Source organism: Cytobacillus massiliigabonensis (assembly GCF_900199725.1).
In the GTDB taxonomy this organism is placed as follows: Bacteria; Bacillota; Bacilli; order Bacillales; family Cytobacillaceae; genus Cytobacillus; species Cytobacillus massiliigabonensis.
In genome coordinates this window covers 1,195,377-1,253,047 of record NZ_LT904904.1, presented here as the reverse complement: position 1 = coordinate 1,253,047, position 57,671 = coordinate 1,195,377, and the positions used below count along the sequence as shown (strand labels likewise).

Below are 57,671 nucleotides of genomic sequence, written 5' to 3'. Positions count from 1 at the left end.
GATAATCCGGAAAGTTCAATGGATTCTCTGAGATCATACCAGCATTCAATTCTTCAAAACTATTTTCATCAAGGAAGCTCACTAAACGCTCTTTTGAGTTCATTGAATGATGGTATTGGCAATGAAAACATACCTTCAAATTTTTTACAAGTTCTTTTGTATACATGATTTTCTTACAATTAGGACATTTTGTCATAATTCCTTCAGGAACATCCTGCTTTGCCATTTCTGAAGGGATTGTGGCATATTTTTTCTTTTTGGATTTTGTAAAAACTTTTAGCAAAGTGAAACCTCCCTGTAACGTTCGTTCATATTTTAAAGTGGTCAGACCACCTTTATAAAAAATAATACCCCTGAAAATACATCGTTAAAATCAAGAGTGGCTCGTCTATCCTATTCAATATAAAATAAAACAGTTACAAAATGTGCAAAAAATTGTCGTTAAATCTTCGACAATTTTCTTAATGTTTTATATGCGTTCCTAACCATAGATTCTTTCCTAGTTATCAGCATGTCGGCTAATTGCACATAATCCTCTTTTGAAGGAACAATTTGATCCAGATGCAAGGAATTATAATAATCTTTTAAAATAATCCACATTCTAAGGAATAAATGATTTTCTGTTAATCGAACGACCTTTAAAAAGAATTCATCATCGGAGTATTCAGCTGTCTCAGCCCAGCTTTTAAATTCCTGCAGCTGCTCGTCAGATGACTTATGAAGATTCAGCCATAAGCAGTCTAACTCAATTAAATATTTTGTTTCAATAATATCTCTTTTTGCATTCTCATCCTGAAGGATGAATGTGCTTAATAACTGAACGAGCTGATGTCCGCCATAATCACGGATATAGGTTCCTTCCCCTCTTCTCGTCTCAATGAGACCTAGAAGTTCAAGTGCCCTAAGTGCTTCACGAACGGATGAGCGCCCAACATTTAGGCGCTCAGACAGTTCACGTTCAGAAGGTAATTTATCACCAGGCTTTAAGTTCTTTCTTTCGATCATGAGCCTAAGCTCATTTACAATTTCCACATAAATCTTTGTGTCTTTTCGAGACTGACTCACGTTAATGGATCACTCACTTTTCCCAATAACAGATAGTTTTCTTGTTTTTTCTTTAATTTCATCTGGATCCACTTTAATACGTGCAACACCTGTTTCCATAGCTGCTTTTGCTACTGCAGCTGCAACTTCGGGCGCCACTCTTGGGTCAAATGGGGCAGGAATAACATAGTCAGCATGTAATTCCTCATCCTTTACTAAGCTTGCAATTGCCTCAACAGCAGCAATTTTCATTTTTTCATTAATATGTGTCGCTCTAACATCTAAAGCACCGCGGAAAATTCCTGGGAATGCAAGAACATTATTCACTTGGTTAGGAAAATCTGATCTTCCCGTTCCGATAACAGCCGCTCCAGCAGATTTTGCTTCTTCTGGCATGATTTCAGGTGTAGGATTCGCCATTGCAAAAATAATCGGGTCCTGATTCATTGTCTGAACCATTTCTGCAGTTAATGAGCCAGCAGCTGAAACACCGATAAATACATCTGCACCTTTTATGACATCAGCAAGACTTCCTTTAGCATTCTCTCGATTGGTGTATTTGGCTACTTCATTTTTTATATCATTCATTCCTTCAGAGCGTCCTTCGTAAATAGCCCCTTTTCGATCACACATAATGATATCGCGAACTCCATATGTGTAGAGAAGCTTAATAATTGCAATTCCTGCCGCCCCTGCACCATTAGCTACTACGCGAATTTCGTTCATTTTCTTCCCGACTATCTTTAAAGCATTTACTAGACCAGCAACAGTTACAATCGCAGTTCCATGCTGATCATCGTGGAAAACTGGAATATTCGCCTCTTTCTTTAGTCGTTCTTCAATTTCAAAACATCTTGGAGCGGCAATATCTTCAAGATTAACTCCTCCAAAGGTTGGTTCCAGCAATTTAACCGTTTCAACAATTTTATCAACATCTGTTGTATTCAAGCAGATTGGAAATGCATCAACACCCGCAAAGCTTTTAAAAAGAACAGCCTTTCCTTCCATTACTGGAAGGGCTGCTTCAGGGCCAATGTTACCTAGACCAAGAACCGCCGTACCATCTGAGACGACAGCAACCATATTCCCCTTCATTGTATATTCATATACCGTTTCCGGCTTATCATAGATCTCTTTACACGGCTCGGCAACACCTGGGGAATAGGCTAAGCTTAAATCTGCGGCATTTTTCACTTCTACTTTAGACTTGGATTCTAATTTTCCTTTGTTCATTCTATGCATATGAAGTGCTTCTTCACGTAAAGTCATCTAAATTTCACTCCTTATATTAAAATCGGAAGCGCCTTGACCAGCCCCGACAAGCACAAGACGAGACTCTCGGAAAGGTGTCCTTTACCTTTTACGGGAGTCTTGGCTAGTGACCTCGAGGGGCTAGGCGCTGCAGCTGGATATCTATTAACTGCATGGATATAGGCACTGAACTGTAAAATTCAACTTTATCTTTTTCTTTCCATTCTGTCTCTGCCCTGCTATATCTCATTTCTTCCACAGTGGTCAGACCAGTCGTTTCTTAACAAATATACCACAAATGTTGATGTTGTAAAGTACTAGCGTTTCAGGATTACATTATTTTCACCTAGCATTTCCTTCAGCTTTTCAATAAAATTTGCAGAAGGATTTACCAGATCCTCTTCACCTAATCGAAGGCTTTTATTTGAGCTTTCATAAAATATGACAACTTGATTTTTTCCTTCATTCTGTCTGAATAAACTTTTTAATCCATAAAGTAACTCTGCATTTTCATGTTCCTTTGTTATTTTCAAATATAAAGTCGGTGCTTTATTTTCTTCCTTTTCGATTGCCTTATTAACATCATCCATCATTTGAATGATAAATTGGCGTTTTCCATCTCTCGTTTCTACCTTTCCTTCAATAAAAAGAATATTTCCCTGTTTTATAAAATTGGAGAAGCGATTGAATACATCTGGAAATACAACTGCCTCCATCTCATCCGTTTGATCACTAATTGATAGAAATGCCATCGGTACTCCTTTTTTCGTACGGATCTTCTTTACTTCCGTTAGATAAACAACTGATCTGCCTCTTCTAATAGATGGATTCAATTCAAACAGGGGGACAGCGCCTAAAAAGGGCAGTTTCTCCGTATATACGGAGACAGGATGATCGGATAGAAAGAATCCTAGAACCTCTTTTTCGTAAGAAAGTTTTTCCTTTGCTGGAATCGGGTCAACCTTTGTATATTTTGGCTTTGGAAAAAAATCAGCTTCAGACAGAAAGTCAAAATGCTCATCATCTGTTTTCATTAATTGAGCATGATCGATAGCCGCATCAATCGTGGCAAGCAATACTGCACGGTCTTCTCCAAATTCATCAAAGCTTCCTGAATGAATTAGCGCCTCAATAATATTTCGGTTAGCTGCTTTGGATGACACACGAATGCAAAAATCAAAAAGATCTTGAAATCTTTTATTTTTTCTGGCTTGAAAAATCTCCTTCAATACCGCTGCTCCAATCCCTTTAATCGCAGCCAAACTATATCTAATGGCTTCCTTTTCTACTAAAAATGAATAGCCGCTGCTGTTAACAGAAGGAGACAAAATCTTAAGATTTAATTGATTCAGTTCTCTAATATATTGAGAGACTTTTCCCTCATTTCCAATAGCTGATGTTAGAAGAGCAGCCATAAAATAGAGCGGATAGTGTGCTTTTAAGTAGGCTAGCTGATAGGAAATTAAACTATATGCAACAGCGTGGCTCCGGTTGAAGCCATAGTTTGCAAACCGGACAATTAAATCATATATTTCATTCGCTGTTTTCTCGCTATATCCCTTTTCTAAAGCACCGCCAACGAAATGTCCCCGTTCCCGATCAAGCACTTCCTTTTGTTTCTTACTTACTGCACGCCGCAGCAAATCAGCTTCCCCAAGTGAAAACCCTGCCATTTTAGCAGCTATTTGCATAATTTGCTCCTGATAGACTATGACACCATACGTATTTTCAAGAATTGGAATAAGATCTGGATGAGGATATTCAACTTTTTTATTCCCATGCTTTCTATCAATAAAAAGAGGGATATTTTCCATTGGTCCTGGCCGGTATAACGCATTAACTGCTACGATATCCTCAAAACTGTTCGGACGAAGTTTTTTTAGCACTTTCCTCATCCCGTCTGACTCCAACTGAAAAATACCAGTTGTTTCCGCACGGCTTAATAAATCATAGGTAGCCTTATCATTGAGCGGAATAGAATCCATTTCGAGCTTCTTGCCTGTCTTTTTTTGAATAGATATTAAAATATTTTCAATTAAAGTTAAATTACGCAGCCCCAGAAAATCCATTTTTAATAAGCCTACATCTTCAAGATGTTCCATCGAATATTGTGTCAAATATACATTTTCATGTCCGCCTTGTATTGGAATCATACTGACTAGTGGTTTTTCACTTATGACAACGCCAGCAGCATGTGTGGAAGTATGTCGTGGCAACCCTTCAAGCTTAAGTGCTGTTTCGAACAGCCTTCGATTTAGGCTTGATTCTTCGATAAACATTCGTAATGAGTTCGACTCTTTAAAAGCAGCTTTTAAAGTAATACCAGTCTTTGAGGGGATTCTTTTTGATAGACTATCAAGTTCCTTTGGATTTAACCCGAAAGCTCTGCCGACATCGCGCAATGCTGCTTTCGCTGCCAGTGTTCCAAAAGTAATGATTTGTGCGACATGAAGCTCTCCATATTTCTCGGAAACATACTTAATAACTTCATCTCTGCGATGATCAGGAAAATCAATATCGATATCAGGCATTGAGATTCGTTCAGGATTGAGGAATCTTTCGAATAAAAGCTGATATTCTATTGGATCTACGTCTGTTATATGCAGAACGAACGCAACCATCGAACCAGCTGCAGAGCCACGACCAGGCCCTGTTAATATACCGTTCTCCTTAGAAAACTTCATAAAGTCCCATACAATTAAAAAGTAGTCACTAAACTTCATTTTTTTTATGATTTGCAGCTCGTATTTTAACCGGTCAAAATGCTTTTCTGTTGCATGACGGTATCTTTTCCTAAACCCTTCCCAGCACACCTCTTCCAGAAGCTGATCTGCCGTTTGGTCTTTATCCACCGGATATTTTGGCAGATTTTGCTGATGAAGCTCCAGCATGACATTACATTGCTCGGCAATTTTGATTGTATTTTCCAGTGCAACTGGATACTCCGTAAACAATTCAGCCATTTCTTGAGCATTTTTCAAATAGTATTCGTCACTCTTTAACCTTTCCCAATCATCATCCTGTAGCTTCACACCCTTTTTGATTGCTAATAAGCATTCCTGTGCAAAGGCGTCTTCTTTGGATAAATAGTAAACCTGATTAGAAGCGGCCAGCTGTATGTTCATTTCATTAGCAATTGCGACAACATCCGCAACAATATTCTGCTCCGCATCTATAAAATGATTTTGCAGCGAAAGATAAAATTGATTCATATCAAAAATTTGAATATACTTTGCCGCTGCTTCTTTTGCCTTTTCATATTCATTTTTTGCTAAATAGTGTTCAATTTCCCCTTCCATTCCTGGACTGATAGCTATTAAACCAGCAGAATATGCTTTTAGCCATTTCATCGGAATGCCTTCAGGAGATTTTGTTTGCACAACACTTGTTATTTTTAATAGATTTTGAAATCCATCTTGATTTTTTGCTAAGAGAACAATCGGAAATGACATTTCTGTAGATTGCTCACTAATCACATCAACCGTCAATCCCAAAATTGGTTTGATCGATTGCTTTAAACATTCTTTATAAAAAGCAACGGTCCCGTACATTACGTTTCGATCAGTTAACGCGAGTGAGCCAAACCCTTTCCGTTTTGCATCCGCTACCAGCTGCTCAACCGTTGCTGTACTTGTCAGCAAGCTATATGCACTGTATACATGAAGGTGAATAAATGACACATCTCTCACACCCTTATTTCTTCTACTTTTTCTATTATAAGACTCATCCACAAAAAAAGAAAATACGTTCTCTTTTTTATAGTAAATAAAAAGAGTAAAACAAATAAACATAATTTTTGCAGTTTGTCCATATGATGAAGTAATCGTTTATCTTAGCACCGAATAAATCTCCAGTAAGGAAGGATGTTATGAAGATCCAGCCTTTTTTTGCGACATTATTTGATAGTTATTTCATTGCACTTGGTGTGCTAATCGGGGGCTCCATTATTGGCAGCCTTTCCGCCTTTCTTACAGGGAAGCCTCCTTTAACAGAAGCCTATCGAATTTCTAATATTATTAGAATATGGGCAATTATCGCTGCGATTGGAGGAACTTTTGATACCGTATATAGTTTTGAGAAAGGGCTGCTACAAGGAGGAACAAAAGATATTTTCAAACAATTCCTCCTCATTCTATCAGCTATGGGCGGGGCTCAAACAGGGGCACTGCTTATTAATTGGCTGACACAGGAGCATATTTCATGAGAATTCCGCCGCATTATCGACAGCCTGTCTGGCAGCGTTTTTTAGCAGGTGTAGCCATTGGCGGAATGATCAGCTGGTTTGTATTCTTGTATATTTTTGGAGAGTGGCAGGAGAGGTATAGCAAAGAAATAAAAGATCATGAAGATAAAATCGCAGAATTAAATAAAGAAAAAGAAATATGGCAAGATGAATTTAAAGCCCTTAATAAAAAGAATCGTGAGCTGCTAACGATACAAGATATTAAAGTAAAAATTAGAAATGGCAATAAATATAAGCTAGATCTATATAGCGTATTTGAAGTAGAGGATCAAATAAAAGAGGATCTCTTAGACATGAAGGCAAAGGATATTGATACCGTATACAAGAGCAGAGAGCTGATCGTTAGAATTATTGAAAACAAGACGATAAAGGTAAATGAAAAACGATACAAGCTGGAGGTTAAACAAATGGTCATCTATACAACACTGTTCATTCAATTAGATATTATGCTAGATTAAGCAGATGAACTGATATATATAAATAAATTGCCCGGCTATAAACCGGGCAGCCTTTAGTTCTTACATGTCTCTTCCAGCTCTTTGATTACTGCATCCTTATCCTCCCATGAATAAATGGATGCACCTGCAGCAAGCGGATGACCCCCGCCATTATAATTTCTTGCAATATCATTAATAATCGGGCCTTTTGAACGCAGCCTCACACGAATTTGGTCCTCTTCCTCAATAAAGAACACCCATGCTTTAATCCCGGCAATATTGCCTAATGTGCCGACAAGAAGGGAGGCTTCAGAAGCCTTTACTTGAAACTCCTCTAACAATTCCTTCTTTAATGTCATGGCGGCCACACCATTATGTTTTATTTCAAAATTTTGAAGAACATAGCCATTTAATTTGACGACATTCGGAGATAATTCATACATTTTATCAAATAGCTCTGAACGTGAAAAATTGTAATGAATAAGCTCTCCTGCGTAGGCAAATGTTTTTTTCGTTGTGCTTGGGAAGAGGAATCGTCCTGTATCCCCTACAATTCCTGCAAACAGTAATCTTGCCGCCTCATCAGACATTTTCAGCCCTTTTTCTTTTCCTGATAAATAAAATTCATAGATCATTTCACTGACTGAACTCGCATCTGTATCGACCCACATCATATCTCCGTATGCATCTACATTTGGATGATGATCTATTTTTATCAGCTTATCCCCTAATGTATAGCGAGTATCACAAATGCGTTCAGCATTGGCCGTATCACAAACAATTACTAGGGCTCCTTTATAAGTTTCATCAGAAATATCATCTAGTCTGCGCAAGAAGTTTAGTGTCTCTTCCTCTTTGCCAACTGTAAAAACGTTCTTTTCTGGGAAGGATGCTTTCAGAATTTCCGCGAGTCCACCTTGCGAACCATATGCATCCGGATCAGGCCGGACATGCCGATGGATAATAATTGTTTCATATTGTTTAATAACCTCTAAAATTTTCTCCTTCATTTTCTGCTCCTTTATAATTAATAAGATAGTTTAATTTTAAACTTAACTGTCCAAAAAAGAAAAGAAACAGGAAGCTAAAGATAGCATTTTCTCCTGTTTACCGTTAAAATAATAAGAGATTGTCGAATCCTGGAGGTTAATAAAATGCCTGTTTTAGTCATATTAATCGTTATCTCACTTGCTTTTTACTTGGTTTATAAGGTGAAGTATGTCCGCAGTAAGAGACCAGCAGAAAGAAAGTGGATTTCAGCTAAATCAAGTATAGCTCTTGGTCTCTTTGTTGCCCTATTTGGTGTGAACCAATTATTTTTAAATGGAAATACAGTAACATATATTGTTGCTGCGATTTTTATCCTGATAGGTGGTTTCAGCATATATGCGGGCTTTAAAGCTTATAAATATTATTTGCCGCTTGCTGCAAAAGAAGCACAAGAAGCATAATTTTCTTATTGTTAAAGACGCTCCATTTAGGAACGTCTTTTACTTTTTTATTCACCGAACTTAGCGTTTCATCATCTTTCAATCAGCTGACACATCATCATTGCTTTGCCAACAAGAATCCCCTCATTAAAAACTTCAACATCTACCTTACCAAATTTTCTTCCGACTTCTAGCACTCTTGGATAAATGGCGAGTGTGCTTTCAATTTGAACGGGCTTCAGAAAATAGATGGTCATATTCTCTACGACTAAATCCCCTTTTTTATAGTTTCTTAACACGCGGCTGGCTGCCTCAGAGACGATCGTAGTAAATACACCATATGAAATGGTTCCCAAATGGTTGGTCATTTGCGGTGTCACATCACAGCCGTATATATCTTCCCCTTTCGCCTTTCCGCTTGTAAGGACTAGCTGATTAGTAACGATGTCATCAATGGTTTCACCAACTTGAGGCTGGCGCTGAATCATTTGCAGAGCTTTAAGCACATCCTGTCTGCTAATAATTCCTTCAATTCTATTCGAATCATCAACAACAGGCAGCACCTCGATTCCTTCCCAAACCATCATATGGGAGGATGAAGCTACACTCGTCTTTCTGCCTACAGTCATTGGATTTTTTGTCATGATTTTATCAATCGGTGTGGTCGGATCATGCCCCATAATGTCTTTCGAAGTAACCATGCCAACAACTTTAGAATTTTTATCAATAACTGGAAATCTGCTATGCTGTGTTTCCCGATTATATTTCAGCCAATCATAGACCTTATCTGTTGTTTTCACACAAATGGTTTCTTCAACAGGGGTTAAAATGTCCTCTACAAGTACAATCTCCTTTTTGATTAACTGGTCATAGATTGCACGATTAATCATTGTTGCAACCGTAAATGTATCATAGCTGCTTGAAATGATCGGAAGCTGAAGCTCATCTGCCAATTTCTTTACACTATCATCTGTATCAAAGCCTCCTGTAATGAGAACAGCAGCACCAGCCTTTAGTGCAAACTCATGCACTTGTGTACGGTTGCCAACGATCAAAAGACTTCCGGCATCTGTATATCTCATCATTGCTTCAAGCTTCATCGCACCAATAACAAACTTATTTAAGGTTTTATGCAAGCCATCTCTTCCGCCTAATACTTGACCATCTACGATATTTACAACCTCTGCAAAAGTAAGCTTTTCAATATTATCTTTCTTCTTGCGCTCAATTCGAATCGTTCCCACTCGTTCAATCGTGCTGACATAGCCTTTATTTTCAGCCTCTTTAATAGCTCTGTATGCCGTTCCTTCACTTACTGTTAGTGCCTTGGCGATTTGTCTAACTGATATTTTCTCCCCTACAGGCAACTCATCAATATATTGTAAAATTTGTTCATGCTTCGTAGCCAAGACGTTCACCCTTTTTATATAATTCCTATAATTTCATTATAAGGTTAAAAACGCCTTAAATACAATTCGTTGTGAAAATGTCATTAATAATATTTATTTCGTTTTAGAAGGAGCGTGCCCTCTTTTTATCAGTCATCTTCTCTCTTGATTTTATGTTTGATGTTGTATTTTTTGGAGAATAAAGCAAGGCGGTCAAATTCCCTGCAATCACAATGAGGGCAAACACGAGCCAAGAAATAGCAAATATCCCTGCAAGTCCTTCACTGAATACATCAAGCCTTGGGGCAGCGTAATATAACAGAAGGCCACAAACTAATAAGCACAGCAAATACCGATTTTTATTCATCAACAGTCCTCCTTAAAACTTCTTCATTAATATTTATGCGGACAGGCTGAAATCATGTATAAGAAAAGCGGAGGCGGCTTGCCCAGGGGCGGCAAGCATAAGACGAGCTGGATGGAAGGTTGTTCTTTAACCTTCTAGCCAGATTGGCTTATGACCTCGAGCCCCTAGCCGCCGAAGCTAGACAATTCTCTAACTCCAAAGTTATAAATTCTGATACTATTAAAAAAGCACAGCTCATTTTAGCTGTGCCTCTCCATTATAATTCGATTGTTTCTCCTGCATTTAACACTTGGCCTATGCCTTCATCCAGCATTTTAACAAATTGATGCGGATCCTGTTTTATTGGCGGGAAAGTATTAAAGTGAATGGGTACGACCTTTTTTGCCCCTAAAATCTCAGCAGCATATGCTGCATCTTCAGGACCCATCGTAAAATTATCGCCAATCGGCAAAAAGGCAAGATCAATCGGATGACGTTCACCAATCAGCTTCATATCTGAAAATAGACCAGTATCCCCTGCATGATAAATTGTTTTGCCGTCGATTGTTAGAAGCACTCCAGCAGGCATACCGAGGTAAATAATTTCATTATTTTCTGTTTCCAAGCCTGTCCCATGAAAGGCTGGAGTCAGCTTAACCTTGCCAAAATCAAATTCATATGCACCGCCAATACTCATCCCATGAGTATTCAGCCCCTGCCAGCTTAAATAAGTAGCAAGTTCAAAATTTGCAATAACTAATGAATTATTTTTCTTAGCTAATTCAACCGTATCACCGATATGATCGCCATGTCCATGCGTGACGATAATAACATCTGGCTTCACTTTGTCCACCTTTAAGTCCGTTAAGTCATTGCCTGTAATAAATGGGTCAAATAAAATTGTCTTCCCATTTGATTCAACTTTTACAACAGAATGTCCATGATAGGATACCTTCATTTCTATTCCCCTTTCTAATCTTCTATTACGGTAGTTTACTTCAACGAAGAATCCATTTTCTCCTGCCTTTAAATGTCATTCCCTTTTGCAGACAGTTCTAAAAGTTTACTTTTTATTCGTTAGTTGCTACTCTTTTTATATAGCAAAAACATTTAGGAGGGGTAAACCCATGAACACACGATTAAAGAAGCTGTCTGATTGGATGAAAGAAAATGATGTACAGGTTTGCTTTATTACAGCACCAGAAAATGTATTTTATTTTAGCGGCTTTTTAAGCGATCCTCATGAAAGGCTTCTTGGCTTAGCCGTTTTTCAAGAGGAAGAGCCATTCCTTGTATGCCCGGCAATGGAAAAACCAGATGCAAAAAATGCTGGCTGGGAGCATGAGATTATTGGTTATACCGATATTGAAAATCCTTGGGAGTTTATACATAAGGCAATCGAAGCACGCGTATCAAAGGTTTCTAAAGTGGCGATTGAAAAAGAACATATGAATGTTGAACGCTATGAAGCGATTTCTAGTCTTTTTGATGGGGCATCATTTGTTTCTGCTGAAGAAAAGCTAAGAAAGCTTCGTATGGTGAAGGATGAGAAGGAGCTAGAAATTATTCGCGAGGCTTGTGCTTTAGCTGATTTCGCTATTGAAACAGGATGTGCAGAAATCAAGGAAGGCAAAACAGAGCTTGATGTACTAGCGGCTATTGAATTTGCCTTAAAGAAAAAAGGCGTCAACGAAATGTCATTCTCGACGATGGTACTAACTGGTGCGAATGGGGCCTCTCCACATGGCACCCCAGGAATGACAAAAATTCAAAAAGGTGATCTCGTTCTCTTTGATTTAGGCGTTGTTTGGAATGGGTACTGTTCTGATATCACTCGTACTGTTGCTTACGGGGATATTAATGATAAGCAAAAAGAAATATATGACACGGTTTTAAAAGCACAGCTTGCTGCTGTTGAAACAAGCAAGCCAGGCATCGCCTGCTCAGAAGTTGACTTAACTGCAAGAAATATTATTGCAGAAGCTGGATATGGTGAATATTTCCCTCATCGTTTAGGTCATGGCTTAGGCATAAGTGTTCATGAGTACCCGTCCTTAACAGAAACAAACTCGCTATTACTTGAGGAAGGCATGGTATTTACAATTGAACCAGGCATTTATGTTCCACAGGTAGCTGGTGTTCGAATTGAAGATGATTTAGCTGTAACAAAAGATGGAGTAGAAATCTTAACAAAGTTTCCAAAAGAACTACAAATCATTCGATAATACAAAAAAAGCTGTCATGCGCATGACAGCTTTTCTTGTTTCTAGGAAATTAAAGCTCTTCTTCAGACCCTTCCCGTCCAGCATCCAAATCAAAGTTAGCATTTGACTGGTCAATTACACCACTATTATAAACATCCATAATTTGCTCGCTGATCGCATTTGTCCCTTCCTCATCGAAGAATAAATTTGACTGGCTGTTTGGTTCCCGTTTATTCATGGGGTACTCCCTCCTTTATTCATTAATTGAACTGACTTTTTTATTGTTCGATTTTTTGCTACAGATATACCCATTTTCTTACTGTATAATAAAGGTAAAGGAGGAGATTGATATGGGAATGAAATATAAAAATATTTTAGTGGCTGTAGATGGTTCAACAGAGGCAGAATGGGCATTTAAGAAGGCAATTGAAGTTGCAAAAAGAAATGATGCACATATTTTGCTTGCTCATATTATCGATACTCGCACGTTTGCAACCGTAGAGGCATATGACCGCACCATTGCTGAAAGAGCAAATATGTTCGCAAAAGAATTAATGGAAAAATATAAAAGCGAGGCTGAAGAAGCTGGTGTAACACATGTAGATTTCATCATTGATTACGGTTCTCCAAAAATTAAAATTCCAAAAGATATTGCAAAGAAGCATGAAGTAGACCTTATCATTTGTGGTGCTACTGGGATGAATGCCGTTGAACGTTTCCTAATCGGCAGCGTATCTGAAAATATTACCCGCTATGCTCCTTGTGATGTGTTAGTTGTTCGAACAAATAAAGAAGATTAGATAAAATAAGATGTAGCACGAAAGAGAGCTAATCCAACTGGATCAGCTCTCTTTCGTGCTTACTATTAAACTTCTATTTTGTTATTTAATAGTGCTTTTGCTTTTTCAAGGGCAATAGTTACTTGCTGAAATCCTGTTCCACCTGCACTATTTCTTCTTTTTACAGCTGTGACTGGGTCTAGCACTACATAAATATCCTCTTCAAAAAGCGAATTTGCTTTTTTATATTCTGCTAATGGCAAATCACCAAGATAACAGCCTTGCTGGACACATGTCAGAACAAGTTTCCCAACAATTTCATGAGCTTCTCTGAACGGAATGCCCTTATCTGATAAGTAATCGGCAAGCTCAGTCGCATTAGAAAAGTCAGTTCTCGTTGCATTTTCCATATGATTCTTGTTTACCTTCATTGTTTGAATCATGCCAGCAAAGATTTTAAGTGAACCTGTTACGGTTTTTACCGTATCAAACATGCCTTCTTTATCCTCTTGCATATCCTTATTATAAGCTAATGGGAGTCCCTTAAGTACTGTTAAAAGCCCCATCAAGTTCCCATAGACTCTGCCAGTTTTTCCGCGAATTAACTCTGCCATATCTGGGTTTTTCTTTTGCGGCATGATACTGCTTCCTGTTGCAAAGCTGTCATCCAATTCAATAAATTTAAATTCCTGGCTAGACCAAAGAATAAATTCCTCGCTTAATCTCGATAAATGCATCATTAAAGTGGATGAATTCGATAAAAATTCCAAAATGAAATCTCGATCAGAAACGGCATCAAGGCTGTTTTCATAGATGCCCTCAAATTCAAGAATTTCGGCAGTTACATATCGATCAATCGGGAATGTCGTCCCTGCTAGTGCTCCAGCACCTAATGGCGAGAGATTAATACGCTTCATACTTTCGCTGAAACGTTCTTTATCTCTTTCAAGCATCCAAAAATAGGCCATAAGGTGATGAGCAAATGAAATAGGCTGTGCTCTCTGAAGATGTGTATAGCCAGGCATAACCGTTTCAATATTCGCTTCCGCCTGATGAATAAGGGCTTCCTGCATTTCCTTAATCAGTTCAATAATTACTTTAACCTGCTTCCGCAAGTATAAATGCATATCCGTTGCCACTTGATCATTTCTGCTTCTGGCTGTATGCAGCTTGCCGCCAACCGGACCAACTAGTTCAGTTAAATAGCTTTCAAGATTTAAGTGAATATCCTCTAATTTAACAGAATAAGAAAGCTCATCATTTTCAGCCTTCTTCTTAAGCTGCTTCAGGCCATCCTTAATCGTGCTTGCCTCTTCGTCAGAAATAATTCCACATGCAGCTAGCATCGATACATGTGCAAGGCTTCCTTCAATATCTTCCAGTACTAATTCTTGGTCAAACGAAATGGAAGCGCCAAATTCATCGACCCATTCTTCAGCTGATTTTGTAAATCTGCCGCCCCATAGTTTTTTCACACTGTCACCTTCTTATTCTTTTGAACAATGCTTTGCACCTTTGTTGGCAGACCCCAAAGCTTAATGAATCCAACTGCAGCATTATGATCAAATTCATCCTCAGATGTATAAGTAGCTAGCTTTTCATCGTATAAAGAATACGGTGATTTTCTTCCTTCAATAATGGCATGACCTTTAAATAGTTTTACTCTTACTGTTCCTGTAACAAAAGTTTGTGTTTCTTGCAGGAAAGCAGCCAAAGCATTTTGCAGTGGAGAAAACCAAAGTCCCTCATAGATAAGTTCAGCAATTTTCTTCTCAATCACTGGCTTGAAATGTGCGACTTCTTTTACTAAAGTTAAATCTTCTAATTCTTTATGTGCTTTAATTAAAGTCATTGCTCCAGGACATTCATACACTTCACGTGATTTAATCCCAACTAGGCGGTTTTCAACGTGGTCAACACGGCCAACTCCATGCTTTCCAGCTAATGTATTTAATTCTAAAATAAGCTGGGCTAACGAATAGTTTTTCCCATCTAAGCTAACAGGGACTCCTTTTTCAAAGCCAATTTCTACAATATCTGGCGTATTCGGCGCATTCTCCAGGCTTGCTGTAAGCTCATATGCTTCCTCTGGCGGTGCAGCCCAAGGATCCTCTAAAATTCCGCACTCATTGCTTCTTCCCCATAAATTTTGATCGATCGAAAATGGAGAATCTAGATTAATAGGGATAGGAATATTCTTTTGCTTTGCATATTCAATTTCTTCTTCACGCGACCAGCTCCATTCACGGACAGGTGCCAGTACTTCAAGTTCAGGATTCAACGCTTGAATAGCCACTTCAAAGCGCACTTGGTCATTTCCTTTTCCTGTACAGCCATGCGCTACAGCTACTGCTCCTTCTTTTTCAGCAACTTCAACAAGCTTCTTTGCTATTAGCGGTCTTGAAAGTGCAGAGATTAATGGATACTTATTTTCATATAATGCATGTGCCTGCAGTGCCATTAATGCATATTCACTCGCAAACTCATCCTTAGCATCAATCACATACGATTGAACAGCACCAACCGTTAACGCTTTTTCTTGGATAAAATTAAGATCCTTGCCTTCCCCCACATCTAAACAGCAGGCTACTACTGAATATCCTTGATCTCCCAACCATTTAATTGCTACTGAAGTATCTAAACCGCCTGAATAGGCTAGTACAACTTTTGGATTTGACATAAAAATTTTCCTCCTCTAATTACGAATAATTATTCATCGTTGTTTGTTTTTATTCATTTATATGTTATAAGATACCATATTTCAATTATAAATCAATAGTTATTCATCAAAATGTATAATAATTTATTTATTCTGTTTTATTAAAGCTTTCAATACGTGGAAGGAATATTCATAGTATAGTAGAATAGAAGCAACCTATTGCTGGAGGATGTTTAATCGTGGATTATTTTTTATATAATGACCGACTTGGTATTCCAATTCCTTCTTTCCATCAAGACTGGGATGATTATTCAAAAGAAACGCAGCAGACCATTTTATTTACTTGGGAGAAAATCCGTGGCAGGATTCCAGACAGAATCGCAGAATTAGAAGGACATATTAATACGAAACAAGCTTTGCTTTCAAATGAAGATAACTTCAATAAATCCTGCGAGTTAAACAGCGAAATTGCAGAACTTGCATCCATTATTAATGATCTATGGCTATGGTACCGTACTCATCAGGATATTTCAGAAAAGGTTCATATGTAAAAAATAAAAATCCTTTCGCTCATAACGAAAGGATTTTTGGGGCTAAATTTGCATGCTTTAGGTTCATATATACTTTTTAGTGACTATATTCCGATTTTTGTATAAATCGGGTTCGTATTCACTTAAAAGGATCATCTTTCCAATTTCACCTCATATGAAAAGGAATTTTTGACGGGCTTATAAATCCTTTTTCAATTCCCTTACCACATGTCCAAGCTCTGGCAAGATCAGCTTGTTCATCGCTAGCTTCACTGCACCTGATGAGCCTGGTGTTGAGAAAACTGCTTTATCTTTAATAGTTCCTGCAACGGCACGCGACAATATCGCTGCAGAACCTATATCCTCCTGATAGCTAAGCATGCGGAAAAGTTCTCCAAACCCGCTAATTTCCTTATCAAATAAGGCCTTTACTGTTTCAATTGTAATGTCTCTTAAAGCAATTCCCGTTCCGCCATTTGTAAGTACGACATCTATTTCCGAATCATTACACCCTTGCAGTACTTCTGTACGGAGCTCATCTGCTTCATCCTTAACAATGCAATAGCTTTTTACTTGATGACCCGCTCCTTCTAGTAAATCGATCATTAGCTTTCCGCTCTTATCCGTCACCTTATCTCTAGTATCACTTACGGTAATCACTTTACAGGAAACCTGTTTAGGCGCCTCCATTTTATGCTCATGTGTACTCATTCATTCTTCCCTTCCTTCTTATGTAAATATCTGTATTGGTAATATTTATGGGCAAATTCTGATACTTTTCTTGTCAGCTGGTAATTTGCACTGGCGCCAATTGCCATACTAATGAACGGAATGCCTTGGATTGTTTTTTTACGAAAGATAAAAATAGCCAATCCTTTTAATAATTGTTTGGCAGGCTGCTCAATCCAGGTCACATCTGCAAGCTCTTCTTTGCCTTCATAAAAATAATATTCCTCTTGGCTTTGAAGCTCACTCATTAATTCTTCCCATGCCTTGCTTTGCATGCGGGCCGGCAAGGTGGATGCATGGAAAACCTTGAGGGAGGTCATCATTTCATAGGGCGTATTCACTTCTATTCCATAGGTCATAGCAATTAGCTGGACCACTCTTAAATTTATAACGGCAATTGCTGGAATATCCGCCCCAAGCATAAGTGAACTTCCCGTTCCCGCCATTCCTCCCTGTGCAAAGGAATACAGCCGATGACGGGCTATTTGCTGATCAGCAATGTACTGAAGCTGATCAATTCGTAAATGACCCAGATCTTCGATCGATTCAAGCGCTGGATTAAACACACGACCAGCTGTTAATATCCGTTCTTTTGCATCTAATTGCATAGTTGATCCTTGGATGAGAGCATGAAGGTGGAATAGCCAATTATCAAGAATTGAAAAGAACTGCTCCTGTATGTTTTCTGGCAGCAGTGAAAATGATTTTTCCAAGTATTTTTCATAGGTCAATTCAAAATCATTAGGCTCATAGCTATATAATTTCATTTCCCATTCCTGAATTTCAGTTAAAACCAGTTTATCCCGCATGGACAATGCCATAATGAATTCCTCCATTTCCTACCTCTTTTGCTAAAGTATAGCATAGTTGAATTGGGGAATTCTTTACGAAGGAATGATGATTTTTTCTATCCAACGATTTATTAGAAAGAAAGAATTATATTGGACAGAATCCTCTTTTATTCGCAAAGGAGCCACTATATCGGATAAACCTCTAATCCAACTACAAAAATACCACAGCTCATTTAAGCTGTGGCAATAAATTATTTAGACAATCTAACAGCATCTCTGGCAATCATGACTTCTTCATCCGTAGGAATGATCATGACTTTAACAGGTGAATGCGGGAAGTTAATAAACGCTTCTTCACCGCGTACTTTGTTAAGAGAAGGGTCGAAATATACACCCATGAACTCAAGACCTTGAAGGACTCGTGCACGAATGACATCGCTATTTTCTCCAATCCCTGCCGTGAAGATTATAGCATCTACACCATACATTTTAGCAGCATAAGATCCGATATATTTATGAATTCTTCCCGCGAACACTTCGAGTGCTAATTTTGCGCGTTCATTTCCTTCAGATGCTTGAACCTCGATATCACGCAAGTCACTTGAGAATCCTGATACTGCAAGCATTCCACTCTTTTTATTTAGAACTTCTAATACTTCATCAGCTGTTTGATTCGTTTTTTCCATGATAAAAGGAATCAATGCAGGATCGATATTCCCTGAACGAGTTCCCATTGTTACACCTGCAAGCGGAGTGAATCCCATGGATGTATCGATTGATTTTCCGCCTTCAATGGCAGCAATACTTGCCCCGTTTCCTAAATGGCAGGAAATTAAGCGCAATTGATCCAATGGACGCCCAAGCATTTCTGCTGCACGCTGTGATACATATTTATGGGAGGTCCCGTGGAAGCCATATTTACGAATCCCATATTTCTTATAATATTCATATGGCAAACTATAAAGAAATGAGCTTGCAGGCATCGTTTGATGAAACGCAGTATCGAATACGGCTACTGCCGGTACATTAGGCAATACTTGCTGAAATGCTTTAATCCCTGTAATATTTGCTGGATTATGAAGAGGAGCTAGCTCAGATAAAACCTCAATTTTTGCTAAAACTTCATCTGTGATAAGAACAGAATCTGTAAACTCTTCCCCGCCATGTACAACACGATGGCCAATTCCATCTATTTCATTAAGTGATTGAATAATTCCTAACCCAGTTAATTTTTCTAGTAAAAGCTTAACTGCCACCTCATGATTGGGTATATCCAAAGTTTCTTTTACCTTTTCTCCATTTGCTACTATATTAAAAATTGAATCATTCAAGCCTATCCGTTCAATTAAACCTTTTGTAATTACTTCCTCACTCGGCATTTCGAATAATTGAAACTTTAATGAGGAACTGCCAGCGTTAATTGCAATGATTTTTGCCATCATTCTACCGCTCCTTTTTACATAACAACATCACAAAACAGTACAATCTTATTTTGTACAACGGACATCGTTAATATCTCTCAATTCCTCATTTAAACATTGTCAGCCGAACATTTCAAGATTGAGCTGAAAATGTTATCGTTTTCACATAAAAATAAAATATTTCAGAATTAAAAAGAAGCCAACACAAATCGGCTTCTTGAATACTTATTTGTTTTCTTTATACCATCCATCAATTTTACTTAGGATTTTTTCAACTTCTGCTGTTTTCGATAAGCTAGGCAGATTGACGAGAAGCACCTGCTTTGGCGGCTTAACTCCCTCTCCCTTTTTTTGGAGAATAAAAATGCTTTTTGCGGCATTTTTATTTTTGAATAAACTAAGGGGAAGCTGCAACAGACCTTGAATAATTCCATACTTCTTTATGTATTCATGAAGCATTGGAGCTTGCTCACTCTCAAAAATTCCATTTGGAACAATAAAGAATAAATATCCGCCAGCTTTCACATGTCTCATGCTCTGCTCAATGAACAGATGGTGTGAATATGTATGCCCTTTCTCTGCCTTCATTTCATAATCTGCCGCCCTTAAGTCATTGGGATAATAGCCTACAGGCAAATCACTGACAACGACATCAGCTTCTTCTATAAATAAAGGTTCAAGACTATCCTGATTAAAAAACTGGATTGGATGCTGCTGTAAATTCGCATTTACATAGCTAAGCTTAATGAGAATATCATCTATATCAAGCCCAATTGCCTCGATAGCTTTCGATGCCTGTTGATTAATAACAGTTGTTAATAAGTTGCCCGTTCCAACTGCCGGGTCAAGAAGCCGAAAGGACTGATCCTGTACAAATTTATTTACTAAATAACCAACGAGCATACCGACGGCATCAGGAGTCATCTGATGATTAGGCTGGACAATCTCCTTCATGCCCTTAAGGATAGCTAGCTGGAATGATTTTCGAATTTCTTCATTAGAGAAACGATCTAAATGAATTGAGTCATAACTTTTTGTTAATCTTTTAATCGTCAATTCACTTAATTCATCTTTTTGCAGAATACTCCTCTGGAAAATATTTTCTCCTGTTTCAGCTAAAGCCTCTAAATATGTACATGCTAACTCTTCTTGAATGATCATGGCTGTTTCATTGAAAACAGTAAATAATTCTTCTACCGGTGCTACACTCATTCCAAAATCCTCCCGTTCATATTCTATTGTCCTATTTTAAAGTGGATTGATTGATATCTCAAGTTTTTCTGATATGACAAGAAAAACGCCCCGGATATTGACCCGGGGCTTTCATCATTATTTTGCTTGTTTCGCAGCTTCGATTGCTGCTTCATAGTTTGGATGATCAGTTGCTTCGCTCACATATTCTGCATATGTGACAGTATCATTGGAATCGACAACGAAAACTGCACGTGCTAGAAGACGAAGCTCTTGAATAGCAACTCCATATGCTTCACCAAAGGATAGTTCTCGGTGATCAGAAACGGTTTGAACATTTTCAATTCCAGCTGCAGCACACCAGCGTTTTTGCGCAAATGGCAAATCCACACTCACAGTAAGGATTTTGACATTTCCTAGTTTTGAAGCTTCTTCATTGAATCGACGAGTCTGCGCATCACAAACACCTGTATCAATGGAAGGAACAACACTAATTAAACGAACTTGTCCTTTTGAATCTGCTAACGTTACTTCAGATAAATCGTTTGCAAGAACTTTAAATTCTGGAGCCTTCTCCCCAACTTTTACTTCATTTCCTAATAACGTAACTGGGTTTCCTTTAAATGTAATTGATGCCACTACACTCATCCTCCTTAAACTTCATATGTACATTGTAAATGATATCTTTTCAGTATCCTTTTTGCAAAGATTAAGTTTAGAAAAGTTAGAAAAACTTGATATTCTCCAAGAAAAAAGGTTAACTTTCCATCATACGGAAAGTTAACCTCTTCACTAAATATCTAACTCTTGTTTAGCCCCATTATACTCTTGCTTATTGCTCTGCGCCTGATTATCTCCCTGGTTATTGCTATTGCCATTTTTATTATTAAACATCTGCTGAATTTTATCTACAGCCTGAGGAGCCAGATCAAGAATTTTCTCGTATAAATGTGTACTTTCATCGAGATGCACCATTTTTACTTCTTTCGAATTTACAATGAGAAACGCAATGGGAGTGATGGAAACTCCGCCTCCGCTTCCTCCGCCAAATGGATGTCCTGCTGATTGCCCTTGTCCGCCGCTGCTTGATTGGCTATCAAGTTTAAATTCGCTCCCACCAGCAGCAAACCCAAAACCTACTTTTGAAACAGTTAGTATTACACTGCCATCAGGTGTTTCAACAGGATCACCAATAATCGTATTAACATCAATCATTTCCTTTAGATTTTCCATAGCAGTCGTCATTAGCCCTTGAATTGGATGGTCAGACATAACGAAAGCCTCCCCTTCTATACTGTTTTAGTTTTATCATTAGACAAGGCGGATAAAGGCTTTGTTTTGAAAGCAGCCATTCCGCCCTTCCAATATTTAATTAATTTGATACCTGCTACCATAGCATGTCCGATTCGAAATTGAAAAATACATGAAATGACCGTTTGTGAAACAGCAAATTGGAATTGCGGAGTAATCGTTATCGTTGGTGCCTCCTTCAACTTCATATAGTGGCTGATTAGCCCGATTACACTCCCTTTTAATGCCCAAAAAGCACCTGTAAGCATGCCCGTATAGGCTGCATCTCCAACTCCGACCATTGTATGCCAAGAGAATTCCTTGATAGAAATGGTGTTTAAAAATTTTCGAACGATCCGGTGCAATGAGACAACATGTGTTAGAAGCTCTTTTGTATCCTGCAAACTGTTTAATAGGTCCTCGGCTGAATATTGTTTCGCCTCTTGCTCCTTTTCACCCCCTAGAGGTCCAGCAGTTTTCGCTCCCTTTGTCACAATGGTTGGTGAATTATCATCAATTTTAATAAGAGGAATTTCCTTTTTATACTTAATTAATCCAAACCATGCTTTAAACTCAATTTTTAAATGGTCATTGTCATTGTTGTGATAGTAATATAGGAGAATTTTTACTTTCGTTAAAATCACACTAATAATTAATAGAATAAGAACGATTAAGGTGATGAGCAGCCATTTCAATTACTTCACACCCTTTCAGCCTAATAGTATTTCCGAATACAAAAAAAATAAACCTGCCAGCTAAGCAGGTTTATTGCTATTTTTCATGAACTACTGTTGTATCTGAAAACAAATCATGTAATCCTTGCTTTTTTGGCAAAAACGCAACAATCACATAGCCAACGACAAGCGTAGCAGATATGAATCGTCCAATCCATTCCCTAAATAGAATGGTGCGCCATGACAAATGATTCCCCTCTAAATCAACAACCTTAATGCCAAATACCATCTTCCCTAACGTTTGATTAAAGAATCGCGTCATTAACACAAAATAGGCATAAAAAATAATGGCTGTCACAATTGAGATCGGTGCAAAGATACTAAATTCATTTAATGAAATATCGAGCATTCTGAATATCGGATTGACGATTAGCCGCTCAATACTGCCGATTACAATTAAATCAAGCAAATACGCCCAAAAACGCATCCAAAATCCAGCAAATCTAACCGGAATATGATTGCCGATCAAATGACTGTTCTCTCTAGTAAGCTGTGGTTTAGTAGAGGTGTCTTTTATCAAAACTGGATCTTCTTTTTCAATAGTTAGATCTTCGATAATCTCACTATTTTTATGATCCCTTTCATTCGTCTCATTTGAAGTCATCTTTACATCTCCTATTCCGCATATAGATACATCAGTCTTGGAGAATTAGGCTGTGACAGCATTTTCATCAAGCCTGTCATTTCGATATCTTGCCCCATTATTTTTTGTGCTCCCATACTAAATAAAGAGCCAAAGCCAAGGTTGTCCGTATATTTAACTACCTTTGCTCCTTTCAATTTATGATCTTTCTTTAATACATCAATAACATCTTCAACATAGCCAAACCCGTCAATTAAATTTAGTTCCAATGCCTGACGGCCATCATAAATTCTTCCATCAGCAATTTCTTTCACTTTTGCAGCAGGTATATTACGCCCTTCAGAAATGACTTTCACAAATCCTTCATATGAATTATTAATCATCGATTGAAGAATTTGTTTCTCCTCCTCTGTCATTTCTCTTGATGGACTCATAATATCTTTGTAGGGACCGCTTTTAATTGTGACGAAATCAACTCCATATTTTTCAGCTAGACCCGCATAATTTACTCCTTGCATAATCACACCAAGAGATCCAGTTAACGTTTCCGGGCTGGCAAAGATTTTATCTGCAGGTGCCGAAATATAATAGCCTCCAGATGCAGCCATGGAGCCCATTGAAATATAAATTGGCTTTTTTGTTTCCTTTTGAATTTCTTTTATTTTGTCATGAATTTGGGCGCTTTCAACTACTCCGCCTCCTGGCGAGTTCACTTGAATGATGACAGCCTTTACAGTATCATCTTCTTTTACCTGCTCTAGCCTGTCCATAAATCCTTTATGGTTGTAGCCTCCTGTTGCAAAAAGCGATGTCGCTTCACCAGTATCCTGGATCGTTCCATTCACATCGAGCACGGCAATCTTTTTTAATTCGCTGCCCTCTTCCACTACTTCTTCCATAAAAGGAGCATCGGTGCTGGCAAAAATTTCCGTTATCGAGCTTTCTACATCACTAAACATAATACCTGAGGCAATATTTGTAACTATAGAAAACAAAAATAATGCTGCTGCGATGGCTAATGCCGCCCATCGTTTTCCATTCATTTAATCATCCTCCTTATTGTCCAATAGTCTTTACGGATTAACTTTTAAAATGTTTCAAAAACGTGTAAACTGATTTCGACAACCATTATCATACCAAAAAATTTATAATATGGGTAAAACTTACGTACAATACCCATCGTCTGGAGGAATCGATATGTCTGTTCGTCGAAATTTATTTTTCTATCATAAAAAGGATGCAGAAATGCTAGAGAAGGTGAAACCCCTTTACGAGCTTGCTGCTAGATATGATTTCAATATTGTTTCCGATTTTAAAAAAGCTAATATCATTGTAAGTATTGGCGGAGATGGTGCATTTTTGCAGGCAGTAAGGAAAACGGGGTTTCGAGATGATTGTTTATATGCAGGGATTTCTACAACTGGAAGCCTTAGTCTTTACTGTGACTTCCATTTAGATGACCAGCCCAAAATGATTGAAGCAATGACAGAGGAGCAAATTGAAGTTCGTCGCTACCCGACCATTGAGATTACAGTAGACGATCAAACATCCTTTCATTGCTTAAACGAATTTAGCATCCGATCTGCGATAATTAAAACCTTTTTACTAGATGTATATATTGACGACCTTCATTTTGAAACATTCCGAGGTGATGGCATGGTTGTAGCTACTCCTACAGGAAGTACTGCATACAATAAATCGCTGAGGGGTTCTGTTGTTGATCCGCTGCTGCCTTGCTTGCAAGTAAGTGAAATGGCTTCGTTAAATAATAACCGGTATCGAACACTCGGCTCTTCCTTTATTCTAAGCGGAGAACGAAAGCTTACATTAGGTGTTGTACAGGATGGAAATGACCATCCAACGATGGGGATGGATAATGAAGCGCTGAGCATTCAGCATGTGAAGAAAATAGATATCAAACTTAGCGACAAGAAAATTAAAACCGTAAAGCTGAAGGACAATTCTTTCTGGGAGAAAGTAAAGAGGACATTTCTATAAGAAAAGCTCACAAATCTGGAATACCAACAACAAGCCAATGATGATACTCGTACAGCATAAACACTGCTGAAGCAATTTTTTCTAACTGATATAATTAAAAGCCTTTATACGAGCAATCCCACTTTAAGGTTCTAATGAAGGGCCTTGCACCCGTTTTCTAGTTGAGTTTTGGTCTTCATTCCTTGGATGAAGGACCTTATTTTCATTTTCCAATCGAGTTTTGGCCTTCATTCCTTGAATGAAGGACCTTATTCTCATTTTCCAATCGAGTTTTGGCCTTCATACCTTGGATGAAGGACCTTATTCTCGTTTTCCAATCGAGTTTTGGCCTTCATTCCTTGGATGAAGGACCTTTTTCTCGTTTCCAATCGAATTTTGGTCTTCATACCTTAGATGAAGGACCTTATTCTCGTTTCCAAATCGAGTTTTGGCCTTCATACCTTGGATGAAGGACCTTATTTTCATTTTCCAATCGAGTTTTGTCCTTCATACCTTGGAAAAAGGACCTTATTTTCATTTTCAAATCGAGTTTTGGCCTTCATTCCTTGGATGAAGGACCTTATTCTCATTTTCCAATCGAGTTTTGGTCTTCATACCTTGGATGAAGGACCTTATTCTTGTATCCAATCGAGTTTTGGCCTTCATCCAATTGATGAAAGAATTTCTCTCGTTACCTAGTCAATCTTTTTTCCTTCATTATACGAAAAAGCAGAAGAATCCATTTGAATTTTTCTGCTTTTAACATTGCTATTTCAAATTTTTCACATTTCTACCTTTTCACTGATCCATATGCGTTAACAAAAGGTGCGTTAATAGTTTTGGCAGCTGTTCAAAGGCAAATGGCATATGGAGCCGCTCAGTTTTTTTATGAGCATCTCTGCCGATTGGACCAACGTTAATGACAGGTGCAGTCAGCTTTGACATATCCTGAAAGGGAATGGAGTAAAGCTCCTGTCCTCCAGGCAAATTCGTATCAAACTGGTACATTTCCGAAAGATCTCCTTGAAGACCCGCATAGCTCAAATCACATATTCCATTAAAATAATCCACCGGCAATAATTCAAATCCAAACTGTTCCTTTGAATAATGAATAATTGAGTCAGAAAGCTCTTGTATAATCGGATGATCAGCAGTATTAATTGCTGGATAATACGGAGGTGCATAGAACAAAATAATCATTGGACCAAGCTCTTGGCAAAGCATAGCTAATTGATCAACAACTTGAATGGATTGTTCACGGCTATCTCCTATTGTTTGTGTAACAACTGACTGCTCCAGAACTTCAATAAATTCATATCCCATTTTCTTGCAAGCATATTGTTTTAATTCTTCAAATAATAATACGCGTATACTTGGCAGCTGGCTTGAATCAAGCTGAAAGGTGCGATACTTTTCTTGCATAAAATGTTCCATCTTTTTTGCTGCTGCTTCAGCAATGCTCTTTACCTCTTCCATTACATCTGCAGCATTTCTTTTCATCAATAAAAGATTATATAGACTAACAGATCGATGAGGAATTTGCGTTGTATAATCCTTTTTTAAATCCCTCTGCCATAACAATGTCGGAGGAGGGCTCATTTGGCCATCTGCGGTTTCACAAAGATTTTCGTTCCATTCAATCTCTTGAGTCAGCACGGATGTCATCCAAGCAGCATTTAAGCCTGAAAGAGGTTCCCCTACATGAGTTTCCTTCCCAAAACAAAGAGCCGCAGGCATGATTTTTCCGATTGTTCCGGTGTAAAAATAATGATTTTTATCATTTGGTTCTAAAGCAAACATGGGCTCAGAGTTTAAAAATAGCGTGTAGTTCAATGCATGCTCCTCAGCCAGCTGCAGCAGCTTCGGAACGGCTTCCCTCATCCCAACAGAGTTGACCTCTTCATCAGGAACCGTTAGCAATAATAAATTCAGCTTCCATTGTTCAATTGAAGCTCTTTCCAGCAAAGACATGTGCTGAACGAGGCCACATTTCATATCCATCGTTCCGCGGCCAAAAAGCCATTCCTTGCTTTCCAAATCTTCTCTTGCATCCTCTGGCAGTCCATCTGCCCGGTTAAAAAGCGCCTCCGTCAATTCAAGTGGCTGAAAAGCAAGATGCTTCATATCTCCATAGTCTTCAACGTTGACAACATCAAAATGGCTGATCATAACAACAGTTTTAACCGCTTCTTCATGTTTATATAATGCAGTTAAAAACGATCTGCCATCTGTTGTTAAATGGTTCGTGATATAGGAAGGGTGGGTCGAGAAATAAGGGACCTGCTTTAAATGATGCTCAACTCTTAATGGAAATTGTATTTCTGCTTCTGATAGAGATATACTGCCAATAGAAACAAGATCATTTAATAAAGTAAGTAATTGGTCAGCTGATTGCATCTTCAAGTTTTCCATCTCTTTAATGACTCCTTCTTGTTCACTATCCTTAATAAAATTTAGTATTATATGCCAACACTTTTCCCTTTTTTCCATTTCGCTTCAAGCTGGGTAAATAACTTAGTTTTTGTAAGAGAATAGATAGAAATGGCTGTCCAGATAAATAAAAACGAGATTAAATGAATGTTAGAAAAATGTTCATGATAAATAAATACCCCGAGAATTAATGTTAAAGTTGGCGCAATAAATTGTAAAAACCCTAGCGTTGACATAGGAATTTTTTGCGCTCCTTTTGCAAAATAGAGAAGGGGCACAGCCGTTGCTGCTCCAGCACCTATTAATAATAAATCTGTTCCGGCTGATACAGCTAAAAATGAATGAGAGCCATTCACAAATAAAATAACCATGTAAATAAGCGCAAAAGGAGCAACAATCAGTGTTTCTAATGTTAAACCAATTGCAGAATCTACGGTCACCATTTTTTTCACTAAACCGTATAAACCAAATGATAATGCAAGAAAAATAGATATCCAGGGGAACTGTCCGTAAGAAATCGTTAATATGAGTACACCGATTAATGCCATTCCAAATGATGCATACTGGGTTAATGTCAGCTTCTCTCTAAAAACAATCATCCCCAGGATTACACTGACTAGCGGATTAATATAATATCCAAGACTTGCTTCAATTAAGTGCCCAGAATTAACCGCCCAGATGTAGATGAACCAGTTACAGCTAACAAAAAGAGAGGCAACTACTAGGGCTGCTAATTGTTTTTTATTCGAGCGAAAATGGATGAGCGTTTGGATAAATGCCCCCCATTTTTTTGTAAAGAACAGAACGGCAACCATAAAGAAAAAGGACCAAAAAATTCGATTGGCCAAAATTTCATCTGCACTCACATGTTGTACGAGTTTCCAGTAAATCGGCAATAATCCCCATAAAAAATACGAGAATCCTGCATAAATAATCCCCATTTGTCCTTCATTGTTTTTCATCTTCACTAGCCTCAATTCTTTCTATTATCGAAATATTTATATTATAGGCTGTATTGTAAGATGCTGACAATGTTTATTTTTTCTATAAAATTATCGGATAGGGGATTCACTTTCATCCATTTGTGAATCAAACACAATTTGACCCCCGATTACCGTTTGCGAAACTGCTATATCAGCAATTTCATCTGGAGTCATTTTAAAGATATCTTCTTCTAAAATAGTAAAATCAGCTAAAAAGCCTTCTTTTATCATGCCTCGATCATTTTCATGACTGGCAGCGTAAGCACTGCCTTTTGTAAATAAGCAAACGGCTTCATAAATTGTTAACGCTTCATTTTGATTATAGACCTTTTTCTCTGGATCATGAATATTCGTCCTTGTTACCGCAGCATGAATACCTAAGAACGGATTTAATGGTTCTATAGGTGCATCTGACCCTCCTGCACACGGCAGCCCTGCAGACAATAAGGTTTTCCACGCATAACAGCAGTCCATATGTTCTTTACCAATCCGGTCGATGACCCAAGGGAAATCTGAAGCAAGAAACCTTGGCTGAATGTCAAGGATAAGCGGCAGCTTTTTCGCACGTTCAATTAGCTCTTTTCGCAAAATCTGCGCATGAATAAGACGATCTCTACCTTCAACGTTTATGGGATACTTTTCGATTGAATTCAAGGTCATCTCAAATGCTAAGTCCCCAATGGCATGGATAGCGACTGGGAGCTTATATTCCCTCGCCTTTTTAACTAGTCCGTCCAATTGCTGCTGTGAAAAAATCGCTATTCCTGTTGTAGACGGATCATCTGCATACGGGTGACTAAGCAATGCCGTTCTTCCGCCTAGTGCCCCATCCGCAAAAATTTTCATTGCTCCAAATTCAAGCCAATCATTCCCGCTTAAAAAATGCTGACCCGCAATTTTCATGTCATCAACGACCTCATGATGAACTAGAAGATGTGCACGGAAAAGCTGACCCTCTTCCTCAATTACTTGCTTGAAAGCCCTATAAGTCTTTTCATAGCCACCATAGTAATTTAAATCTTCCGTATGTGCTCCTATGAATCCAAGTTTATTTGCATCTTTTATTGCTGCACGAAGGGCCTTTTTTAAATAGGCTTCAGAAATCTCTGGAAGCACATTAAATACCAATTCCTGAGCTTGATCCTTTAACAGCCCATTCGGCATGCCAAACTCATCCTTTTCAATGACACCACCAGAAGGATTTCCCGTATGTTCGTTAATGGAGGCTGCTTTTAAAGCAAGTGAATTGGCAACAAGTGCATGACGGCAAACTCGCTTTAATATAACAGGATGATCAGTAACAAGTTCATCTATCTCTTCTGCAACAATAGGTTCAGATTTCTCCCATAAGTTTTCATTCCAGCCTTCTCCTATAAGCCATTCACCCTCCTCAAGCGTTTCTGCGTATTGCTGCACAGCTTGAAAAACAGCTTCCTTCGATAGACAGTTAGATAAATCCAAGCGAATTAACTTTTCTCCATGCCCGATTAAATGCATATGGCTATCAGTAAATCCCGGAAGCATCGTTCTCCCTTGTAAATCCATCTTGCTGACCATTTCATTTCCATACTTTTCCTCAAGGGTCTGGATTGGTCCAATTTCAATAATTTTATCCGCCCTTGTAAAAACTGCCTCCGCTAGATGATTTTCTTCTTGCATTGTGTAAATATTACCTCCATACCATAAAGTACCCAAAGCATCTCTCTCCCTTAATTCTGCAATTTTACTATATCAAAAATGCAGGCGCACTCCCGCCTGCATCGATACGCCTCATATTATTTTTGCGCAGCTGTTTCCATTTCCTTTTTCCTAAGCTCTATCCGACGAATTTTCCCTGAAGTAGTCTTCGGCAACTCAGCTAAAAACTCGATTTTACGTGGATATTTATATGGTGCAGTAAGCTCCTTCACATGTTCCTGAAGATTCGTGATCAAGTCAGGATCTTTTTCATCCACCCCTTCACGCAATACTACAAAGGCTTTAACAATATATCCGCGAACTTCATCTGGACTTGCAACTACTGCACATTCCTTAACTGAAGGATGTTTAACAAGGGCATCTTCCACTTCAAATGGTCCAATTGTGTAGCCTGAACTAATGATAATATCATCTCCCCGCCCTTCAAACCAGAAGTAGCCTTCCTCATCCATTTTCGCTTTATCCCCTGTTACATAATAATCCCCGCGGAATTGCATTGCTGTTCTTTCTGGATCTTTGTAGTAGTTCTTAAATAGAGCTGGTGTTTCAGCATGTACGGCAATATCTCCTACTTCATTTACGCCGCATGGCTTCCCATCTTCATTAATAATTTCCACACGATTCCCAGGAGTCGGTTTTCCCATTGAACCAGGTTTTAGCGCCATTCCTTTTGTCACACCAACGAGTAAAGTATTTTCCGTTTGACCATAGCCATCACGTACATCTACATTGAAGTTTTTCTTAAAAATATCGATAACTTCTCGATTTAATGGTTCACCCGCTGATACTGCACTGCGAAGATGCGGAAGCTTGTACTCATGGAGATTGTCCGCTTTAGCCATTATGCGGTATTCTGTCGGTGTACAGCATAGAACATTCACATTATAATCTCCTAGTAGCTGTAAATATTTCATTGGCTCGAATTTTCCATTATACACGAACCCAGTTGCTCCCGAACCTAGAACGGATAAGAAAGGACTCCATATCCATTTCTGCCATCCAGGTCCTGCAGTTGCCCAAACTGTATCGCCCTCTTCAATGCATAACCAGTTTGGAGCAGCCGTTCTGAGATGTGCATAAGCCCATCCATGTGTATGCACGACCCCTTTAGGGTTTCCTGTTGTACCTGATGTATAAGAAAGGAAGGCCATGTCATCCTGTTTCGTATCTGCAATTGGAAACTCATCAGACGCCTGATCCATTTCACTATTTAAATCCGTCCAATTCACTGATTGACCGCCAATAACAAATTTCTGCAAAGATTCAGCCTCTTTTATTTTTGAGAATTGGTCTACATACGGATAATAGCTGATAATTCCTTTTACATCCCCATGAGTCATTCTATATTGAAGGTCTTTTGAGCGAAGCATCTCAGAGCTTGGAATAACAACAAGCCCTGCCTTCAAGGCAGCAATATATACTTGATAAGCTTCAATTAGCCGCGGAACGATAACAAGAACGACATCCCCTTTTTCTAAACCATATTTCGCAAAAACATTGCTGATTTTATTTGCATTTTTTAATAATTCACTGTATGTAACTTCTTTTTTCTCTCCCTGTTCATCTTCCCATCTAATTGCCAGCCTGCCCGTATCTTCTGCATAACGCTCCATTTCAGCAACTAGATTATACTTTTCCGGTGCCAATAGATCTTCTCGTTTCATCATATCTCCCCCTAAAAGTAGTCGAACGGATGTCTTTACAAAGATGTTTTTCATTAAAATTATTATACTAAATTATTAAAAAATTTTAAATTGTTTATTTTTACATAACATAGAAATGCTCTCCTTATGCTTGTCGGGGGTAGATGATGAAGCTAGACAACATAAATAAGGAGCAGGAAATAATCCTGCCCCTTGTAGCCATATTATTTATTTTTTTATTATCGTCCAAAACCAGCCAATTGCTGTTGAGCAGTTTGAACTAAACGCTTTGTAATTTCTCCACCTACTGAACCGTTAGCACGAGAAGTGGTATCTGCACCTAAGTTAACACCGAACTCAGAAGCAATTTCGTATTTCATTTGGTCTAAAGCTTGTTGTACGCCTGGTACTAAAAGTTGATTTGAGTTACTGTTGTTGTTTGCCATGTGATGTTCACCTCCTTGTGAGTATAGAATGTGTAAAATCACATGGCCATATTCAAATATTTACTGGTAATTAATGCTTGAAGAACCAGAGCGAGCCAGTTAAAATAAATCCCCAAATTCGTCTTGCTCAGCAGCTTTTGGAGTAATTACTATTGTTTCTGTATTTTCAACCGCTTTACTAATGAGCGGTTCAAACTCAATATAACTCTCAAAGTATTGAACCTTTTCTTTTTTTGGTTTCGTTTTTGGTGAGCTCGGAACAAATACCGTACAGCAATCCTCATATGGCCGATTAGAAATCTCAAATGTATCAATGGCTCTTGAAATATCAATGATTTCAGATTTATCCATTGTAATCAGCGGCCTTAAGATAGGGGTATTTGTTATGTCATTGATTGCATACATGCTTTCAAGTGTTTGGCTGGCAACTTGTCCAAGGCTTTCACCAGTAATAATTGCTAATCCATCATTTTTAATTCTAATCTCATCCGTAATACGAAGCATTAACCTTCTTGTCGTCGTCATTGAATAATTCTCTGGCACCTGCTTTGCGATGAGCTGTTGAATTTCAGTAAAAGGAACAATATGAAGTTTTACTGACCCGCCTATATTTGCCAGCTTTTCAGTTAGGTCGATTACTTTCTGTTTGGAGCGTTCACTTGTAAAAGGAGGGCTATAAAAATGGACAGCTTCAATCTCAACCCCTCTTTTCATTGAAAGAAATCCAGCAACTGGACTATCGATGCCTCCGGATAACATGAGCATCCCTTTTCCGCTTGAGCCAACCGGAAGTCCGCCGGCACCTAGAATATTTTCACATGAAAAGTAAACTGCTTTTTCTCTAATTTCAATTTGAAGATTGATATCAGGCTTTTTCACATCTACCTTTAGCTCAGGGATATTTATCAACAAATGGGCACCAAATATTTGATTGATTTCATTCGTATCTAAATAATAGGATTTATCTGACCTTTTTGTCGTAATTTTGAATGTTTCCCCAGCCTGATGGATCTTTTTAAACAAATCAAGAGCAGCATTTTTCATATTTTCAAGTTCTCTATCCGTTTTAATTGCTGGGCTAAAGGACTGAATGCCGAAGACGTTCTTCAGCAGCTCAATAATTTCAAGACCGTTTTCTCCATTTAAAAGAATAAACATTCGCTCCCTGTCCGCTTCAATGTTAATCTTTTCAAAGTTCCGCAAAACCCGTTTAATATTACGCTTTAATTTATGGATAAATACTTTTCGATTTTTTCCTTTTGTCGAAAGTTCTCCATAACGAATAAGAATGCGATCATAATTCATATTAATTCATAACCTTTCTTAGCCTATTTACAGCTTCTTTTACAGATTCAATAAATTGGATTGCTTCTTCCATTGTATTCTCATAGGATAGACTCACTCGAATGGAGCTAAGCGCTTCTTCTTCTGGAACCCCCATTGCAAGAAGTGTACTGCTAGCCTTTTTTATCTTAGAGGAACATGCACTGGTCGTTGATACATAAATTCCCTTTTCCTCAAGTGCATGAACGAACACTTCCGCTTTAAATCCATGAATAGAGAAATTTATGATATGCGGTGCACAATGGAGGACTGGTGTATGGATTTTAATCCCGTCTATTTTTTCCAAATTTATTCGAATACAATCTCTTATTTTCTCCATTTCTGCAACATTGTTTTCCTGTCTTTGCAATGTTAATCTTAATGCTTTTGCCATTGCAACAATCCCGGCAACATTTTCCGTTCCGCTTCTTTGCTGCCACTCTTGTCCTCCGCCAGAAAACAATGGAGAAATCTTTACTCCCTGACGAATAAAAAGTGCGCCCGTTCCCTTTAATCCATGGAATTTATGACCGGAAAATGTACATAAATCAATTTGACAATCATGGATATGAAGAGGCACTTTTCCAATTCCTTGGACATAATCGACATGAAATAAGACTTTTGAATGCTGCTTTATAAGTTGACCAATCTCTTTGATTGGCTGAATGGACCCTGTTTCATTATTCACATGCATAACAGAGACTAAAATTGTATCTTCTGAAATGGCCTTTTCAATTTCAGTTACACTTACTGTCCCATTCCTATCTACTGGAATATAAGTAATTCGAAATCCAAGTGCTTTAAGCTGTTCCATTGATTCTTTCACCGAAGGATGTTCGATTTCTGTCGTTATAATATGGCGTCCTCTCCCTCTGTGCATGAGGGCTGTTCCTTTAATGGCTATATTATTACTTTCTGTCCCGCCTGAAGTGAAGAAGATTTCATTTGCTTGAACCTTTAAAAGCTTGGCGATTTGTTCCCTTGCCTGCGAAAGGAGCTTTTCTGCATCTCCTCCAAGACCATGTAAGGAGGACGGGTTACCGAAATATGCTGTTGATACTTTGTTAAATGACTCCAATACTTCTCTATAAGGTTTCGTTGTTGCACTGTTATCTAAGTAGATCATTGTCTTCTCCTTCCATTCAAAACGTATTGCCAACTTTAAATCATACCATAAATGTTTCAGTAATTAAATTTCAAAATTTGTCAGCCTCTGAATAATTGATTTGAGAAATGTTGTTTTTATTATTTAATTTTATCCATTTAAAGCATTTAAAAGGGAATTCATATTTAATAATAGTTCAATAAAATCCTTTATTTCTGGGAATAATTATACTAGAATAAATAAGAAAAATTGCCCAGGTTTTATTATCTCAATATATTTAAAATTAAGACTTTGATAATATTCGACAATTATTTTAACAACTATGTTACTATGTAAAATGTTCAAAATATTTAGGGTACTGATTCAGGGGGATGAAGTATGAATTCAAATTTATCAACAAAGCAAATCATGGCCGTTGGGCTTATGTTATTTGCACTATTTTTCGGGGCTGGAAATATGATTTTCCCTCCATTTCTAGGACAAGACGCAGGTACAAATGTGTGGACTGCAATTATTGGATTTTTAATCACTGGTGTTGGGCTGCCGCTATTAGCTATCATCGCGATTGCAAGAGTGGGCGATGTGCAAACAATGGCAAGCCGCGTTCATCCAGTATATGGAGTGATTTTTACAGTTGTCATGTATTTAGTGATTGGACCGCTGTTTGCTATTCCACGTACAGGAACCGTTTCATATGAAATCGGAGTGATTCCGTTTTTATCTGAAAGCGCTGTTAATAGTCCGCTGCCTCTTGCTATATTCTCAGTTGTATTCTTTGCTATTACAGCATGGCTTGCAATGAATCCAACAAAATTAGTTGATACGATTGGGAAAATATTAACGCCAGCGCTTTTAATTATTTTAACAGTAATTGTTATTAAGGCTCTTATTACTCCATTAGGTGATCCACAAACTCCAATAGGTCCTTATGTTGATGGTCCTTTCTTTAAAGGATTTGTTGAAGGATATTTAACAATGGATACGATTGCTGCACTAGTATTCGGTATTATTGTCATTAGTTCTATTCAAGGTTTAGGGGTTTCAAATAAGAAATCAATTACAAAGATTTGTGTACAAGCTGGTTTAATTGCCGCAGCTGGCCTTGCTCTTGTTTATCTATCACTGGCATATATTGGTTCAACTGCACCAGATGCTATAGGAATTCAAGAAAATGGCGGAGCACTTCTTTCAAAAGCAGCTGACCATTTATTTGGATCATTCGGTTCAATCATTCTTGCACTAGCAATTGTATTTGCTTGTTTAACAACATCAATCGGTCTCGTTTCAGCATGTGCAACTTATTTCAATAAGCTTATGCCGCGTTATTCTTACAAAACTATCGTTTTAATTTTCTCAATCTTTAGTATGATTATTGCTAATATCGGCTTAACACAGCTTATTGCTTTTTCAGTTCCAGTATTGGTTATTATTTATCCACTAGCGATTGTTTTAATTGTTTTATCATTTTTCCATAATTTCTTTAAAGGTTATTCATTAGTTTATATTGTTGCATTGATTCCAACAGGTATTATTAGCCTTATTGACGGTTTAAAAACTGCTGGATTAAATGTTTCTGCTTTAACAGATTCACTAAGCTTCCTTCCGCTATTTGATCAAGGAATTGGCTGGATTGTACCGGCTATTGCAGGAGCTTTAGTTGGCTATTTTATCGCATTAGCTACGGGTGAATCTAAAAAGACAGTACAAACTAACTAATTTTGATCACTTTAAAAAACAGGGGTAATTCGTAAAATTGCCCCTGTTTCAAAAAATAGGAAGTTATTTTTTTTATAATTATAATTTACAGAATCTTCACCTTAATATATAATCATAGTAAATTTAGTATTCTTAAATAATTTTTAAAGTAAATTGTCATAAAATTTCGTCATTATAAACTAGGAGGATGAGAGAATGAATGTAAATCTATCTAGCGAAATATTTCCTTAATATTATAATTAAGAATAATTCTTTTATTATTTTGGTCAAAATTTTCATAAAATTTCGTAAATGCAACAGGAGGACTAATAATGAATACAAATTTATCAGGAAAACAAATTTTAGCAATTGGACTTATGTTATTCGCAATGTTTTTCGGTGCAGGGAACATGATTTTCCCTCCATTTCTAGGACAAGATGCCGGAACAAGCGTCTGGACCGCCATCTTTGGATTCCTAATCACTGGTGTAGGTTTGCCATTGCTGGGAGTAATCGCAATAGCAAAAGTGGGGGATTTAGAAACATTAGCAAATAGAGTACATCCGGTTTATGCAGTTATCTTTACTGTCGTCTTATATCTAGTAATTGGTCCGCTTTTTGCTATCCCGCGTACCGGAACAGTAGCTTTCGAGATCGGTGTACTTCCATTCTTACCTGAAGGTTCGTCACCAAATGGATTAGGACTTTTAATTTTTTCTGTAGTATATTTTGTTATCTGTGCTTGGCTATCTATGAATCCAACAAAACTTGTTGATACCATTGGGAAGCTATTAACACCTGCATTATTAGCAGTTCTTGCTCTATTCGTTATTAAAAGCTTTATTACGCCACTTGGAGAGGCTAAAGCACCAGTTGGTCCATATGCGGAAGGTCCATTTTTCAAAGGGTTTATTGAAGGGTATTTAACAATGGATGCTATCGCTTCTCTTGTATTTGGCGGAATGGTTATTGCTTCGATTAAAGGATTAGGTGTAACAAGCAAAAAGTCAATCACAAAGCTTTGTATACAAGCTGCACTTGTTGCAGTAGTAGGTCTTGCACTTGTTTATTTATCTTTAGCTTATATCGGTTCTACAAGTCCAGACGCTATTGGTATCCATGAAAATGGAGGTTCACTTCTTTCAGCTGCTGCGAACCACTTATTCGGTTCATTCGGAGCGGTTGTACTTGGACTAGCTATTCTATTCGCTTGTTTAACAACTGCGATCGGTTTAATCTCATCATGTTCACAATATTTTAATAAGCTAATGCCAAAGGTTTCTTATAAGACATTCGTTCTTATTTTCTCACTATTTAGTGCAATTATTGCCAATGTTGGATTGACTCAGCTAATCAGCATTTCAGTCCCAGTATTAGTATTTATCTATCCATTAGCGATTGTTTTAATCTTATTGTCATTTGTTCATAATTTCTTTAAAGGTTATTCACTAGTTTATATTTGTGCATTAATTCCAACAGGACTAATTGGTCTAGTAGATGGTTTAAATGCCGCTGGTTTAAATGTCTCAGCTATTACAGACATACTTAGTGTCCTTCCATTCTTTAGCCAAGGCATCGGCTGGTTAGTTCCAGCGATCGTTGGTGCAATCGTCGGCTATTGTATCGCTCTAGCTGCTGGAGAATCAAAGAAAACTGTACCGACAAGTAACTAAGAGTAAATGAAATGAAAGGAATTGGTATTTAGCCAATTCCTTTTTTAAATGAAGTAAAATATACAGAAAAAGGTCCGCACAATATGGCGGACCTTTTTCTTACTGTTGGCTTATTAATTCTTCGATCCTTTTTATTGCACCAGGATCAATTTCTTCTATTGTAGTTGCTGCCTGCTCTAAGGCTGTTCTGTAATCAAATCCCCTAAATGAGCTTTCCGCTTCAAGTAATCCTTTTTCAACAGAAGGGTATCTGCTTCGATATCTATTCCCATATTGAATGACTTTTTCTACCAGTACGATGGTTTCAATCATTTCATCTGTTATATTAACTACTTTTTCAACGGTTAAAACAGCTACTTCTAAATATTGCTGGATCGTTTGGATATTTAACGGCTGCTCCTCAAGCTTTGCCATTACATTTTCGATACTTTCCTTTGCATCCTGCACTAAATATTTATAGTCCTGCGGCAAGCCTGGTACATTGCTTTTTGAAACAAGTCTAACCGTTTCCGCAATTTTCTTTTTGAGTTCCTTTACTTTTTCACGGGCACTCATCTCATCTTTTCTAAGCGCCTGGAGCTTTTCAGCAAATGATGCATGTTCATCCTCAACTTCTTCAAGCTGGATCCTAATTTCATCAAGTTCTGCTTTAAGAATTGAATGAGCAGCAGTTTGACTTACAATTTTATGTTCAAGCACTTCGAACCTTTTGAAAAGCTGAGTTAACTTTTTTTCGAGCTGCGATTGAACTTCAATATCCTTATCCGAAATATGGTAGCTTTGACGAACGATTTCAAGCTCAGTCTTCAACTGTTTGTTAATTTCTCTGTTTGTAAATAGCATATTTCTAGTTGCTTCATCCTGCTTATCAATAAAATGCCTTGAATGTACTTCTTCTTCAAGAAGATCGTATAATAAATCAATGCTATCTTTTACTTCACTGATTCCTTTTTGAACATCAGTAATTTCTGTCTGTTCAATAAGTATCGCATACCCCTTAATGGCTTCTTCTAACCTCTCTGTTTCTTTCTCTAACTGAATATGATCAAGAATAAACCCTTGATCAAGCATGTCTTTATATCCATCTTTTAATTCTTTTAATTGTGCGGGGATTTTCGAAAAGCACTCAACCATAAAAGCTGGTATGACTTCCATTTTCTCATTCACATGATCTAATTCAGATTTGATGGTTAAAACAATTTCTCTTGCTTCTAAATAGTCTCCGCTCTCCGTTTTCTCATTAAAGTCTTGAAACTTCGCAAATGAATCATCTAGCTGCTTTTCAATTAGATCTGCTGCTTTTCCATATGTATGGCGGTGGGCAAGCAGTGTTTTCTTATTCTCACGGTAAATGTCTTTTAGTTCTTCGATTTCCGTTCTGTTTTTCTCCTCACTGCCTACTAGATCATTTAATTCATTCAATAATTTCTTTATATTCTCTTCAATTTCTGTTAAGTAATTATCAATTTCTCTCTGTACTTGCTTTGCTTTATTAAAACGATACTTATCGATATATTCTTCGGCATCAAATAAATACTCTTCTACATTTGGCAATTGTGACGTAACAATATCATCCCACTCTGTTCGCCAGCGCTCAAATAACTCCTCTGTTTGACCTGTCATATTCAATTGCTTTACCTTTGACATTTCATCAAGAACAGGGCGATTCACAATATCCATCTTCCATGCTTCAAGCCGATCAATTTCTTTAAAGTATTTCTTCTTTAATATAAATCCTGTTAAAAATAAACCGATAAGAATGACGATAACGCCAATAATCCATTCCACTTTTTAAAGCCCCCTGTTCTGTACCGAGCCGATATATGATGATCTATGTAAATATTTAAAATCATGTTCAGTTCAATGTTTTTATGATACCATGTAAACGACATTTTTTGACTATTTATTTCATTTTTTTATCTAAATTATTGTGAAAAAGCATCTTCACTTAAACATTTTATCTCTTTATTGTACAAATTTTCAAATATTTCACTCCGATTTTATCAACTTACTTAAGGATGGTGAATGATTTCTTATGAAAGATGGCCATATCCATACACCATTTTGTCCTCACGGCACGCAGGATCCCATTGAAGCATATGTGGAAAAAGCACTATTATTAGGATTTCAAGAAATTTCTTTTACTGAGCACGCTCCTTTGCCTGCTGGATTTATTGATCCTACTCCAGAACGAGACAGTTCTATGGACATTAAGCAACTAGAAGATTATTTCGGCAAGATTAACAAGGTTAAGTCTGTTTACAGCGGAAAAATAAAAATTAATACGGGGCTTGAGGTTGATTTTATTGAAGGTTTTGAAGAGGAGACTAAAAAATTTCTTGATCAATACGGCAAATATTTAGATGATGCCATCCTCTCTGTTCATTTTTTAAAATTTGGGAACCGATATGATTGCCTTGATTATTCACCGGATGTTTTCGGTCAAATGGCTGAAGCATACGGAAATATTGATGAGGTATATCAGGCTTACTTTAAAACCTTGCTCCAATCTATTTATTATGATTTAGGTCCGTATAAGCCAAAACGGATTGGACATATGACATTAGTAAAAAAGTTTCATAAAAAGTATCCTGTGAAGAATGCTTTTGTAAATGAAATAATGGAAATATTAAAAGCTATCAAAGTTAAAGGCTATGAAATTGACTATAACGGGGCAGGCTTTTCAAAGCCCCTCTGCAAAGAGGCTTATCCCCCCGACTGGGTAGCTGAAAAAGCAGAAGAATTGAAAATCCCTCTTATTTATGGTTCTGATGCACATCAAGTAAAGGAATTGGGACAAGGCCTTAGCATGATGCCATTGTGGAAAAGGAACAGATAATATGACTCCTTTTCCACAATCAATTCACCGCTAAATAAGATCTAACATAATCACTTTGACAGAGTACACCATCAATCCATTTATAAACCTCTTTTATATATTTTTCGGCAAAATACCTTTCATTTGGACGAACATGCAGCACTTCATTCATATAATGTGTATTTAAAAATGGCATGTTCAAAAGACCCTTCAGCTGCAAAGTAATGTAGTCAGGTGTCGCAGGCCTAAACTCTTTTGCCTTCATCCCTCTCTCAATCACTTTATTAATATAATACCTTTCTTTCATTAAATAAGTGGACATGATCTCACGGACAATTTGCGTATCGAGTGATATTTCTCGTAGAATTAATCTCGTTAAATGAATATTTTCAAACTGAAAAATCATAATGTTCTCCACCATTTTTTTTAAGGAAATGACTGCTCCTTGTTCAAGAAAACTATAGCCGTTTTCTATCTCCTTTACGTATCTTTCAAAAAAGATGGTAAAACAATGCTCTAGCAATCCATGCTTGTTATCAAAATAGTAGGCAATATTAGCTGGATTTACATTTGCTTTTTTGGCAATATCCCTTATAGATGTTCCGTGAAACCCGTTTACATTAAATAAATTAATAGATGCACGAACGATTGCTTCTTTGGCATTCCCCTTCATACAGCCACCTCTTTCAAAATGAGTTGCCATTTTAGCCAACAAATTTCATTATTATATAGACATTCTTGTTTAATTAGCCTTTTCCTTTATATAATTCTCGACAAAGTTTCACTTATTTCTTCTAGTTTTGCTATAATCTAATTAATATTTTAGGAAGTTAGGTGATTTATTCATGTTCAATGTCGAAGCATACAGAGGAACCCGCGAGGAAAACTACAATTTAGTCATAAAGCAGCTAGCCGCGTTACTGGAAGGCGAGTCAAACCGAATGGCAAATTTAAGTAATGCATCTGCTCTTTTAAACCTATTTTTAGATCGTATCAACTGGGTGGGCTTTTATCTTCTTGAGGACAAGGAACTCGTACTAGGTCCCTTTCAAGGACTTCCAGCTTGCGTTAGAATTCCTCTCGGAAGGGGAGTTTGCGGAACTTCCGCTAAATCATTAGAAACTGTTCGTGTGGAAGATGTAAATCTATTTCCTGGACATATCGCCTGTGATGCCGCTTCACAATCAGAAATTGTTGTTCCGCTTGTAAAGAATGGCCAGATAATCGGTGTTTTAGATATTGATTCTCCTGAAAAGAACCGTTTCGACGAGCTTGACCAGCAGAAATTAGAAGAGTTTGTTGATGTTTTAATCAAGTTTTTATAGGTAAAAAAGGGGACAATGATTTTTAATCATTGTCCCCTTTTTTACTTAGATTTTATTTAATGCTTGCTCCAGATCATTGCGAATATCTTCCCAGGATTCCAGACCAACGGATAATCTAAGAAGAGTGTCGTCAATTCCCATCATTTCTCTGGATTCTTTCGGTACTACTGCATGTGTCATTGTTGCAGGGTGCTGAATCAATGTTTCTGCATCGCCAAGACTGACAGCAATTTTAATGAGCTTAAGCTCATTCATAAGTGCTTGTGCAGTTGCTTTATTACCATTTAACGTAAAGGAAATTAATCCACCAGGTTTTCTCATCTGCTTTTGTGCTATTTGAAAATCTGGATTTTGTTCATCACCAGGATAAAATACGTCAGCTACCTTTGGATGGCTTAGTAAAAAATCTGCTAACTTTGCTGCATTTTCGCAATGACGATCCATTCTTACTGCCAGTGTTTTTAACCCACGAAGCAAAAGCCACGCATCAAACGGAGAAATGACGCCTCCGATATCCTTTTGTGTTGTCATCGCTATTTCCCCAATAAACTCTTTTTTTCCAACGGCAATTCCTGCGATTACATCCCCATGCCCGCATATATATTTTGTCGCACTATGGATAACGATATCACATCCAAGGATAATCGGGTTTTGCAAGTATGGGGAACAGAATGTATTATCTACTACAACAGGGATCCCCTTTTCTTTACCAACTTCCCCAATCATTTGTAAATCTACTAGTTTCATTGTAGGATTGATAGGTGTTTCCACATAAATACAAACTGTTTCTGGACGAAGCGCTTGTAATAATTGTTCCTTTGATTCCATAGCCGAAAAATCATGGCTAATTTTATATTTTTCATCCATCATCTCTAATAAACCGTATGTGCAGCCATAAACTCCTTGCGAGCACAAAATATGGTCACCGGTTTTCGTTAATCCAAGCAGGATTGCTGAAACAGCTGCCATTCCAGAACTAAACGCTAGAGCTGCTTCTCCATATTCTAGAGTAGCCATTCTTTCCTCAAGCATAGTCACTGTTGGATTGCCAAGTCTTGAATAAATATAGCCTGTTTCTTCTCCAGAAAACCGTCTTTCTCCTTGCTCAGCTGTTTCGAATGTAAAGGTTGATGTTTGAAAAATGGGCGGTGCTAAACTTCCACTATATTTTTCTGAATCATATCCTTCGTGAATAACTTTAGTTTCAATCTTTGCTGAGTTCGTATCTGCCATTATTCTGATCCCTCCTCATTGTAAACGCTTTCAATTTTTAAAATATAAAAAACATTCCCGGTATTATCATATGATAATCCAAACAATTTGGAAAGTAATTTATGGGAACAAATAAGGCTACCCTTTGATCAACCTCAGACATAAATAAGGACCAACCGCTTTTAGAGCAATTGGTCCAGTCTTATTTATTGCCTTCTTCGTGTTCTTGAACAACGACCTTATTTTTCCCAGTTTGCTTTGCTATATATAGCGCTTTATCAGCACGTTTAAATAAGGTTGGATAGGAATCATAACGTCCTCTATTCCAATGTGAAACACCACATGAAATCGTTACTTGCGGCTCAGTGCTTTCAGAAACTCTTTTTACAAGTCTTTCCGCTATTACCAGGCCTGCATTTAAAGATACTCCCGGCAAATAAATTGCCAGCTCTTCTCCTCCCCACCTTGCACCAATGTCAGAACCTCTTATATTCGCATTGATCAGATCAGCAACCTGAATAATGACATCATCACCTACTTGATGGCCAAATGTATCATTTATCAATTTAAAATTATCAATGTCAATCATCATGAATGTCCCCTCATGGTCCTCATTCATGGATTGGTGAATTTTATCGTCCAGATAGCTTCGAGAGTATAGTTTTGTTAAGTGGTCTGTGACAACCATTTTCTCAAGCTCTTCTCTTAGTATTGAGTTAGTAAATGCAAGTGTAGAATGATGAACAAGTGATTGCAGCAGTTTAAACGTTTCAAAAGAGAAATGGTATGGTGATTGATGCATAACTATTGCTATGCCCTTCAGCACGCCTGACTGTGTCATAGGAACCGCCATAATTGACTTATAACATGCAGGTCTACTCTCGCCTTCTAGATTGAAATCCCCGATAAAAAGAGCTTCCTCGTCAGCTTCTACTTTTCTTTTTATAAACTCAATATACAGTCTCGCTTCTTTCTGCTGAAAAAATTCAGTACTTCCTTGTAATACTTTTAATTCCTTATAATCCTTCGAAAACAATATAAAACCGACTTCTTCTGCATCAAATGATTGAATAATCTGCTCTGTAATAAATGCCATAGTCTCAGCTAATCGTAAATTCGAGTTTAGGCGATGAGAAGTTTCATTAATTAGCTGAAGATCCTTAATTAAGCGCTTAGATTGCTGATAAAGCTGCGCATTTTCAAGTGCAGTCCCCGCTGTATTTGCTAAGAGGGTAATGAACTCAACCTCATTATTTGGAAATACAATTGAATTTGGTGCAATTACTTGCAGTACCCCATATACTCCCTGCTTCCCTTTTAAAGGTGCATACAGCACCGATCTTTTTTCGTGAAGAGAATCTTCAAATTGAGGGACTCCTGTTACATAAGCCTGCATGGCAGCAATATTTTCACTATCATATTCTAGGTCCTTAATCGGCAAATCTTCAAGTTTATTATTGTCATGTGATAAAAGAAGATAATAAGTAAAGGTTGGGTATACTTCCTGTAATGTACAGATGATTTCACCCAGTACATCATCCATATTCATGGAGGAATGAAATTTCTCCGTAACTCGATAGAGCTGTTTATATCTTCTTTCTTCTAATATGGTTTTCACAAAATATCTTGCCGTATGCAAAAAACGCGCACACTCTTCGCTTATTTTTTCAAGAACATCATCTGAAAAACGGATGAAAGTTTCATGAGCTCCTTTTATTGCTAAACAGCCTTGAGACTGTTCATCCTTCTTTAGTAGCAGAATGAGGTTATATTCTTCAAATCCAGGAAGCTGTTGTCTTATGACTGTTCTTTGGAAATCATAATCAGATAAGGAAGGTGGAATAACAGATGGCTTTTTATCTATAATTGTTGATGCTTCCATAAGTAATTGCTTGTTCCACTCATTCATGCTGAAAAAAGAAGCATCCATTGCTCCTGTTACTTCTTTTACTATATGGAGCATGGATATTAAAATTTCATCAAAATGTAATAAGCCATTTTCTATATCAATGATATCTAAAAAATGACTTTTTAATTTCATTATCAATTTTTGTTCGAGCTGTTCCATCTTTAATCATCACCTATTAGTAATAACTATTCCCTATTGCTACGAAATGAAAATTGCATTTTCTTACATATCCATTATATATATATTTATCTGAAATTTCCCGCATATTTTTGTCTATTTCGTATCAATCGCAGCTATTTTTATATTTCTTTCTGTAATGACAAGCCATACTGATCTATCTTCGGATAAAGCAAATAATCCTGTTGGCTTCTCACCTTTCTCCAAGACTATAGAATGTTTGCTGTCTATAGTTAAAATCGCCCTCTTGTCATCAAAGCTGTAGGAGGTTTCAGAAGTAGAATTCGCTATTCTATGTTCAAGCTCTCTCTCTTCTTCATGTAAATTTGGAGAATAATACGTCCAGTTCTTATTAGCTTTAACCCATATCCCCTCATCTCTCCTATCAGGCGAGATTTGTTCGGGAGCTTCTTTTAGTTCAATTACATGCATCGCATTAAATTTATACCTATTCGTTCTTTCAATTTCATAGACAGCCAAAATATGTTTGCCGTTTTTATATTCGTACAATGCAATAACTGGATTATCATTCATATCCGCACTCTTCTTTAAAACAAGGGCTAAAGGAGGAGAATAGTCCTTATCTTGAGTTTCCCTCAATTCAAAGCGATATAAAAATGCGCCAATAACTAAAAAAATAAAAAAACCGATTAATACAAACCGGATACGCTTTTCTTTCAATGATTCTTTCATTTAAAACCACTCTTTATTATCAGTTCACTTCTATCGTTATTATACCATATTTAAATAGGGGGATAGTAAAAAAGTTTGATATTCAATTTTACACCTGAGAAAATACACCTTGACTTTTAATCACAAATAATTATATAATACTCTTTGTGTAAAATATTGCAGCCTATGTGAGCGCCTTGATGCTCTCATTTTGTTCCTCAATCGGATTCCTGATGATGGGGTACTGCGTAACTCCCTGCTGCTGGAGCGAAGGTACATGAAAACAAAATGGACATGAACGTTGCGTGCATCTGTTTTTATTTTACAAAATAAAAACATTAAAGGAGGAGTCATTCATGGCTCGTTATACTGGCCCAAGCTGGAAATTATCACGTCGTCTTGGTATTTCACTAAGCGGTACTGGTAAAGAATTAGAAAAGCGTCCTTACGCTCCTGGACAACATGGTCCAAACCAACGTAAAAAATTATCTGAGTACGGTTTACAATTACAAGAGAAGCAAAAGCTTCGTCATATGTATGGTGTAAATGAGCGCCAATTCCGTAACTTATTTGATAAAGCTGGCAAAATGGCTGGTAAACACGGTGAAAACTTCATGATTCTTTTAGAATCACGTCTTGACAACGTTGTTTATCGTTTAGGTCTTGCTCGTACTCGCCGTCAAGCTCGTCAAATTGTTAACCACGGACACATCATGGTTGATGGACGTCGTGTTGATATCCCATCATACCGCGTAGCACCTGGTCAAACAATTACACTTCGCGAAAAATCTCGCAACCTTGACATCGTTAAAGAAGCAATCGAAGTTAACAACTTCGTTCCTGACTTCGTAACTTTCGATGCTGATAAATTAGAAGGAACTTTCACTCGCTTACCAGAGCGTTCTGAACTTCCTGCTGAAATTAACGAATCACTAATCGTAGAATTCTACTCTCGTTAATAGATTTTCTAAAGAAACCTGCCATTACGGCGGGTTTCTTTTGTTATTAACTCTAACTCTGTTATTACTCATTGTTGATTTTCGTGAATAAATGAGGATCCATAGGCGGAGAATTTCCGGCTAATATATAGAGTGGATACTTAAATAGCAAATATTTTGATGCAATAAGCGGAATTTTTCCGCTTATTTTATAAAAAAAAGCTGAAATGGCAAAAATAGGCGGAGTTTTTCCGGTTAATTGCCCTAAAAAAGACAAAATCCAATGATTTGACTGCAATAAGCGGAGTTTTTCCGCTTAACTGCCCTAAATCCAATGATTTGACTGCGATAAGCGGAATTTTTCCGTTTATTTTTCAAACACAGTACAATCAACATTCAGTTATAACAGTGCTTCATTATAAAAAAGCCCTCCACAAAAGGAGGACTTTTTAATTAGTATTTAATTAAGAAGTATTTCTTCTTTCCGCGTCGAATAACAGTAAATTGTCCTTCAATCCGATCCTTTTCGGAAAGAACATATTCTAGTTCTGTTACACGCTCGCCATTCACATAAACAGCCCCATTTCCTACATCTTCACGCGCTTGGCGTTTAGATGGGGATATTTTAGCCTCTACAAGTAAATCAACGATATTTATCTCTTCTCCTGTTGTATGCTCGTAAGAAGGAACATCTTTAAATCCTTGCTTAATTTCTGCAGCTGAAAGATTTCTAATATCTCCACTGAAAAGGGCCTCAGAAATTTTAATCGCTTGAATTAATGCAGCTTCCCCGTGAATTAAACGAGTCATTTCCTCTGCAAGCGCCTTTTGAGCTTTACGAAGATGTGCCTCTTCTTGAACAGATTGCTCTAGTGCTTCAATTTCCTCTCGTGATAGGAATGTGAAGTATTTTAAGTATTTAATTACATCGGCATCAGCAGCATTAATCCAGAATTGGTAGAATTCATATGGCGTTGTTTTCTCTGGATCTAGCCAAACTGCACCACTTTCTGTCTTTCCAAATTTCGTTCCATCCGCTTTAGTAACAAGCGGGATTGTCATGCCATACGCCTTCGCGCCTTCTCCAACCATTTTACGGATAAGCTCTAGTCCAGTTGTAATATTACCCCATTGGTCACTGCCGCCAATTTGCAATTTACACTGATGGTTCTCATATAGATGCTTAAAGTCCATCCCTTGCATAATCGTATAAGCAAATTCTGTAAATGAAATTCCCGTTTCTAAACGGCTTGCTATTGTATCCTTTGCCAGCATATAATTGATTCCGATATGTTTCCCGTAATCTCTTAAGAATGTAATCATATTCATCTCGGACGTCCAATCATAGTTATTTACCATGATTGCTCCATTTTCCCCATCAAAATCAAAGATCGTTTTCAGCTGTTTCGTTAAGCATTCAACATTATGCTGAACGGTTTCAACCGTTTGCAAAGTTCTTTCTTCTGTTGCTTTTGGGTCACCAATTAATCCAGTTGCACCGCCAACAAGAACAATCGGCCGGTGGCCATGGTTTTGAAATCTTCTTAATGTAAGGAATGGCAGCAGGTGACCTATATGCATGCTGTCACCGGTTGGATCCATTCCGCAGTATAAGGAGATTTTCTCCTTTTCAAGCGTTTCCTTCATTCCCTCTGCATCTGTTTGCTGATAAATAATACCTCTCCATTGCAGATCTTCAAGTAAATTCATAGTAAGTACCTCCTCTTATATTTTTCATATGCATGTACCTTTCCTAAAAACAAAAAGCGCCCCTGCTCAAATGCAGGGACGCATATTTATTTGCGCGGTACCACCCAAATTGAGGACAAATAAAAAATCCTCCACTCTTACATGATAACGGATTACCGTTCACTGCTACTATTACAATTGTAAATTGACAGTGAAAGCTCAGGGAGGTAATTCATCCTTCTACATGTACTGGCTCGCAGCAGCCGCCAGCTTTCTGAAACAGAGATAGAAGCATTACTTGGGTCCCGTCAATGCTTATTAAATATTTTTTAGGATATAGCATCATTTTTATCATATTCAACAATTAAATGTCAACATCAATACCACGAAATATTTCTTAAATAGTGAAACTTAACACCCATTTCATTCGACAAACAAAAAGAAGGGAATTTCTGAAAAAAAGCGAACCTTGAGATAATAGTATGCCAGTTTATGCTATAATGTATGTGATTTTAGGGGGATGATTGAATGAAAGAAAACCGGAACCTTTTGGATAAATTGAAATCATGGCTTTCTATTTTTACAAATAAAAAAACGACGAAGGGTGCGAGCATTACCTTTCAAGTAACATGGAATCTTGTCCTGTTATTTATCATCATAATCGTACTTGGGGGTGCGTTTGCTGGCGGTGTTGGTGCTGGCTATTTTGCCTCTCTTGTAAAGGACGAGCAAATACGGCCTTATGATAACATGAAAAAAGATATTTATAATTATGAAGAAACATCCGAACTGTATTTTTCCGATAATGTATACCTCGGCAAACTTCGAACCGATTTAGAGCGTGAAGAAGTCAAACTGGAAGATGTTTCCCAGCACATCATCGATGCTGTCATTGCAACGGAAGATGAATATTTTTATGAGCATGATGGTGTCGTTCCTAAAGCGATTATGCGTGCTATTTTCCAAGAGGTTACAAATTCCGCTGTCCAATCTGGCGGAAGTACGCTTACACAGCAATTAATTAAGAATCAATTACTGACAAATGAAGTATCTTTTGAACGGAAAGCAAAGGAAATCCTGCTAGCTCTTCGCCTTGAAAAATTCTTTGATAAGAAAGAAATTTTAGAAGCTTATTTAAATGTTTCAACTTTCGGCAGAAACTCTTCGGGAAGAAATATTGCAGGGGTTCAAGCTGCAGCTAAAGGTATATTTGGCGTTAGCGCAAAGGAATTAAATATCCCACAAGCAGCTTTTATCGCCGGTCTTCCACAAAGCCCATTCGGTTATACACCATATTCGCAGGGTGGAGAACTCAAGTCTCCTGAAGGAATGGAACCTGGATTAACAAGGATGAAAACAGTTTTAAAAAGAATGTTTGATGATGGAAAAATCGATCAGAAACAATACGATGAGGCAATAGCCTATGATATTACAAAAGATTTCATCCCGCGTGTTGAGAGTTCAATTGAAAAGTATCCATATTTAACGATGGAAATTGAACAACGGGCAAAAGAAGTGATGGCCCTTATTTTAGCGAAAAAAGATGGCTATGATGAACAGGATTTAAAAGAGGACAGTGAACTAATAAATGAATACGAAATTCTTGCTGACCGAAATTTAAGGCAAAATGGCTATCAAATTCATACGACGATAAATAAAGAAATATATGATGCCATGCAAGCGGCTAAAGATACTTATCAATACTATGGCACTGATAAAACAGAAACCGTAAAAGATACAGAAACTGGAGAAATGAAAAAAGTAGTTGAACCTGTCCAACTCGGTGCAATCCTGATTGAAAATAGCACTGGAAAGATCCTTTCTTTTGTTGGAGGAAGAGATTATGAATTAAATCAGCTAAACCATGCAACATTTACAAAAAGACCGAACGGCTCGACAATGAAACCATTAGTTGTTTACGCTCCCGCGATGGAGCTTGGCGCTGTTGCACCTGGGACAGTCATACCTGATGTTCCCGTGTACCTTAATCCTGCCAAGCCGGGTGTTCCGTATCCAACGAACTATGATAAGCGATATAGTGGGTTAGTGTCCGCTCGCCATGCATTAAAAATGTCCTATAACGTACCAGCCATGCTGACTTATAAAACAATTATGGATCAGCGCCCAGCTCAATATTTAGAAAAAATGGGATTCTCATCAGTGGTTGAAAGTGATTATCATAATCCTTCTCTCTCACTTGGCGGGATAACAAATGGAGTTACCGTTGAAGAAAACGTAAATGCCTTCGGAACATTTGCCAATGATGGAAAATTCATTGATAGTTATATCATTGAAAAAATTGTTGATAATTCTGGAAATATTATTTATCAGCATGAAGCAAAACCAGTTGAAGTATTTAGCCCTCAAACCGCTTGGTTAACGATCGATATGATGCGAGATGTTGTGAAAAGCGGTACGGCTAATTCTTTACAGAGCAGACTGAAATTCAGCTCGGATTGGGCTGGGAAAACTGGAACAGGTCAGGATTTAAAGGATACTTGGTTTGTAGCTGTCAATCCGAACGTTAGCTTTGGCGTCTGGACTGGATATGATACACCAAAAGCATTAGAGCTTCGTTATAAAGGGATTCATCATAGCCCGCGGACCATTTATTTATGGGCACACTTAATGAACGCCGCTTACGATGTAGCTCCAGGAATTGTCGATCCTGAAGAACAATTCAAAATGCCTGGCGGGATCGTTCGCAGATCCTATTGTGCAGCATCTGGTCTTCTTCCTTCAGATGCTTGTTCAAGAGCAGGTCTCGTTGAATCAGATTGGTATAACGCAAAATTTGTTCCTTCCAGCTCTGATGACAGCTTTGCAAGTGGAAGATATGTTCAAATAGGAGAAAATCGCTATATGGCATTGGCTAGTACTCCTGAGGAATTCACATCCTCTGGCGTTTTATTAAGTCCAAATTACTTTGAAGATAAATATGGAATCCCAATAAAGGATACTACAAAATTAATACCTAGATTAGACAGATGGGGAAATCTCCTTGTTGCAGAGTCAAAGCTATCGGAAAATGGTAAAAATCCGGGTGCACCTAGCATCAGCGGAAAAGACTCCCTCATTACATGGGGCAAACACCCTGAAGGAGATGTAATCGGATATCGTGTCTATCAAAAGACAGAAAGCGGAGCAAAGAAAGTAAGCAGTATTTCCGCTGGACATTCATTATCCTTTAGTGCTGCGAATGGCGAATATTATGTAACTGCAGTTGATATTGCAGGGAAAGAATCTCCGCCATCCAATATCATTCAGCTTGGAAAACCACCAGAAAAGGAACAAGAGGTAACTACACCTCCTGTAGTGGAAAAACCGAAAGATCCCCCTGGTGATGGCGGGAATAAAAATCCTGGCGATTCTGGTACTGCACCTGGTAATGGAGATGAAGATGGTGATCATGAAGAAGGCACAGAGCCTCCTCCCCCTAATAACGAAAAATCGTTTTTTAAATGAATAATAAAAGAGAACCGCACCATTTTTTGGTAGCGGTTCTCTTCTTATATATTCAATTGATTAGTCTTCCATTGTCGAAAGATCCCCAGTCGGAAGATCTAGCTCCCATGCCTTTAATACTCGGCGCATAATCTTTCCGCTTCTTGTTTTTGGCAGTTTGTCACGAAATTCAATTTCACGTGGTGCAGCATGGGCTGCAAGCCCTTTTTTCACAAATTGGCGGATATCTTCTATTAGTTCTTCAGATGGCTCATGGCCATCCAGTAATGCGATAAATGCTTTAATAATTTCTCCTCTAACTGGATCCGGCTTGCCGATGACGCCTGCCTCAGCAACAGCTGGATGCTCCAGCAGCTTACTTTCTACTTCAAATGGACCTACCCGCTCACCCGAGGTCATAATAACATCATCTACCCGTCCCTGGAACCAGAAATAGCCTGCTTCATCCATATAGGCAGAATCACCTGAGACATACCAATCACCAGGCATGAAGTAAGATTCATACTTCTGTTTATTATTCCAGATCGTATGCATCATCGCTGGCCAGCCCTTTTTAATGGCTAAGTTCCCCATGCGGTATGGAGGCAGCTCATTTCCTTGATCATCGACAATTGCAGCAACTACTCCAGGAATTGGTTTCCCCATCGATCCAGGTTTAATTTCCAGACATGGGTAATTACAGATTAACAGCCCGCCTGTTTCAGTCATCCACCATGTATCATGAATTCTTAAATGGAATACCTTCATTCCCCATTTAACAACTTCTGGATTTAATGGCTCACCGACACTCACAACATGGCGAAGAGTGCTCAAGTCGAATCTCTTAACAATCTCATCCCCAGCACCCATTAGCATTCTAAATGCAGTTGGCGCACTATACCAGACCGAAACACCATATTCTTCAATCATTTTATACCATGATTCCGGGTTAAATCTTCCTCCAATGATTACATTTGATGCTCCTGCTAACCATGGACCAAACATCCCATAGGAAGTACCTGTAACCCATCCGGGATCGGCAGTACACCAATAAATATCATCCTCTTGCAAATCAAGCACCCATTTGGCTGTTTGATAATGCTGAATCATTGCATTATGAACGTGAAGGACTCCTTTTGGCTTACCTGTGGAGCCAGAAGTATAATGAAGAATAAGACCGTCTGTCCGCTCAACCCACTCGATGGAAAGCTTATTGCTTGCTTCTGCAGATCGTTTATTAAAATCTACATATGGTCCATCCTCTACAATATTTTCTCCTACTAGGAAAATCGTTTTTAGTGCTGGAAGCTTATCGACAGGGACACGCTTTAATAGATCTGGCGTTGTAATAAGAACCTTTGCTTCACTATCCTCTAGCCGATCACGTACTGCTCCCTCCATGAACGCTTCAAATAATGGCCCTACAATGGCGCCAAGCTTTATTGCTCCTAAAGCAGCAAAATACAATTCTGGGGAGCGAGGCATGAAAATAAAGACTCTATCTCCTTTTTCTACATCTCCATATGCTTTCAAAGCATTTCCTGCTTTATTCGAAAACTCCTTCATTTCTTTAAACGTATATTTTTCTTTTCTTAAGCCATCCCTGAAATAAAGAGCAATCTTATTTTTTCTATAAGTTTCTGCATGCCGGTCAATTGCCTCATAGGCCATGTTCACAAGACCCGTTTCACTCCAAGAAAATTCTCTCTCGACATCCTTCCAATCAAAGCTTCCGTACAAATCATCATAATTCTTAAGATTATAATCCCCTTTGGTTGCTGGCAACGCTTCCACTTTCATAAAAAAAATCCCCCTTTGAATAAAAATAACTTCAGCCCTTCCCATTCCCTATGTAAGAAAGTTTATTCAAGAGTAAGCAGGGCGCACTTACATTTCTTAATTGTTTACTATTATAGTATAAGTTCAATCAATTCTCAATTTTAAAAATATTCTCTCGCTAATTTTTTGTTAACTTAGTAGAATGGATCCATAATTGTCACAAAAAAAATCGAATACGATGGAAAATCATTTGAAAGCGCTTAAAATTGCAAGTTATTATGTATAATAGAATTACTCTTAATCTTATTTATAGGCGGTGTATAAATGGAACATCGAAAAACGTATAATGCGAAAGAAATTAAGACTCCAAGGGGACCAGTGCTTATCGAAGGCCCTATCACACCTGAGAAATTAATGGGATATGAGTTCCATAAAGATTTAACAGCCTTTCGTCCATCAGAACAGCAAAAAAAGGCACTTATCGAAATTGCAGGTCTTCCTGAGGGAAGAATTATTATTGCCCGAAGCAGAGATACGATTGTGGGTTATGTTACTTATGTTTACCCTGATCCACTGGAAAGATGGTCTGAAGGGAAAATGGAAAATTTAATTGAACTAGGAGCAATTGAAGTAATTCCTGAATTCAGAGGATCTGGAACTGGTAAAAATTTGTTGCGGGTTTCCATGATGGATGACGCAATGGAAGACTATATTACCATCACTACTGAATACTATTGGCACTGGGACCTAAAAGGAACAGGGCTGAATGTATGGGAATACCGAAAAATAATGGAGAAGATGATGAATGCTGGCGGTCTTGTCTGGTATGCAACAGATGATCCAGAAATCAGTTCGCATCCTGCCAACTGTTTAATGGCGAGAATCGGCAAAAGAGTCGATTTAGATTCTGTTCAGCAATTTGACCGTCTCCGTTTTATGAATCGATTTATGTACTAGATTTACAATCATTTTAGAATGGAGGGGCTGTAAGTGATTGTTGAAGAAATTATGAAGAAGGACGTTGTTGCGTTATTTGAGAATGATAGTATAGCAGATGCTATTCGATTAATGGACGAGAGGAAAATTCGGCATCTTCCAATTATTAATAATGAACAGCATTTAGTTGGACTAGTAACAGATAGAGATATTCGTGATGCTACACCATCCATATTTGAAACAGAGAAGTTTAAAGCCGGATTGCAAAATCCACTGAAAATGATCATGAAAACTGATGTAATTACTGGACACCCGCTTGACTTTGTTGAAGAAATCTCAGCTATTTTATATGAGCATCGAATTGGCTGCCTGCCTATAATAAACAATAAAAAATTAATTGGGATAGTAACAGAAACAGATTTGCTTCGAACGTTAGTTGAATTGACTGGAGCACACCAGCCAGGATCTCAAATTGAAGTACGGGTCCCAAACAAAACAGGAATGCTCCATGAAATTTCAACTGTAATTAGAAATAAAAAGGCAAATATTCAAAGTGTCCTCGTCTACCCTGATAAAAGTGATGAAAAATATAAAATAATTGTTATAAGACTACAAACAATGAACCCTCTTTCATTGATAGAGGATTTAAAAAATGCAGGTCTTCAAGTTCTATGGCCCAATTATCCAGGGATGTCATCATGATACAGGATTCAGTTTTTATTTATTCAGAGGATTTGCTGAGCTACAGATTCAATACAAATCATCCTTTTAATCAAATAAGAATCAAATTAACACTTGATTTGCTTCAACATTTGCATGCGATTCGGGACGATCAGCTTGTTCTTCCGCGTCCTGCAACAGATGACGAGCTGCAATTAATTCATGATCCTAGATATGTAGATGCTGTCAAGCTCGCAGGAAGCGGACAGCTGTCTTCCGAACAAGCAGATAATTATGGACTTGGTACAGAAGATGTTCCCATTTTTCCAAATATGCATGAAGCTAGTTCATTACTCGTAGGTGGAACATTAACGGCAGTTGACTTGGTCATGAGCGGGCAAGCAAGACATGCCCTTCATTTAGGAGGAGGACTGCACCATGGCTTTCGAGGGAAGGCATCTGGCTTTTGTGTGTATAATGACAGCTCGGTTGCTATTAAGTATATTCAAGAAAAATATAAAGCAAGAGTGCTCTATATCGATACAGATGCCCATCATGGAGATGGTGTCCAGTGGTCCTTCTACGATGATCCGAATGTTTGTACACTTTCCATCCATGAAACGGGCAGATATTTATTTCCTGGGACCGGAAATGTAAATGAAAGAGGCCAGGGAAAAGGATACGGATATTCTTTTAATATCCCGCTGGACGCGTTTACCGAAGATGAATCTTGGCTTGATGTATATCGCACATCTATTAGGGAAGTAGCTGAATTTTTCAAACCAGATGTCATCCTTACTCAAAACGGAGCTGATTCCCATTTTCATGACCCTCTGACACATTTATCTGCAACTATGAACATATATCGTGAAATTCCAAAGCTTGCACACGAAATTGCTCATCAGTATTGTGATGGAAAATGGATAGCTGTCGGAGGCGGGGGCTATGACATCTGGCGTGTCGTACCACGGGCATGGGCGCTAATTTGGTTAGAAATGACTGAAAACTCGAATTGTTATGGCAGTTTACCGCCACAATGGATTAATGATTGGAAGGATCAATCTCCTATCCCTCTTCCTGGAAGCTGGGATGATCCGGAAGATATGTACAAGCCAATCCCCCGCAAATTAGAAATAACCGAAAAAAATAAACAAACATTAGAAAAAGCACTATACCCAATCAGGAATCAGAAAAAAACAGAATCGATATAAGAATAGCATAAGCGCCTTGTTCATAGCCGTCTAAACTGGAAGGACCGTGACTGAGATATAAAAGACCCAATGAGAGAAGCGAGTTGATGCCGACTTATCGTAGGGAGGGGACCTGAAGTTTGATAGGCGATAGGCGCTGACGCTAGACATATAAAAAAGGACCTTTTTGAACTGAACCCAAAAAGTTAGACATGGGGTTTAGACAGCTACTTGGGCATGAGTTCGGTATTGCACTGGACTCATGCCTTTTAACTTTGCCTTAATCCGTTTGTGGTTATAATAGTGAATGTATTTTTCTAACTCTATTTTAAAATGCTCCACACTCTCGAATTTCTTCAAATAAAGCAATTCAGACTTTAATAAGCCAAAGAAGTTCTCCATGACTGCGTTATCCAAGCAGTTCCCCTTACGGGACATACTTTGAATGATACCATGTTTTTTTAATGCAAATTGATACTGCTTCATCTGATAATGCCAGCCTTGATCAGAATGGAGGATGGGGGTTTCTCCCTCGTTTAATCGCTCAATGGCCTTGTCCAACATTTTAGAAACAAGTGGATATACAGGGCGTTGCTCTATATTATAAGCTATTATCTCACCATTATATAAGTCGAGAATGGGCGATAAATATAGCTTTTCCCCATGCAGGTGGAATTCTGTCACATCCGTCACCCACTTCTTGTTAGGCTTAGATGCATGAAAATCCCGTTCTAATATATTAGCTGTAGTTTTGCCTACTTGTCCTCGGTATGACCGATATTTTTTCATTCGAACGAGACATTTTAATCCCAGCTCATTCATTAGACGTCGGATCGTTTTATGATTGATTACATACCCTCTGTTGCGTAATTCTAATGTAATCCGACGGTAACCATAAC

Annotated in this window: 51 protein-coding genes and 1 other annotated feature (1 of these 52 only partly in view); of the genes, 16 read left to right on the top strand and 35 right to left on the bottom strand. The window is 37.9% G+C overall.

What is annotated here, in order from left to right:
• The 4 genes from accD to dnaE all read right to left on the bottom strand — a co-directional run.
• On the bottom strand, positions 1–226 hold the beginning of the coding sequence (gene accD / locus C1726_RS17290; RefSeq protein ID WP_216629085.1) for an acetyl-CoA carboxylase, carboxyltransferase subunit beta. The gene continues 584 nt to the left of window position 1, outside the view; 226 of the gene's 810 nt are visible here — the first part of the coding sequence; its start codon is at positions 224–226; its stop codon lies beyond the left edge, outside the window.
• Positions 227–441: 215 nt separating this feature from the next.
• Positions 442–1,005: a FadR/GntR family transcriptional regulator gene (locus tag C1726_RS17285; protein ID WP_235822795.1), complete on the bottom strand. Its 564-nt coding sequence runs from the start codon at positions 1,003–1,005 to the stop codon at positions 442–444.
• 69 nt (positions 1,006–1,074) lie between these two features.
• Positions 1,075–2,313: an NAD(P)-dependent malic enzyme gene (locus C1726_RS17280; protein ID WP_102274285.1), complete on the bottom strand. Its 1,239-nt coding sequence runs from the start codon at positions 2,311–2,313 to the stop codon at positions 1,075–1,077.
• Between the two features lie 299 nt (positions 2,314–2,612).
• Positions 2,613–5,975, bottom strand: a complete 3,363-nt coding sequence (gene dnaE / locus C1726_RS17275) for a DNA polymerase III subunit alpha (RefSeq protein ID WP_102274284.1) — start codon at positions 5,973–5,975, stop codon at positions 2,613–2,615.
• 188 nt (positions 5,976–6,163) lie between these two features.
• Here dnaE and C1726_RS17270 point away from each other — a divergent pair, with 188 nt between their 5' ends.
• Together C1726_RS17270 and ytrI are read left to right on the top strand one after the other, a co-directional pair.
• Complete coding sequence (locus C1726_RS17270; RefSeq protein ID WP_102274283.1) at positions 6,164–6,499, top strand: YtrH family sporulation protein; 336 nt, start codon at positions 6,164–6,166, stop codon at positions 6,497–6,499.
• Entirely contained in the window at positions 6,496–6,996 is a 501-nt protein-coding gene (ytrI, locus tag C1726_RS17265) for a sporulation membrane protein YtrI (protein ID WP_102274282.1), read from the top strand. The genes C1726_RS17270 and ytrI overlap by 4 nt, the downstream gene beginning before the upstream one ends.
• Before the next feature lie 53 nt (positions 6,997–7,049).
• Here ytrI and C1726_RS17260 read toward each other — a convergent pair whose 3' ends face one another.
• Positions 7,050–7,985: a DHH family phosphoesterase gene (locus C1726_RS17260; protein ID WP_102274281.1), complete on the bottom strand. Its 936-nt coding sequence runs from the start codon at positions 7,983–7,985 to the stop codon at positions 7,050–7,052.
• A gap of 144 nt (positions 7,986–8,129) precedes the next feature.
• Here C1726_RS17260 and C1726_RS17255 point away from each other — a divergent pair, with 144 nt between their 5' ends.
• The gene (locus C1726_RS17255; protein WP_102274280.1) at positions 8,130–8,426 is read left to right on the top strand and encodes a YtpI family protein; all 297 of its coding nucleotides are present in this window, start codon (positions 8,130–8,132) and stop codon (positions 8,424–8,426) included.
• A gap of 71 nt (positions 8,427–8,497) precedes the next feature.
• On the opposite strand, the gene C1726_RS17250 is transcribed toward C1726_RS17255, so the two are convergent.
• The 3 genes from C1726_RS17250 to C1726_RS17240 all read right to left on the bottom strand — a co-directional run bounded on the left by C1726_RS17250 (position 8,498) and on the right by C1726_RS17240 (position 11,097).
• Positions 8,498–9,814 carry a CBS domain-containing protein gene (locus tag C1726_RS17250; protein WP_102274279.1) on the bottom strand — a complete coding sequence of 439 codons (1,317 nt, stop codon included), beginning with the start codon at positions 9,812–9,814 and terminating at the stop codon, positions 8,498–8,500.
• A 103-nt stretch (positions 9,815–9,917) separates the two neighbouring features.
• On the bottom strand, positions 9,918–10,160 hold the full coding sequence (locus C1726_RS17245; RefSeq protein WP_102274278.1) for a hypothetical protein: 243 nt from the start codon (positions 10,158–10,160) through the stop codon (positions 9,918–9,920).
• 256 nt (positions 10,161–10,416) lie between these two features.
• Entirely contained in the window at positions 10,417–11,097 is a 681-nt protein-coding gene (locus C1726_RS17240) for a metal-dependent hydrolase (RefSeq protein ID WP_102274277.1), read from the bottom strand.
• A 169-nt stretch (positions 11,098–11,266) separates the two neighbouring features.
• Between C1726_RS17240 and C1726_RS17235 the strand changes: the two genes are divergently transcribed.
• Entirely contained in the window at positions 11,267–12,364 is a 1,098-nt protein-coding gene (locus C1726_RS17235; RefSeq protein WP_102274276.1) for a M24 family metallopeptidase, read from the top strand.
• Between the two features lie 49 nt (positions 12,365–12,413).
• Here C1726_RS17235 and C1726_RS26260 read toward each other — a convergent pair whose 3' ends face one another.
• The gene (locus tag C1726_RS26260) at positions 12,414–12,581 is read right to left on the bottom strand and encodes a hypothetical protein (RefSeq protein WP_180968235.1); all 168 of its coding nucleotides are present in this window, start codon (positions 12,579–12,581) and stop codon (positions 12,414–12,416) included.
• 112 nt (positions 12,582–12,693) lie between these two features.
• Here C1726_RS26260 and C1726_RS17230 point away from each other — a divergent pair, with 112 nt between their 5' ends.
• A complete protein-coding gene (locus C1726_RS17230; protein WP_102274275.1) occupies positions 12,694–13,143 on the top strand; it encodes a universal stress protein in 450 nt (149 codons plus the stop codon).
• A gap of 65 nt (positions 13,144–13,208) precedes the next feature.
• Here C1726_RS17230 and argH read toward each other — a convergent pair whose 3' ends face one another.
• Positions 13,209–14,597 (bottom strand): argininosuccinate lyase, encoded by a 1,389-nt coding sequence (gene argH / locus C1726_RS17225; protein ID WP_102274274.1) that lies wholly within the window; start codon positions 14,595–14,597, stop codon positions 13,209–13,211.
• Positions 14,594–15,802 carry an argininosuccinate synthase gene (locus tag C1726_RS17220; protein WP_102274273.1) on the bottom strand — a complete coding sequence of 403 codons (1,209 nt, stop codon included), beginning with the start codon at positions 15,800–15,802 and terminating at the stop codon, positions 14,594–14,596. The genes argH and C1726_RS17220 overlap by 4 nt, the downstream gene beginning before the upstream one ends.
• Before the next feature lie 215 nt (positions 15,803–16,017).
• On the opposite strand from C1726_RS17220, the gene C1726_RS17215 reads away from it, so the two are divergent.
• On the top strand, positions 16,018–16,332 hold the full coding sequence (locus tag C1726_RS17215) for a hypothetical protein (RefSeq protein ID WP_102274272.1): 315 nt from the start codon (positions 16,018–16,020) through the stop codon (positions 16,330–16,332).
• A 177-nt stretch (positions 16,333–16,509) separates the two neighbouring features.
• Here C1726_RS17215 and C1726_RS17210 read toward each other — a convergent pair whose 3' ends face one another.
• The 9 genes from C1726_RS17210 to sppA all read right to left on the bottom strand — a co-directional run bounded on the left by C1726_RS17210 (position 16,510) and on the right by sppA (position 24,093).
• Complete coding sequence (locus C1726_RS17210) at positions 16,510–17,022, bottom strand: MogA/MoaB family molybdenum cofactor biosynthesis protein (RefSeq protein ID WP_102274271.1); 513 nt, start codon at positions 17,020–17,022, stop codon at positions 16,510–16,512.
• Entirely contained in the window at positions 17,019–17,861 is an 843-nt protein-coding gene (locus tag C1726_RS17205; RefSeq protein ID WP_102275843.1) for an EcsC family protein, read from the bottom strand. The genes C1726_RS17210 and C1726_RS17205 overlap by 4 nt, the downstream gene beginning before the upstream one ends.
• Positions 17,862–18,082: 221 nt before the next feature.
• Positions 18,083–19,270, bottom strand: coding sequence for an acetate kinase (locus tag C1726_RS17200; RefSeq protein ID WP_102275842.1), 1,188 nt, complete (start codon positions 19,268–19,270; stop codon positions 18,083–18,085).
• 207 nt (positions 19,271–19,477) lie between these two features.
• The gene (locus C1726_RS17195; RefSeq protein WP_102274270.1) at positions 19,478–20,464 is read right to left on the bottom strand and encodes a class I SAM-dependent methyltransferase; all 987 of its coding nucleotides are present in this window, start codon (positions 20,462–20,464) and stop codon (positions 19,478–19,480) included.
• A 117-nt stretch (positions 20,465–20,581) separates the two neighbouring features.
• Entirely contained in the window at positions 20,582–21,082 is a 501-nt protein-coding gene (gene tpx / locus C1726_RS17190) for a thiol peroxidase (protein ID WP_102274269.1), read from the bottom strand.
• Positions 21,083–21,235: 153 nt separating this feature from the next.
• Positions 21,236–21,715 carry a GerW family sporulation protein gene (gene ytfJ, locus C1726_RS17185; RefSeq protein WP_102274268.1) on the bottom strand — a complete coding sequence of 160 codons (480 nt, stop codon included), beginning with the start codon at positions 21,713–21,715 and terminating at the stop codon, positions 21,236–21,238.
• Between the two features lie 17 nt (positions 21,716–21,732).
• Positions 21,733–22,428 carry a DUF2953 domain-containing protein gene (locus C1726_RS17180; RefSeq protein ID WP_102274267.1) on the bottom strand — a complete coding sequence of 232 codons (696 nt, stop codon included), beginning with the start codon at positions 22,426–22,428 and terminating at the stop codon, positions 21,733–21,735.
• A gap of 76 nt (positions 22,429–22,504) precedes the next feature.
• On the bottom strand, positions 22,505–23,071 hold the full coding sequence (locus tag C1726_RS17175) for an RDD family protein (protein ID WP_102274266.1): 567 nt from the start codon (positions 23,069–23,071) through the stop codon (positions 22,505–22,507).
• A gap of 11 nt (positions 23,072–23,082) precedes the next feature.
• The gene (gene sppA, locus C1726_RS17170) at positions 23,083–24,093 is read right to left on the bottom strand and encodes a signal peptide peptidase SppA (protein WP_102274265.1); all 1,011 of its coding nucleotides are present in this window, start codon (positions 24,091–24,093) and stop codon (positions 23,083–23,085) included.
• 154 nt (positions 24,094–24,247) lie between these two features.
• Between sppA and C1726_RS17165 the strand changes: the two genes are divergently transcribed.
• Positions 24,248–25,048 (top strand): NAD kinase, encoded by an 801-nt coding sequence (locus tag C1726_RS17165; protein WP_102274264.1) that lies wholly within the window; start codon positions 24,248–24,250, stop codon positions 25,046–25,048.
• A gap of 777 nt (positions 25,049–25,825) precedes the next feature.
• Here C1726_RS17165 and C1726_RS17160 read toward each other — a convergent pair.
• The 7 genes from C1726_RS17160 to C1726_RS17130 all read right to left on the bottom strand — a co-directional run bounded on the left by C1726_RS17160 (position 25,826) and on the right by C1726_RS17130 (position 34,676).
• Positions 25,826–27,439 carry a M20/M25/M40 family metallo-hydrolase gene (locus C1726_RS17160; protein ID WP_102274263.1) on the bottom strand — a complete coding sequence of 538 codons (1,614 nt, stop codon included), beginning with the start codon at positions 27,437–27,439 and terminating at the stop codon, positions 25,826–25,828.
• Between the two features lie 47 nt (positions 27,440–27,486).
• On the bottom strand, positions 27,487–28,419 hold the full coding sequence (rarD, locus tag C1726_RS17155) for an EamA family transporter RarD (RefSeq protein WP_102274262.1): 933 nt from the start codon (positions 28,417–28,419) through the stop codon (positions 27,487–27,489).
• A 90-nt stretch (positions 28,420–28,509) separates the two neighbouring features.
• Entirely contained in the window at positions 28,510–30,135 is a 1,626-nt protein-coding gene (locus tag C1726_RS17150; RefSeq protein ID WP_102274261.1) for an amidohydrolase, read from the bottom strand.
• 80 nt (positions 30,136–30,215) lie between these two features.
• Positions 30,216–31,802, bottom strand: a complete 1,587-nt coding sequence (mbcS, locus tag C1726_RS17145; protein ID WP_102274260.1) for an acyl-CoA synthetase MbcS — start codon at positions 31,800–31,802, stop codon at positions 30,216–30,218.
• A gap of 218 nt (positions 31,803–32,020) precedes the next feature.
• A complete protein-coding gene (locus C1726_RS17140; protein WP_102274259.1) occupies positions 32,021–32,227 on the bottom strand; it encodes an alpha/beta-type small acid-soluble spore protein in 207 nt (68 codons plus the stop codon).
• A 99-nt stretch (positions 32,228–32,326) separates the two neighbouring features.
• On the bottom strand, positions 32,327–33,532 hold the full coding sequence (thiI, locus tag C1726_RS17135) for a tRNA uracil 4-sulfurtransferase ThiI (RefSeq protein WP_102274258.1): 1,206 nt from the start codon (positions 33,530–33,532) through the stop codon (positions 32,327–32,329).
• Position 33,533: 1 nt separating this feature from the next.
• On the bottom strand, positions 33,534–34,676 hold the full coding sequence (locus C1726_RS17130; protein WP_102274257.1) for a cysteine desulfurase family protein: 1,143 nt from the start codon (positions 34,674–34,676) through the stop codon (positions 33,534–33,536).
• Between the two features lie 357 nt (positions 34,677–35,033).
• Between C1726_RS17130 and brnQ (C1726_RS17125) the strand changes: the two genes are divergently transcribed.
• Together brnQ (C1726_RS17125) and brnQ (C1726_RS17120) are read left to right on the top strand one after the other, a co-directional pair.
• Positions 35,034–36,371: a branched-chain amino acid transport system II carrier protein gene (gene brnQ / locus C1726_RS17125; protein WP_102274256.1), complete on the top strand. Its 1,338-nt coding sequence runs from the start codon at positions 35,034–35,036 to the stop codon at positions 36,369–36,371.
• Positions 36,372–36,682: 311 nt separating this feature from the next.
• A complete protein-coding gene (brnQ, locus tag C1726_RS17120) occupies positions 36,683–38,023 on the top strand; it encodes a branched-chain amino acid transport system II carrier protein (protein WP_102274255.1) in 1,341 nt (446 codons plus the stop codon).
• A gap of 99 nt (positions 38,024–38,122) precedes the next feature.
• Here brnQ (C1726_RS17120) and ezrA read toward each other — a convergent pair whose 3' ends face one another.
• Entirely contained in the window at positions 38,123–39,811 is a 1,689-nt protein-coding gene (gene ezrA / locus C1726_RS17115) for a septation ring formation regulator EzrA (protein ID WP_102274254.1), read from the bottom strand.
• Positions 39,812–40,058: 247 nt separating this feature from the next.
• Between ezrA and hisJ the strand changes: the two genes are divergently transcribed.
• A complete protein-coding gene (gene hisJ, locus C1726_RS17110; protein ID WP_102274253.1) occupies positions 40,059–40,862 on the top strand; it encodes a histidinol-phosphatase HisJ in 804 nt (267 codons plus the stop codon).
• Positions 40,863–40,881: 19 nt separating this feature from the next.
• Here hisJ and refZ read toward each other — a convergent pair whose 3' ends face one another.
• Complete coding sequence (refZ, locus tag C1726_RS17105) at positions 40,882–41,514, bottom strand: forespore capture DNA-binding protein RefZ (RefSeq protein ID WP_102274252.1); 633 nt, start codon at positions 41,512–41,514, stop codon at positions 40,882–40,884.
• Positions 41,515–41,686: 172 nt separating this feature from the next.
• Between refZ and C1726_RS17100 the strand changes: the two genes are divergently transcribed.
• Positions 41,687–42,166, top strand: coding sequence for a GAF domain-containing protein (locus C1726_RS17100; protein WP_102274251.1), 480 nt, complete (start codon positions 41,687–41,689; stop codon positions 42,164–42,166).
• A 45-nt stretch (positions 42,167–42,211) separates the two neighbouring features.
• On the opposite strand, the gene megL is transcribed toward C1726_RS17100, so the two are convergent.
• The 3 genes from megL to C1726_RS17085 all read right to left on the bottom strand — a co-directional run bounded on the left by megL (position 42,212) and on the right by C1726_RS17085 (position 46,157).
• Complete coding sequence (gene megL / locus C1726_RS17095; RefSeq protein WP_102274250.1) at positions 42,212–43,399, bottom strand: methionine gamma-lyase; 1,188 nt, start codon at positions 43,397–43,399, stop codon at positions 42,212–42,214.
• A 181-nt stretch (positions 43,400–43,580) separates the two neighbouring features.
• On the bottom strand, positions 43,581–45,446 hold the full coding sequence (locus C1726_RS17090) for a sensor domain-containing diguanylate cyclase (protein WP_102274249.1): 1,866 nt from the start codon (positions 45,444–45,446) through the stop codon (positions 43,581–43,583).
• A gap of 114 nt (positions 45,447–45,560) precedes the next feature.
• Positions 45,561–46,157 carry a hypothetical protein gene (locus C1726_RS17085; protein ID WP_102274248.1) on the bottom strand — a complete coding sequence of 199 codons (597 nt, stop codon included), beginning with the start codon at positions 46,155–46,157 and terminating at the stop codon, positions 45,561–45,563.
• Between the two features lie 335 nt (positions 46,158–46,492).
• Here C1726_RS17085 and rpsD point away from each other — a divergent pair, with 335 nt between their 5' ends.
• Positions 46,493–47,095: a 30S ribosomal protein S4 gene (gene rpsD / locus C1726_RS17075; RefSeq protein WP_056686020.1), complete on the top strand. Its 603-nt coding sequence runs from the start codon at positions 46,493–46,495 to the stop codon at positions 47,093–47,095.
• 432 nt (positions 47,096–47,527) lie between these two features.
• On the opposite strand, the gene tyrS is transcribed toward rpsD, so the two are convergent.
• Positions 47,528–48,784, bottom strand: coding sequence for a tyrosine--tRNA ligase (gene tyrS, locus C1726_RS17065; protein WP_102274245.1), 1,257 nt, complete (start codon positions 48,782–48,784; stop codon positions 47,528–47,530).
• 71 nt (positions 48,785–48,855) lie between these two features.
• Positions 48,856–49,084, bottom strand: a binding site (T-box leader).
• A gap of 207 nt (positions 49,085–49,291) precedes the next feature.
• On the opposite strand from tyrS, the gene C1726_RS17060 reads away from it, so the two are divergent.
• Positions 49,292–52,228 carry a transglycosylase domain-containing protein gene (locus C1726_RS17060; RefSeq protein ID WP_102274244.1) on the top strand — a complete coding sequence of 979 codons (2,937 nt, stop codon included), beginning with the start codon at positions 49,292–49,294 and terminating at the stop codon, positions 52,226–52,228.
• A gap of 60 nt (positions 52,229–52,288) precedes the next feature.
• On the opposite strand, the gene acsA is transcribed toward C1726_RS17060, so the two are convergent.
• Positions 52,289–54,007 (bottom strand): acetate--CoA ligase, encoded by a 1,719-nt coding sequence (gene acsA, locus C1726_RS17055; RefSeq protein ID WP_102274243.1) that lies wholly within the window; start codon positions 54,005–54,007, stop codon positions 52,289–52,291.
• A gap of 303 nt (positions 54,008–54,310) precedes the next feature.
• Between acsA and C1726_RS17050 the strand changes: the two genes are divergently transcribed.
• Genes C1726_RS17050 through C1726_RS17040 form a run of 3 tightly spaced genes read left to right on the top strand, consistent with a single transcriptional unit; the run spans position 54,311 to position 56,793 of the window.
• Complete coding sequence (locus C1726_RS17050) at positions 54,311–54,943, top strand: GNAT family N-acetyltransferase (protein ID WP_102274242.1); 633 nt, start codon at positions 54,311–54,313, stop codon at positions 54,941–54,943.
• 33 nt (positions 54,944–54,976) lie between these two features.
• A complete protein-coding gene (locus tag C1726_RS17045) occupies positions 54,977–55,624 on the top strand; it encodes an acetoin utilization AcuB family protein (RefSeq protein ID WP_102274241.1) in 648 nt (215 codons plus the stop codon).
• The gene (locus tag C1726_RS17040) at positions 55,621–56,793 is read left to right on the top strand and encodes an acetoin utilization protein AcuC (RefSeq protein WP_102274240.1); all 1,173 of its coding nucleotides are present in this window, start codon (positions 55,621–55,623) and stop codon (positions 56,791–56,793) included. The genes C1726_RS17045 and C1726_RS17040 overlap by 4 nt, the downstream gene beginning before the upstream one ends.
• A 198-nt stretch (positions 56,794–56,991) precedes the next feature.
• Here the strand turns inward: C1726_RS17040 and C1726_RS17035 are convergent.
• Positions 56,992–57,671, bottom strand: a 680-nt coding sequence (locus C1726_RS17035) for an IS3 family transposase (protein WP_142385117.1), incomplete at its 5' end; no start/stop codon positions are given.

Coding starts and splice junctions, on each gene's coding strand:
- thiI (WP_102274258.1), bottom strand. CDS start 33,532: ATGAATTATGATCGCATTCTTATTCGTTATGGAGAACTTTCGACAAAA.
- C1726_RS17260 (WP_102274281.1), bottom strand. CDS start 7,985: ATGAAGGAGAAAATTTTAGAGGTTATTAAACAATATGAAACAATTATT.
- C1726_RS17100 (WP_102274251.1), top strand. CDS start 41,687: ATGTTCAATGTCGAAGCATACAGAGGAACCCGCGAGGAAAACTACAAT.
- C1726_RS17130 (WP_102274257.1), bottom strand. CDS start 34,676: ATGATCTACTTAGATAACAGTGCAACAACGAAACCTTATAGAGAAGTA.
- megL (WP_102274250.1), bottom strand. CDS start 43,399: ATGGCAGATACGAACTCAGCAAAGATTGAAACTAAAGTTATTCACGAA.
- tyrS (WP_102274245.1), bottom strand. CDS start 48,784: ATGAATTTACTTGAAGATCTGCAATGGAGAGGTATTATTTATCAGCAA.
- acsA (WP_102274243.1), bottom strand. CDS start 54,007: ATGAAAGTGGAAGCGTTGCCAGCAACCAAAGGGGATTATAATCTTAAG.
- C1726_RS26260 (WP_180968235.1), bottom strand. CDS start 12,581: ATGAATAAACGGGAACCAAACAGCCAGTCAAATTTATTCTTCGATGAG.
- C1726_RS17280 (WP_102274285.1), bottom strand. CDS start 2,313: ATGACTTTACGTGAAGAAGCACTTCATATGCATAGAATGAACAAAGGA.
- C1726_RS17175 (WP_102274266.1), bottom strand. CDS start 23,071: ATGACTTCAAATGAGACGAATGAAAGGGATCATAAAAATAGTGAGATT.
- C1726_RS17230 (WP_102274275.1), top strand. CDS start 12,694: ATGGGAATGAAATATAAAAATATTTTAGTGGCTGTAGATGGTTCAACA.
- C1726_RS17205 (WP_102275843.1), bottom strand. CDS start 17,861: ATGGCATTGTCCATGCGGGATAAACTGGTTTTAACTGAAATTCAGGAA.
- C1726_RS17200 (WP_102275842.1), bottom strand. CDS start 19,270: ATGGCAAAAATCATTGCAATTAACGCTGGCAGTTCCTCATTAAAGTTT.
- C1726_RS17220 (WP_102274273.1), bottom strand. CDS start 15,802: ATGTCAAATCCAAAAGTTGTACTAGCCTATTCAGGCGGTTTAGATACT.
- brnQ (WP_102274256.1), top strand. CDS start 35,034: ATGAATTCAAATTTATCAACAAAGCAAATCATGGCCGTTGGGCTTATG.
- C1726_RS17245 (WP_102274278.1), bottom strand. CDS start 10,160: ATGAATAAAAATCGGTATTTGCTGTGCTTATTAGTTTGTGGCCTTCTG.
- C1726_RS17210 (WP_102274271.1), bottom strand. CDS start 17,022: ATGAGTACACATGAGCATAAAATGGAGGCGCCTAAACAGGTTTCCTGT.
- C1726_RS17060 (WP_102274244.1), top strand. CDS start 49,292: ATGAAAGAAAACCGGAACCTTTTGGATAAATTGAAATCATGGCTTTCT.
- ytfJ (WP_102274268.1), bottom strand. CDS start 21,715: ATGTCTGACCATCCAATTCAAGGGCTAATGACGACTGCTATGGAAAAT.
- C1726_RS17160 (WP_102274263.1), bottom strand. CDS start 27,439: ATGGAAAACTTGAAGATGCAATCAGCTGACCAATTACTTACTTTATTA.
- C1726_RS17285 (WP_235822795.1), bottom strand. CDS start 1,005: ATGATCGAAAGAAAGAACTTAAAGCCTGGTGATAAATTACCTTCTGAA.
- C1726_RS17235 (WP_102274276.1), top strand. CDS start 11,267: ATGAACACACGATTAAAGAAGCTGTCTGATTGGATGAAAGAAAATGAT.
- rarD (WP_102274262.1), bottom strand. CDS start 28,419: ATGAAAAACAATGAAGGACAAATGGGGATTATTTATGCAGGATTCTCG.
- C1726_RS17240 (WP_102274277.1), bottom strand. CDS start 11,097: ATGAAGGTATCCTATCATGGACATTCTGTTGTAAAAGTTGAATCAAAT.
- C1726_RS17165 (WP_102274264.1), top strand. CDS start 24,248: ATGTCTGTTCGTCGAAATTTATTTTTCTATCATAAAAAGGATGCAGAA.
- C1726_RS17050 (WP_102274242.1), top strand. CDS start 54,311: ATGGAACATCGAAAAACGTATAATGCGAAAGAAATTAAGACTCCAAGG.
- C1726_RS17140 (WP_102274259.1), bottom strand. CDS start 32,227: ATGGCAAACAACAACAGTAACTCAAATCAACTTTTAGTACCAGGCGTA.
- C1726_RS17090 (WP_102274249.1), bottom strand. CDS start 45,446: ATGGAACAGCTCGAACAAAAATTGATAATGAAATTAAAAAGTCATTTT.
- C1726_RS17085 (WP_102274248.1), bottom strand. CDS start 46,157: ATGAAAGAATCATTGAAAGAAAAGCGTATCCGGTTTGTATTAATCGGT.
- C1726_RS17270 (WP_102274283.1), top strand. CDS start 6,164: ATGAAGATCCAGCCTTTTTTTGCGACATTATTTGATAGTTATTTCATT.
- C1726_RS17255 (WP_102274280.1), top strand. CDS start 8,130: ATGCCTGTTTTAGTCATATTAATCGTTATCTCACTTGCTTTTTACTTG.
- sppA (WP_102274265.1), bottom strand. CDS start 24,093: ATGAATGGAAAACGATGGGCGGCATTAGCCATCGCAGCAGCATTATTT.
- mbcS (WP_102274260.1), bottom strand. CDS start 31,802: ATGAAACGAGAAGATCTATTGGCACCGGAAAAGTATAATCTAGTTGCT.
- C1726_RS17040 (WP_102274240.1), top strand. CDS start 55,621: ATGATACAGGATTCAGTTTTTATTTATTCAGAGGATTTGCTGAGCTAC.
- hisJ (WP_102274253.1), top strand. CDS start 40,059: ATGAAAGATGGCCATATCCATACACCATTTTGTCCTCACGGCACGCAG.
- C1726_RS17195 (WP_102274270.1), bottom strand. CDS start 20,464: ATGAGTGTAGCACCGGTAGAAGAATTATTTACTGTTTTCAATGAAACA.
- brnQ (WP_102274255.1), top strand. CDS start 36,683: ATGAATACAAATTTATCAGGAAAACAAATTTTAGCAATTGGACTTATG.
- ytrI (WP_102274282.1), top strand. CDS start 6,496: ATGAGAATTCCGCCGCATTATCGACAGCCTGTCTGGCAGCGTTTTTTA.
- refZ (WP_102274252.1), bottom strand. CDS start 41,514: ATGAAGGGGAATGCCAAAGAAGCAATCGTTCGTGCATCTATTAATTTA.
- rpsD (WP_056686020.1), top strand. CDS start 46,493: ATGGCTCGTTATACTGGCCCAAGCTGGAAATTATCACGTCGTCTTGGT.